Origin of the sequence: Streptomyces sp. SID5643 (assembly GCF_009872555.1) — a bacterium.
Lineage (GTDB): Bacteria > Actinomycetota > Actinomycetes > Streptomycetales > Streptomycetaceae > Streptomyces > Streptomyces iakyrus.
The window spans coordinates 1-56,924 of sequence record NZ_WWIC01000074.1; the positions used below are offsets into that span (position 1 = coordinate 1).

At 70.7% G+C, this 56,924-nt stretch carries 51 protein-coding genes and 1 pseudogene (1 of these 52 running past the window's edge); 22 read left to right on the plus strand and 30 right to left on the minus strand.

What is annotated here, in order from left to right; translation table 11 throughout:
* The 12 genes from GTY56_RS08865 to uvrC all read right to left on the minus strand — a co-directional run.
* A partial coding sequence (locus tag GTY56_RS08865) for a phosphoglucose isomerase-related protein (protein WP_524540088.1) occupies positions 1-842 on the minus strand: 842 nt, incomplete at its 3' end.
* Positions 843-916: 74 nt separating this feature from the next.
* Positions 917-2,185, minus strand: a complete 1,269-nt coding sequence (locus tag GTY56_RS08870) for an MFS transporter (RefSeq protein WP_161364194.1) — start codon at positions 2,183-2,185, stop codon at positions 917-919.
* A gap of 122 nt (positions 2,186-2,307) precedes the next feature.
* Entirely contained in the window at positions 2,308-2,643 is a 336-nt protein-coding gene (locus GTY56_RS08875) for an RNA polymerase-binding protein RbpA (protein ID WP_010352468.1), read from the minus strand.
* 208 nt (positions 2,644-2,851) lie between these two features.
* Positions 2,852-3,088, minus strand: coding sequence for a preprotein translocase subunit SecG (gene secG, locus GTY56_RS08880; RefSeq protein ID WP_094052663.1), 237 nt, complete (start codon positions 3,086-3,088; stop codon positions 2,852-2,854).
* 94 nt (positions 3,089-3,182) lie between these two features.
* On the minus strand, positions 3,183-3,959 hold the full coding sequence (gene tpiA, locus GTY56_RS08885) for a triose-phosphate isomerase (protein WP_033310745.1): 777 nt from the start codon (positions 3,957-3,959) through the stop codon (positions 3,183-3,185).
* A 6-nt stretch (positions 3,960-3,965) separates the two neighbouring features.
* Complete coding sequence (locus GTY56_RS08890; protein WP_161364196.1) at positions 3,966-5,177, minus strand: phosphoglycerate kinase; 1,212 nt, start codon at positions 5,175-5,177, stop codon at positions 3,966-3,968.
* 143 nt (positions 5,178-5,320) lie between these two features.
* Entirely contained in the window at positions 5,321-6,328 is a 1,008-nt protein-coding gene (gene gap / locus GTY56_RS08895; RefSeq protein ID WP_161364198.1) for a type I glyceraldehyde-3-phosphate dehydrogenase, read from the minus strand.
* Positions 6,329-6,555: 227 nt separating this feature from the next.
* On the minus strand, positions 6,556-9,507 hold the full coding sequence (locus GTY56_RS08900; protein WP_161364200.1) for a M14 family metallopeptidase: 2,952 nt from the start codon (positions 9,505-9,507) through the stop codon (positions 6,556-6,558).
* 151 nt (positions 9,508-9,658) lie between these two features.
* On the minus strand, positions 9,659-10,648 hold the full coding sequence (gene whiA, locus GTY56_RS08905) for a DNA-binding protein WhiA (protein WP_031143855.1): 990 nt from the start codon (positions 10,646-10,648) through the stop codon (positions 9,659-9,661).
* Entirely contained in the window at positions 10,639-11,715 is a 1,077-nt protein-coding gene (locus GTY56_RS08910) for a gluconeogenesis factor YvcK family protein (RefSeq protein WP_161364202.1), read from the minus strand. The genes whiA and GTY56_RS08910 overlap by 10 nt, the downstream gene beginning before the upstream one ends.
* Positions 11,712-12,671 carry an RNase adapter RapZ gene (rapZ, locus tag GTY56_RS08915; RefSeq protein WP_161364204.1) on the minus strand — a complete coding sequence of 320 codons (960 nt, stop codon included), beginning with the start codon at positions 12,669-12,671 and terminating at the stop codon, positions 11,712-11,714. The genes GTY56_RS08910 and rapZ overlap by 4 nt, the downstream gene beginning before the upstream one ends.
* A complete protein-coding gene (gene uvrC / locus GTY56_RS08920) occupies positions 12,668-14,743 on the minus strand; it encodes an excinuclease ABC subunit UvrC (protein ID WP_161364206.1) in 2,076 nt (691 codons plus the stop codon). The genes rapZ and uvrC overlap by 4 nt, the downstream gene beginning before the upstream one ends.
* Before the next feature lie 263 nt (positions 14,744-15,006).
* On the opposite strand from uvrC, the gene GTY56_RS39840 reads away from it, so the two are divergent.
* The 4 genes from GTY56_RS39840 (at position 15,007) to GTY56_RS08935 (ending at position 18,439) form a co-directional block, all read left to right on the plus strand.
* Positions 15,007-15,159 (plus strand): hypothetical protein, encoded by a 153-nt coding sequence (locus GTY56_RS39840; protein ID WP_202509940.1) that lies wholly within the window; start codon positions 15,007-15,009, stop codon positions 15,157-15,159.
* Between the two features lie 260 nt (positions 15,160-15,419).
* Positions 15,420-16,367, plus strand: a complete 948-nt coding sequence (locus tag GTY56_RS08925; RefSeq protein ID WP_161364208.1) for a hypothetical protein — start codon at positions 15,420-15,422, stop codon at positions 16,365-16,367.
* 123 nt (positions 16,368-16,490) lie between these two features.
* Complete coding sequence (locus tag GTY56_RS08930; protein WP_161364209.1) at positions 16,491-17,534, plus strand: LacI family DNA-binding transcriptional regulator; 1,044 nt, start codon at positions 16,491-16,493, stop codon at positions 17,532-17,534.
* The gene (locus GTY56_RS08935; RefSeq protein ID WP_161364211.1) at positions 17,531-18,439 is read left to right on the plus strand and encodes a PfkB family carbohydrate kinase; all 909 of its coding nucleotides are present in this window, start codon (positions 17,531-17,533) and stop codon (positions 18,437-18,439) included. Before GTY56_RS08930 ends, GTY56_RS08935 begins: the two co-directional genes overlap by 4 nt.
* A gap of 43 nt (positions 18,440-18,482) precedes the next feature.
* Here the strand turns inward: GTY56_RS08935 and GTY56_RS08940 are convergent, their stop codons facing one another.
* Positions 18,483-19,352 (minus strand): MmyB family transcriptional regulator, encoded by an 870-nt coding sequence (locus GTY56_RS08940; protein ID WP_161364213.1) that lies wholly within the window; start codon positions 19,350-19,352, stop codon positions 18,483-18,485.
* 102 nt (positions 19,353-19,454) lie between these two features.
* Here GTY56_RS08940 and GTY56_RS08945 point away from each other — a divergent pair, with 102 nt between their 5' ends.
* Positions 19,455-20,006 carry a YceI family protein gene (locus GTY56_RS08945; RefSeq protein ID WP_161364214.1) on the plus strand — a complete coding sequence of 184 codons (552 nt, stop codon included), beginning with the start codon at positions 19,455-19,457 and terminating at the stop codon, positions 20,004-20,006.
* A 68-nt stretch (positions 20,007-20,074) separates the two neighbouring features.
* On the opposite strand, the gene uvrA is transcribed toward GTY56_RS08945, so the two are convergent.
* Complete coding sequence (gene uvrA, locus GTY56_RS08950; RefSeq protein ID WP_161364216.1) at positions 20,075-23,113, minus strand: excinuclease ABC subunit UvrA; 3,039 nt, start codon at positions 23,111-23,113, stop codon at positions 20,075-20,077.
* Between the two features lie 222 nt (positions 23,114-23,335).
* On the opposite strand from uvrA, the gene GTY56_RS08955 reads away from it, so the two are divergent.
* Both GTY56_RS08955 and GTY56_RS08960 read left to right on the plus strand, forming a co-directional pair.
* Positions 23,336-24,028 (plus strand): maleylpyruvate isomerase family mycothiol-dependent enzyme, encoded by a 693-nt coding sequence (locus GTY56_RS08955; RefSeq protein ID WP_161364218.1) that lies wholly within the window; start codon positions 23,336-23,338, stop codon positions 24,026-24,028.
* A 10-nt stretch (positions 24,029-24,038) separates the two neighbouring features.
* Complete coding sequence (locus tag GTY56_RS08960; RefSeq protein WP_161364220.1) at positions 24,039-24,692, plus strand: MBL fold metallo-hydrolase; 654 nt, start codon at positions 24,039-24,041, stop codon at positions 24,690-24,692.
* 1,024 nt (positions 24,693-25,716) lie between these two features.
* On the opposite strand, the gene GTY56_RS08965 is transcribed toward GTY56_RS08960, so the two are convergent.
* Together GTY56_RS08965 and GTY56_RS08970 are read right to left on the minus strand one after the other, a co-directional pair.
* Positions 25,717-29,025 (minus strand): NACHT domain-containing protein, encoded by a 3,309-nt coding sequence (locus GTY56_RS08965; protein ID WP_161364223.1) that lies wholly within the window; start codon positions 29,023-29,025, stop codon positions 25,717-25,719.
* Positions 29,025-29,375: a trypco2 family protein gene (locus GTY56_RS08970; protein WP_161364224.1), complete on the minus strand. Its 351-nt coding sequence runs from the start codon at positions 29,373-29,375 to the stop codon at positions 29,025-29,027. The genes GTY56_RS08965 and GTY56_RS08970 overlap by 1 nt, the downstream gene beginning before the upstream one ends.
* A gap of 414 nt (positions 29,376-29,789) precedes the next feature.
* On the opposite strand from GTY56_RS08970, the gene GTY56_RS08975 reads away from it, so the two are divergent.
* Both GTY56_RS08975 and GTY56_RS08980 read left to right on the plus strand, forming a co-directional pair.
* A complete protein-coding gene (locus tag GTY56_RS08975; protein WP_161364226.1) occupies positions 29,790-29,969 on the plus strand; it encodes a hypothetical protein in 180 nt (59 codons plus the stop codon).
* Between the two features lie 242 nt (positions 29,970-30,211).
* Complete coding sequence (locus tag GTY56_RS08980) at positions 30,212-30,355, plus strand: hypothetical protein (protein ID WP_161364228.1); 144 nt, start codon at positions 30,212-30,214, stop codon at positions 30,353-30,355.
* 504 nt (positions 30,356-30,859) lie between these two features.
* Here GTY56_RS08980 and GTY56_RS08985 read toward each other — a convergent pair.
* Positions 30,860-32,074 (minus strand): recombinase family protein, encoded by a 1,215-nt coding sequence (locus tag GTY56_RS08985; protein WP_161364230.1) that lies wholly within the window; start codon positions 32,072-32,074, stop codon positions 30,860-30,862.
* A gap of 57 nt (positions 32,075-32,131) precedes the next feature.
* The gene (locus GTY56_RS08990; protein WP_161364232.1) at positions 32,132-32,371 is read right to left on the minus strand and encodes a recombinase family protein; all 240 of its coding nucleotides are present in this window, start codon (positions 32,369-32,371) and stop codon (positions 32,132-32,134) included.
* A gap of 18 nt (positions 32,372-32,389) precedes the next feature.
* On the opposite strand from GTY56_RS08990, the pseudogene GTY56_RS08995 reads away from it, so the two are divergent.
* The 4 genes and pseudogenes from GTY56_RS08995 to GTY56_RS09010 form a co-directional block, all read left to right on the plus strand.
* A pseudogene (locus GTY56_RS08995) lies at positions 32,390-32,572 on the plus strand (MBL fold metallo-hydrolase); the annotation flags it as partial.
* Between the two features lie 282 nt (positions 32,573-32,854).
* Complete coding sequence (locus tag GTY56_RS09000; RefSeq protein WP_161364236.1) at positions 32,855-33,727, plus strand: ABC transporter substrate-binding protein; 873 nt, start codon at positions 32,855-32,857, stop codon at positions 33,725-33,727.
* Positions 33,724-34,620 carry an ABC transporter permease subunit gene (locus GTY56_RS09005; RefSeq protein WP_161364238.1) on the plus strand — a complete coding sequence of 299 codons (897 nt, stop codon included), beginning with the start codon at positions 33,724-33,726 and terminating at the stop codon, positions 34,618-34,620. The genes GTY56_RS09000 and GTY56_RS09005 overlap by 4 nt, the downstream gene beginning before the upstream one ends.
* On the plus strand, positions 34,617-35,369 hold the full coding sequence (locus GTY56_RS09010) for an amino acid ABC transporter ATP-binding protein (RefSeq protein WP_161364240.1): 753 nt from the start codon (positions 34,617-34,619) through the stop codon (positions 35,367-35,369). The genes GTY56_RS09005 and GTY56_RS09010 overlap by 4 nt, the downstream gene beginning before the upstream one ends.
* Positions 35,370-35,495: 126 nt before the next feature.
* Here GTY56_RS09010 and aroQ read toward each other — a convergent pair whose 3' ends face one another.
* Positions 35,496-35,969 (minus strand): type II 3-dehydroquinate dehydratase, encoded by a 474-nt coding sequence (aroQ, locus tag GTY56_RS09015; protein WP_161364242.1) that lies wholly within the window; start codon positions 35,967-35,969, stop codon positions 35,496-35,498.
* 190 nt (positions 35,970-36,159) lie between these two features.
* Between aroQ and GTY56_RS09020 the strand changes: the two genes are divergently transcribed.
* Both GTY56_RS09020 and GTY56_RS09025 read left to right on the plus strand, forming a co-directional pair.
* Positions 36,160-37,215, plus strand: coding sequence for a S66 family peptidase (locus GTY56_RS09020; RefSeq protein WP_161364244.1), 1,056 nt, complete (start codon positions 36,160-36,162; stop codon positions 37,213-37,215).
* Between the two features lie 94 nt (positions 37,216-37,309).
* Entirely contained in the window at positions 37,310-38,584 is a 1,275-nt protein-coding gene (locus tag GTY56_RS09025) for an MFS transporter (protein ID WP_161364318.1), read from the plus strand.
* A gap of 118 nt (positions 38,585-38,702) precedes the next feature.
* Here GTY56_RS09025 and GTY56_RS09030 read toward each other — a convergent pair whose 3' ends face one another.
* From GTY56_RS09030 to GTY56_RS09060, 7 genes are all read right to left on the minus strand, one after another.
* The gene (locus GTY56_RS09030) at positions 38,703-39,803 is read right to left on the minus strand and encodes a calcium:cation antiporter (RefSeq protein ID WP_161364246.1); all 1,101 of its coding nucleotides are present in this window, start codon (positions 39,801-39,803) and stop codon (positions 38,703-38,705) included.
* Positions 39,804-39,875: 72 nt separating this feature from the next.
* A complete protein-coding gene (locus GTY56_RS09035; protein WP_161364248.1) occupies positions 39,876-40,178 on the minus strand; it encodes a hypothetical protein in 303 nt (100 codons plus the stop codon).
* A 138-nt stretch (positions 40,179-40,316) separates the two neighbouring features.
* Entirely contained in the window at positions 40,317-41,318 is a 1,002-nt protein-coding gene (locus GTY56_RS09040) for a TerC/Alx family metal homeostasis membrane protein (RefSeq protein ID WP_161364250.1), read from the minus strand.
* Positions 41,319-41,540: 222 nt separating this feature from the next.
* Positions 41,541-43,559 carry a TerD family protein gene (locus GTY56_RS09045; RefSeq protein WP_161364252.1) on the minus strand — a complete coding sequence of 673 codons (2,019 nt, stop codon included), beginning with the start codon at positions 43,557-43,559 and terminating at the stop codon, positions 41,541-41,543.
* A 77-nt stretch (positions 43,560-43,636) separates the two neighbouring features.
* A complete protein-coding gene (locus GTY56_RS09050) occupies positions 43,637-44,215 on the minus strand; it encodes a TerD family protein (protein WP_161364254.1) in 579 nt (192 codons plus the stop codon).
* A gap of 139 nt (positions 44,216-44,354) precedes the next feature.
* The gene (gene uvrB / locus GTY56_RS09055; RefSeq protein ID WP_161364256.1) at positions 44,355-46,505 is read right to left on the minus strand and encodes an excinuclease ABC subunit UvrB; all 2,151 of its coding nucleotides are present in this window, start codon (positions 46,503-46,505) and stop codon (positions 44,355-44,357) included.
* A 40-nt stretch (positions 46,506-46,545) separates the two neighbouring features.
* Positions 46,546-47,412 carry an MHYT domain-containing protein gene (locus GTY56_RS09060; protein ID WP_161364257.1) on the minus strand — a complete coding sequence of 289 codons (867 nt, stop codon included), beginning with the start codon at positions 47,410-47,412 and terminating at the stop codon, positions 46,546-46,548.
* A gap of 288 nt (positions 47,413-47,700) precedes the next feature.
* Here GTY56_RS09060 and GTY56_RS09065 point away from each other — a divergent pair, with 288 nt between their 5' ends.
* Together GTY56_RS09065 and GTY56_RS09070 are read left to right on the plus strand one after the other, a co-directional pair.
* On the plus strand, positions 47,701-48,573 hold the full coding sequence (locus GTY56_RS09065) for a glycerophosphodiester phosphodiesterase (RefSeq protein ID WP_161364259.1): 873 nt from the start codon (positions 47,701-47,703) through the stop codon (positions 48,571-48,573).
* A 53-nt stretch (positions 48,574-48,626) separates the two neighbouring features.
* Positions 48,627-49,181 carry a methylated-DNA--[protein]-cysteine S-methyltransferase gene (locus GTY56_RS09070; protein ID WP_161364262.1) on the plus strand — a complete coding sequence of 185 codons (555 nt, stop codon included), beginning with the start codon at positions 48,627-48,629 and terminating at the stop codon, positions 49,179-49,181.
* Positions 49,182-49,322: 141 nt separating this feature from the next.
* On the opposite strand, the gene GTY56_RS09075 is transcribed toward GTY56_RS09070, so the two are convergent.
* The gene (locus GTY56_RS09075) at positions 49,323-49,751 is read right to left on the minus strand and encodes a VOC family protein (RefSeq protein WP_161364264.1); all 429 of its coding nucleotides are present in this window, start codon (positions 49,749-49,751) and stop codon (positions 49,323-49,325) included.
* Between the two features lie 109 nt (positions 49,752-49,860).
* Between GTY56_RS09075 and GTY56_RS09080 the strand changes: the two genes are divergently transcribed.
* Both GTY56_RS09080 and GTY56_RS09085 read left to right on the plus strand, forming a co-directional pair.
* Positions 49,861-50,769, plus strand: coding sequence for a pseudouridine-5'-phosphate glycosidase (locus tag GTY56_RS09080; protein ID WP_161364268.1), 909 nt, complete (start codon positions 49,861-49,863; stop codon positions 50,767-50,769).
* 182 nt (positions 50,770-50,951) lie between these two features.
* Positions 50,952-51,836, plus strand: coding sequence for a carbohydrate kinase family protein (locus GTY56_RS09085; protein WP_524540089.1), 885 nt, complete (start codon positions 50,952-50,954; stop codon positions 51,834-51,836).
* Positions 51,837-51,929: 93 nt separating this feature from the next.
* Here the strand turns inward: GTY56_RS09085 and GTY56_RS09090 are convergent, their stop codons facing one another.
* Complete coding sequence (locus tag GTY56_RS09090; RefSeq protein ID WP_161364272.1) at positions 51,930-52,721, minus strand: methyltransferase; 792 nt, start codon at positions 52,719-52,721, stop codon at positions 51,930-51,932.
* 355 nt (positions 52,722-53,076) lie between these two features.
* On the opposite strand from GTY56_RS09090, the gene GTY56_RS09095 reads away from it, so the two are divergent.
* Positions 53,077-54,204, plus strand: a complete 1,128-nt coding sequence (locus GTY56_RS09095) for a magnesium and cobalt transport protein CorA (protein WP_161364274.1) — start codon at positions 53,077-53,079, stop codon at positions 54,202-54,204.
* Between the two features lie 55 nt (positions 54,205-54,259).
* On the opposite strand, the gene GTY56_RS09100 is transcribed toward GTY56_RS09095, so the two are convergent.
* Together GTY56_RS09100 and GTY56_RS09105 are read right to left on the minus strand one after the other, a co-directional pair.
* The gene (locus tag GTY56_RS09100; RefSeq protein ID WP_161364275.1) at positions 54,260-54,688 is read right to left on the minus strand and encodes a CBS domain-containing protein; all 429 of its coding nucleotides are present in this window, start codon (positions 54,686-54,688) and stop codon (positions 54,260-54,262) included.
* Positions 54,689-54,855: 167 nt separating this feature from the next.
* Positions 54,856-55,497, minus strand: coding sequence for a nucleoside/nucleotide kinase family protein (locus GTY56_RS09105; protein WP_202509925.1), 642 nt, complete (start codon positions 55,495-55,497; stop codon positions 54,856-54,858).
* Positions 55,498-55,647: 150 nt separating this feature from the next.
* On the opposite strand from GTY56_RS09105, the gene GTY56_RS09110 reads away from it, so the two are divergent.
* Both GTY56_RS09110 and GTY56_RS09115 read left to right on the plus strand, forming a co-directional pair.
* Positions 55,648-56,346, plus strand: coding sequence for a DUF2293 domain-containing protein (locus GTY56_RS09110; protein ID WP_161364279.1), 699 nt, complete (start codon positions 55,648-55,650; stop codon positions 56,344-56,346).
* A 176-nt stretch (positions 56,347-56,522) separates the two neighbouring features.
* Positions 56,523-56,924: the 5' portion of an anthrone oxygenase family protein gene (locus GTY56_RS09115; RefSeq protein WP_161364282.1), read on the plus strand. The gene runs 78 nt beyond the window's last position; 402 of the gene's 480 nt are visible here — the first part of the coding sequence; the start codon lies at positions 56,523-56,525; its stop codon lies beyond the right edge, outside the window.

The window sequence follows — 56,924 nt, forward strand, 5'->3', positions numbered from 1 at the left end:
CCGATCGCGGAGTCGTAGGAGTAGCGGCCGCCGACCCAGTCCCAGAACTCGAACATGTTGGCCGTGTCGATGCCGAACTCGGCGACCTTCTCGGCGTTCGTCGACAGTGCCACGAAGTGCCGGGCGACGGCGGCCTCGTCACCGAGCGCGTCCAGCAGCCAGCCGCGTGCGGAGGTGGCGTTGGTGACCGTCTCGATGGTGGTGAAGGTCTTGGAGGCGATGACGAAAAGGGTCTCCGCCGGGTCCAGATCCCTGATGGCCTCGTGCAGGTCGGCGCCGTCCACGTTCGACACGAAACGCACCGTCAGTGAGCGGTCGGTGAAGGCCCGCAGCACCTCGTAGGCCATCGCCGGGCCGAGGTCGGAGCCGCCGATGCCGACGTTGACGACGTTGCGGATCCGCTTGCCGGTGTGGCCGGTCCACTCGCCGGAGCGCACCCGGCCCGCGAAGTCCGCCATCTTGTCGAGCACGGCGTGCACGTCGGGCACGACGTTCTCACCGTCGACCTCGATCACGGCGTCCCGCGGGGCGCGCAGCGCGGTGTGCAGCACGGCCCGGTCCTCGGTGGTGTTGATCTTCTCACCGCGGAACATGGCGTCCCGGAGCCCGAAGACATCGGTGGCGGCGGCCAGTTCGCGCAGCAGCCGCAGGGTGTCGTCGGTGACGAGGTGCTTGGAGTAGTCGACGTACAGGTCTCCCACCCGGAGGGTGTACGCGCTGCCGCGGCCGGGATCGGCGGCGAACAGCTCGCGCAGCCGGATGTCCCCCAGCTCTTCGCGGTGCTTGGCCAGTGCCGTCCACTCGGGCGTGTGGTTGAGCCTGGTACGGCCGTCTGCGTTCATCTCGGACTTCAGCCTTCTTCCTTGCCTGCCTGTGCTGCCGCGTACCTGCCCCGCTGCCGGTCCAACCTAATTGATCAGCGGTTGCCGTGGCCTGTCGTCGCGCCGTCGTCCGGCGCAACAACAGGTACGTCCGACCGGCGCGCGGGTATCAGCGCGGTGACGGACAGGACGAAGAAGGCGGCCGCGAGCAGCGCCGGGGTGTTCTCCCCCCAGGCGCCGGCGACGGCTCCGCCCAGCAGCGCGCCCAGGGGTGTGCCCGCGACCGCGAGCGTGCGGAAGGCGGAACTCACCCGGCCCAGCAGCTCGGCGGGGCTGCGCTGCTGCATCAGCGTCGTGGTGTTGACGTTCCACACCATCCCCATGAACCCGAAGACGGCCAGGGCGGCCACCAGCGCGACCATGCTGCGTACCGAGCCCATGACGAGGAGGGCGGCGGTCTGCGCCGTCCCGGCGAGGAGCACCAGGCGCATCCGTCCGAAGCGGGCGACGAGCCGGCCGCCGGCCGCTCCCCCGGCCAGGCTGCCGACCGTGTAGGCGGCCGTCGCCACCGCGTATCCGGCGTTGCCCGCGTCGAGCCAGCCGGTCACCAGGATGACGAGGGTGGCGACGAGGGCGCCCATGCCGATGTTGCACAGGGCGGTGGCGGTGCACAGAGCGCGCAGGGCCTTGTCGCGGGTCAGGACGCGCAGACCCTCGGCGATCTCCCGGCGCAGTGTGCTGCCCGACGGCCTCGGTTCACGGTCGGGCGCCGCGGCCGGGAGGGTGGCGATCAGCGCGGCGGCCACCAGGAAGGTCACCGCGTCCGCCGCGAACGGCACCGCCGCCCCGGCCGCCAGCAGCAGCGGCACCACGGGCCCGCCGAGCAGGCCGCCGGCGATGCGCTGGCCGGTCATCAGCCGGGTGTTGGCGCTACCCAGCCCGTCCCGGTCGACCAAGGCGGGCAGCAGCGCGGTCGCGGCGTTGTCGAAGAGGGTCTGGAGGGTGGTCAGTGCGAAGGCCAGCACGATCAGCAGGGCGATCGAGGCATGGCCGAGCGCGACGACGATCGCGAAGGCGGCGACCAGCAACCCGCGTAACGCATCGACCGACCACATGGCCCGCCGCCGGTCCAGGCGGTCGGCGACGGCCCCGCCGAGCAGGCCGAAGAGGATCCAGGGCAGATAGCCGCAGGCCGTTACGGAGGCGATGAGCAGCGGGTCGTCGGTCAGGGTGACGGCCAGCAGGGGCAGTGCGGCCGTCCGCAGCGCGTCGCCGAAGCTGGACAGCACGGCGGCACTCCACAGCCGTCCGAAGCCCCCGCGCCACGCGGGTGGAGCGCTGCTGCCCACCTCGACCGTTGCCACCGCTCCCCCTCATGGTTCGTCCGATGCACAAACCGTAGAGGGCACCACTGACAATCGGCCGGCGGTGAGGCGGGGGAGGCACTCCGGTCGGGCACCCGCTGGTGCCCGACCGGTCCCGACTGCTAGATCTCGCCCCGCAGTTTGGCGAGCGCCTCGGCGAGGATGGCCTCGCCGTCAGCGTCGCTGCGCCGCTCACGCACATACGCCAGGTGCGTCTTGTAGGGCTCGGTGCGTGGCGGGGCCGGGGGGTTGTCCCGGTCCTGGCCTGCCGGAAAGCCGCAGCGGGGACAGTCCCAGGTATCGGGCACCTGCGCGTCGCTGGCGAAGCTCGGCTGGGTTTCGTGTCCGTTGGAGCACCAGAAGGAGATGCGCAGCCGCGGCGCGGACTCGCCGCGCTCGGCCTCGCCCATCGGCCCCGCCCCGACCCGGCTTCCCCGGATCGCGTTGCCACTTGCCACGGTCGTAACTCCCTGCGTGATGGTGCCGCGAAGCGAGTCGGCGTTCCGCTTCGCTGCGAGCGCCTCAGTCTACGTAAGGCCCAACGCGCGTCCAGTGATTGGAGTTACAACCCTCACACCTAGACGCAAGCCCCATGATAGGCCGCGCTCTGCTGCGCGTACCGGACATGGGGCCTTACGTACAAGTTCCGTGCGGACTGCGGCTCGGTCAGTTGTTCACCTTCATGAGGATGCCGAGCACGACGATGCACGCGAACCACAGCAGACCGATCACGACGGTGATCCGGTCGAGGTTGCGCTCGGCGACCGAGGAGCCGCCGACGGAGGACTGCATGCCGCCGCCGAACATGTCGGAGAGGCCGCCGCCCTTCCCCTTGTGCATCAGCACCAGCAGCATCAGCAGCAGGCTGAAGACGATCAGGGCGATCGAGAACCCCAAAACCACGGCTGGACCAACTTCCTCGGATTCGGATGACGACGCGGGGCCCAGCACAGCGCTGGACCCCGCAAGGGTACGACGGATCGCCGCTACCGCATACTCACTGGTCGCGGAAGCGCACGATCTTGACGAACTCGTCGGCGTCCAGTGAGGCGCCGCCGACCAGGGCACCGTCGATGTCGGCCTGGGCCATGATCTCCGCGACGTTGCCCGCCTTGACGGAGCCGCCGTACTGGATGCGGACCTTGTCCGCCAGGTCCTGCGAGTACAGCTCGGCGATCTTGCCGCGGATCGCCGCGCAGACCTCCTGGGCGTCCTCGGCACCGCAGACCTTGCCGGTGCCGATGGCCCAGACGGGCTCGTAGGCGATCACGACGGTCTCGGCCTGCTCGGCGGGGAGGTCCTTCAGACCGCCCTCGACCTGGGCGAGGGTGTGGGAGACGTGGTTGCCCGCCTCGCGGACCTCCAGCTCCTCACCGACGCACAGGATCGGGGTCAGGCCGTGCTTGTAGGCGGCCTTGACCTTGGCGTTCACCAGCTCGTCGGTCTCGGCGTGGTACTGGCGGCGCTCGCTGTGGCCGATGGCGACGTACGTGCACTTCAGCTTGGCCAGCATGGGGCCGGAGATCTCGCCGGTGAAGGCACCGCTGTCGTGCGCCGAGATGTCCTGGGCGCCGTACTTGATCTTGAGCTTGTCGCCGTCGACCAGGGTCTGCACGGAGCGCAGGTCGGTGAAGGGCGGCAGGACGGCGACCTCGACGGCCTCGTAGTCCTTGTCGGCCAGGGCGAAGGCGAGCTTCTGGACGTGCGCGATGGCCTCGAGGTGGTTGAGGTTCATCTTCCAGTTGCCCGCCATCAGCGGCGTGCGCGTGCTCATAAGGGGTCAGTCCTCCAGTGCGGCGAGGCCGGGGAGCGTCTTGCCCTCGAGGTATTCGAGGGAGGCGCCGCCACCGGTCGAAATGTGGCCGAATGCGTTCTCGTCGAAGCCCAGGATGCGGACGGCGGCGGCGGAGTCGCCACCACCGACCACCGTGAAGGCCCGGGAGTCGAGGAGAGCCTGGGCGACCGCCTTGGTGCCCTCGGCGAAATCGGGGTGCTCGAAGACGCCCATGGGGCCGTTCCAGAAGACGGTGGCGGCGTCGGCGATCTTCGAGGCGTACAGCTTGCGGGACTCGGGGCCGATGTCCAGGCCCATCTGGCCGGCCGGCATGGCGTCCGCGGCGACCGTGCTGGGCTGGGCCGGGGCCTTCGTCTTGAGGTCCGGGAACTCCGGCGCGACCACGACGTCGACGGGCAGGACCAGCTCGACGCCGTTCTTCTCGGCGCGCTCGATGTACTCCCGGACGGCCGGGAGCTGGTCCTCCTGGACCAGGGAAGAGCCGATCTCGTGGCCCTTGGCCTTGAGGAAGGTGAAGACCATGCCGCCGCCGATGAGCAGGCGGTCGGCCTTGCCGAGCAGCTGGTCGATGACGGCGAGCTTGTCGGACACCTTGGCGCCGCCCAGGACGACGGCGTAGGGCCGCTTCACGTCGTCGGTGAGCTTCTTCAGGACGCCGACCTCGGTCGCGATGAGGTGGCCGGCGTAGTGCGGCAGGCGGGCCGGGAGGTCGAAGACCGAGGCGTGCTTCCGGTGCACCGCGCCGAAGCCGTCGCCGACGTAGAGGTCCGCGAGGGCGGCGAGCTGGTCGGCGAAGGCGCCGCGCTCGGCGTCGTCCTTGCTCGTCTCACCGGCGTTGAAGCGCAGGTTCTCGATGACGGAGACCTGACCGTCGGCGAGGCCGGCGACAGTGGTCCGGGCGGACTCGCCGACCGTGTCGGTCGCGAAGGCCACGTCCGAGCCGAGGAGCTCACCGAGGCGCGCGGCGGCCGGGGCAAGGGAGAAGGCCGGGTCCGGGGCACCCTTGGGGCGGCCCAGGTGGGAGGCGACGACGACCCGGGCACCCGCGTCGGCGAGGGCCTTGACCGTGGGCAGCACGGCGCGGATGCGGCCGTCGTCGGTGATGCGCGTGCCGTCCAGCGGCACGTTCAGGTCGGCGCGGACGAAGACCCGCTTGCCCGCCACTCCCTCGGAGAGGAGTTCGTCGATCGTCTTCATGAAGGGGACTCCTGAAAGAGCTCGTGATCGCTCGGAAGCGCTCGTGATCGAACAGCTCTGATCTGTACGTGAGTCAGGGCTCGGACGGCGCGTCCTCGCGCCGCCCGAGCCCTGCTCTCACACCGTGGTGCCTGTCTATTCGATCAGAGCTGGTTACCGACGAAGACCGTGAGGTCGACGAGGCGGTTGGAGTAGCCCCACTCGTTGTCGTACCAGCCGATGACCTTCACGTTCTTGCCTTCCTGGACCATGGTCAGGGAGGAGTCGAAGGTGCAGGACGCCGGGGCGTTCACGATGTCGGAGGAGACGATCGGGTCCTCGGTGTACTCGAGGATGCCCTTGAGCTCGCCCTCCGCGGCCTTCTGGAAGGCGGCGTTGACCTCTTCCTTGGTGACCTCGCGCCCGAGCTCCAGCACCAGGTCGGTGACCGAGCCGGTCGGGACCGGGACGCGCATGGCCATGCCGTCCAGCTTGCCCTTGAGCTGCGGCAGGACCAGCGCGGTGGCCTTGGCGGCACCCGTGGTGGTCGGAATGATGTTCTCGGCGGCGGCACGCGCGCGACGCAGGTCCTTGTGCGGGAAGTCCAGGATGCGCTGGTCGTTGGTGTACGCGTGCACCGTCGTCATCAGGCCCTTGACGATGCCGAAGTTCTCGTCGAGGACCTTCGCCATCGGCGCCACACAGTTGGTGGTGCAGGAGGCGTTGGAGATGACGTGGTGGTTCGCCGGGTCGTACGTGTCCTGGTTGACGCCCATCACGATGGTGACGTCCTCGTCCTTGGCCGGAGCCGAGATGAGGACCTTCTTCGCGCCACCGGCGAGGTGCTTCTCGGCGTCGGCCTTCTTGGTGAAGATGCCCGTCGACTCGATGACGACGTCGACGCCCAGCTCGCCCCACGGGATGTCGGCGGGGTTGCGCTCGGCCAGGACCTTGATGGTCTTGCCGTCGACCGTGATCGTGTCGGCGGTGTGGGTGACCTCCTGCTTGAGGCGGCCCAGGATCGTGTCGTACTTCAGCAGGTGGGCGGTGGTCGCGGTGTCACCCAGGTCGTTGACAGCCACGATCTCGATGTCTGCACCCTGCTCCAGCAGCGCGCGGAAGTAGTTACGACCGATGCGGCCGAAGCCGTTGATGCCTACGCGGATCGTCACGAACCGATCTCCTCGTTGGTACGCCGGCCATGAAGTGCCGGCGAGCTCTGTTTGGGATGTCCCCGACCGCCTACGACCCTACCTCCCTGAAGCGGCGGTGGTGACATCCAGATGCCCCATACACGGCAGGGCGGTCCGTACCCGCCAGTAGGGGTACGGACCGCCCACGGCCGAGAGCAGAATCATTCGATTTCGCTGTCGCACGAGTTCCCCGTTGACCAGGGATGTCACCCGTCCAGGGAAGCGAGCGCCTTCCTCATCAGTGCCGTCCGGTCGGCCGCCGCGGTGACGTGCTCCAGACCGAAGCCCAGCAGCACGGTGTCGTCCGTGGTGACCGCGCCGTACGTCTGGAACAGGGCGCCGGTGCGAGCCCAGTCCTTGAGGACGGCCGGGCTGCCCGCGGGCGGTCCGGTGACCTTCCAGGGGCCGAGCGAGGTCTCGAAGCCCTCGGTCTCCTTCGCCGTACCGCCGACGACGAGCGAGGCGTCGTCGGCGAGGACGCCGTGTCCGCCGCTTCCCGGGTCGGTGACGTAGCTGATCGAGACCTCGACCGTCTTGCCGGCGTAGGCGCTCAGGTCGAAGTTCACCTGCTGCCAGCCGTTGGAGGAGCCGGTGAGGCTGTTCCAGGTGCCGGTGGTGCCGGTCGCGGTGCAGCCGTCGTCCGCCACGGTGAGGTAGTGCTTCAGCCAGGGGTGCTCGTTGACGTAGTACCCGGCCTGGCAATCCTCCGGGACGGCCGTCCTGGTGGCGCCGCCCGCCTCGGGGAGGGTCGTCCAGTCGTCGGCGCCCGGGGTGCGGGCCTCGACGATGGCGTGGTCGTAGCCGGACTCGGTGTCCCAGAGGAGCTGGGTGCGCAGGGTCGGCTGCTGGGCTCCGGTGGTGCCGGTGAGATCAACGGTGCGGGTGAGGCGCTTGTAGCCGTCGTCGGTGTGGACGGCGGCGGCCATCGACGAGCCCGCGTACGGGCCGTACGGGTTGACCGTGCCGGCGAACTGCCCGGCGCCCTTGCTCGCGAACTGCGGGAACGCGCCGGTCCCCAGTTCGTCGGAGGTGACGCTGTAGGTGCCGGCCTTGTCCAGCGGGTTGCCGGGGGCCGCGCCCAGCGGGCTGGTGACACCGCCCAGCTCGCCGGAGCCGTTGAAGCCGGTGGCCCCCGGGGTGGCGGTGCGGGTGTAGGCGCCCAGGTAGTACTGGCTGAAGTCGTTCGACAGCGCGCCGCCGAGATCGACGTTGCCGCCGGCCTGCTCACCGGCCTCGATCAGCCGGCCGCCCTCGTTGAGGAAGGCCCGCAGCTGGAGCTGGGTGGCGACACCCGGGACGCCCGCGCCGGTGTAGTGGACGACGGTGTCGAAGTGGCTCAGTACGCCCAGCGCGTCCGGCGCTCCCTGCTCGGCGACGTCCCAGACGACCGCCTTGCGGCCGCTCGCCCTGAGCGCGTCCACGTACGTCTGCGCATGCGTGGCGGCAGCGCCCTCCTCGGCGACGACGAGCGTGTTCGCCCGGGGCCGCTCGGCGACGGTGTAGGTGAAGCGCTCGCTGGAGAGCTTCTTGCCGTTCTTCGCCTCGCCGGTGAACCACACCTCGACCCGGTCGCCCGGCTCGCCGTCCTTGACCTTCGCCCGGTACTCGTCGAAGTAGAGGTTGTCCTCACCGCCGTAGGTCTCGCCGCCCTTCCAGGGCTTGAGCGCCATGTCCTCGGTGCGGCCGCCGTTGACGCGGTACTTGAGCTCCTTGTCGCGCACGGCCTTCCGTACGACGACGGAGACCTCCTGGTCGGCGCCGCGGGAGTACGACGTGCCGAACGCGGCCGGGGTGAAGTCGGCGGCGTTCAGGCCGACGGACGAGGACGGCCGGTCGGGACGGGCGGCGGACTCGGCGACGGAGAGTGCGAACGGGACGTTCTTGGCGTACTCCTGCTGGATCAGCTTCTCGTCGTCCGGGAAGGTGAAGACCGACTGGCAGTCGGACGCCTTCCACTGGTCGTTCGGGTCGAGGTCCGAGGCGGTCTGGCAGGTCGACATCTCGGGGGTGAACATCGCCAGGCCGTTGACGTTCGCCGCGTGGCCGTCCGCCTCACCGTTGGTGGTGTACAGCTCGGAGGAGAGCTGCGGGTGGTAGCCGGGGATCGCGGAGTTCTCGGGCGTACCGGCGAGCGCCTCGTACACGACGTCGTCCGGGGTGTGCGTGGCCACCTGCCAGCCGACTCCGTAGAGGATGAGTTCGGCGGCGGAGTGGTAGTTGATGCCGTAGGTGAAGCCGATCCGCTTCTGGAAGGCGTCCAGGGCCTGGGTCTCCGGCTCGGAGTTCGGACCCGCGCCGCGGTAGGTCTGGCTGGTGGGGTTGGGGGACGAACCCTCGTTGTCGTAGCCCCACTTGTAGGCGAAGTTGCGGTTGAGGTCGACGCCGTCGCCGGTGGTGATGGTCCCGTCGCCGTTGACGTCCCGCAGGTTCTTGCGCCACTGGCGGTTGGCGGGGTCGGCGAAGGTGTAGTCGTAGCCGTCGGGGTTGGCCGACAGCAGGAACCACAGTTCGGTGGAGTCGACGATCTTCTTGACGCGCCGGTCCTTCTTGTAGTTGTCCAGGTAGTGGTGCATCAGGCGCCGGGTCATCTCCGGCGTGATCCACTCGCGCGCGTGCTGGTTGGACATGTAGAGGACCGAGGGCCTGGAGCCGTCCTTCGTCCTCTTCGCGCCCTTGGTGAGCTTCAGCGCGAGGATGTCCTGGCCCTTGACGGTCTTGCCGATGGAGACGACCTTGGTGAGGTCCGGGTTCTCCTGCGCGGTCCGCAGGAGTTCCTCCCGCAGGCCGCCCTTGCCGCTGTACGGGCGGAACACGCCCTCGGCTGCGTCCTCGACGCGGGCCTCGGCCCGGGCGGAGACCTTGTGCTCGGTGAGGTCGACGCCCTGCTTCTCCAGCTTCCTGGCCTGTCGGTCCGTCAGATAGGCCTCGACGGTCGCGGTGCCCTTCTCGGGCACCCGCTCGCTCAGCTCGTGGCCGTCCTGGCCGGCGGCCAGCAGCAGGGGTACCTGCTTCCGGGTGACCTCGGCGCGGAACACCTTGACCTCGTCCGGGTCGGACGCGGCCTGACGTCCCGGTTGTGCCTGGGCGATGGGTGCGAAGCTCGCTCCGCCGATCAGGAGCGCGCCGACAGCGAGGATCGATCTCGCTCTTCGTCTCATGAACCCCCCTAGCGTGGGTCCGCCACAGCAGCGAACAGATGCCAGGCTCATGACAGACCATGATCGAGTCAAGGGCGCCTCAGCGACACGCCAAAGCCGGTACCGGTCACCCAAGTGGGCGCCGGTACCGGCTCTCTGACGTGGTGTCGGATCAGCCCACCAGGTTGTCGGCCAGCTCGTCGCTCAGGTTGGCCTCCGTGCCCGGGATGCCGAGGTCGGAGGCGCGCTTGTCGGCCATGGCCAGCAGGCGGCGGATCCGGCCGGCGACCGCGTCCTTGGTCAGCGGCGGGTCGGCGAGCGCGCCCAGCTCCTCCAGGGAGGCCTGCTTGTGCTCCATGCGCAGCCGGCCCGCAGCGGCCAGGTGCTCGGGGACGTCGTCGGCGAGGATCTCCAGGGCGCGCTGCACCCGGGCGCCCGCGGCGACGGCCGCGCGGGCCGAGCGGCGCAGGTTGGCGTCGTCGAAGTTGGCGAGCCGGTTCGCCGTGGCACGCACCTCGCGGCGCATCCGGCGCTCCTCCCAGGCCAGCACCGACTCGTGCGCGCCGAGGCGCGTCAGCAGGGCGCCGATCGCGTCACCGTCCCGGACGACGACCCGGTCCACCCCGCGCACCTCGCGGGCCTTCGCTGCGATCGACAGCCGGCGGGCGGCGCCGACCAGGGCGAGTGCCGCCTCGGGACCCGGGCACGTCACCTCCAGGGAGGAGGAGCGGCCGGGCTCGGTGAGCGAGCCGTGCGCCAGGAACGCGCCACGCCAGGCGGCCTCGGCGTCGCAGGTGGCCCCCGAGACCACCTGCGGCGGCAGGCCGCGGATCGGGCGGCCCCGCCCGTCGACCAGCCCGGTCTGGCGCGCGAGCTGGTCGCCGCCCGCCACCACCCGCACCACGTAGCGCGAGCCGCGGCGCAGCCCGCCCGGAGCCATCACGATCAGTTCGGAGCTGTGGCCGAAGATCTCCAGGATGTCCCGCTTGAGGCGGCGGGCCGCCATCGCCGTGTCCAGCTCCGCCTCGATCACGATCCGACCGCTCACCAGGTGAAGGCCGCCGGCGAACCGCAGGATGGCGGAGACCTCCGCCTTTCTGCAGCAGGTCCGGGTGACGGGGAGCCGGGAGATCTCGTCCTTCACCGCTGCCGTCATCGCCATGGGCCGATCCTTCCATGCATCCGAAAAATACGGTCGTACGCGGCGGCCAACAGCTCCGGGTCGTGCCTCGGGGTCCCGTCGGGTCTGGCCACCGGCGCCAGCTCGACCGCGGCCCCGAACCGCTTGGCGGCATCGGTCAGCAAGTCGCGGTCGGGCACGGCGGCCTCGTCGGCCAGCACCACGTCCAGGGCGAGTTTAGGGGCGTGTCGTCCCAAAACCTCCAAATGACGCTGCGGGGAGAAGCCCTCGGTTTCTCCGGGCTGCGGCGCGAGGTTCAGGGAGAGTACCCGGCGGGCCTTCGTCTGGCTGAGCGCGTCCAGCAGCTCGGGCACGAGCAGGTGCGGGATGACCGAGGAGAACCAGGAGCCGGGGCCGAGCACCACCCAGTCCGCGTCCAGGACGGCCTCGACCGCCTCGGGCACCGCCGGCGGGTCGTTCGGCACGAGGTGAACGGACTGCACCTCGCCCGGGGTGAGGGCGACGGTCGCCTGGCCGCGGACCGTGTCGACCTCCTCCGGGCGTGCAGGGTCGTGACCCTTGACCAGGGCCTGGAGCTCCAGCGGCACGGCGGACATCGGCAGCACGCGCCCCTGGGCGCCCAGCAGTCGTCCGACCAGGTCGAGGGCCTGCACGTGATCGCCGAGCTGCTCCCACAGGGCGACGATCAGCAGGTTGCCGACCGCGTGCTCGTGCAGGTCGCCCTGGGACTGGAAGCGGTGCTGGATGACCCGGGCCCAGGTCTGGCCCCAGTCGTCGTCACCGCACAGAGCGGCCAGCGCCTTGCGCAGGTCACCCGGCGGCAGCACGCCGAGCTCGTCGCGCAGGCGCCCGCTGGAGCCGCCGTCGTCGGCCACGGTGACGACAGCGGTGAGGTCGCCGGTGATCCGGCGCAGCGCGGCGAGCGAGGCGGACAGGCCCATGCCGCCGCCGAGGGCGACGACCTTGGGCTGGGTGCCCCGGCGGCGCGGCTTGCCGCCCCGGGCCTCGACGGGCCGGCCGCCCTTTCCGCCGTTGCCCTCGGGCACCACCCGGCGCAGCCGGCTCAGCCGCGGTGTACGTGGTGTCATTCGCGTCCCATGTCCCGGTGTACGACCACCGTCTCCACGCCCTCGGCGGCGAGCCGGGCGGCGAGCTTCTCCGACATGGCGACCGAGCGGTGCTTGCCGCCCGTGCAGCCCACGGCGATGGTCACGTAGCGCTTGCCCTCGCGGCGGTACCCGGTGGCGACGAGCTGGAGGAGCTCCGTGTAGCGGTCGAGGAACTCCTTGGCGCCGGGCTGGTTGAAGACGTACCCGGAGACCTCGTCGTTGAGGCCGGTGTACGGGCGCAGCTCCGGGACCCAGTGCGGGTTCGGCAGGAAGCGGCAGTCGACGACGAGGTCGGCGTCGACGGGGAGGCCGTACTTGTAGCCGAACGACATGACCGTGGCCCGCAGCTCCGGCTCCTCCTCGCCGGCGAACTGGGCGTCCATCTTGGCGCGCAGCTCGTGCACGTTGAGGCTGGAGGTGTCGATCACCAGGTCGGCGTCGCCGCGCAGCTCGCGCAGCAGCTCGCGTTCGGCGGCGATGCCGTCGACGATGCGGCCGTCGCCCTGCAGGGGGTGCGGGCGGCGCACCGACTCGAAGCGGCGGACCAGGGCCTCGTCGGAGGACTCCAGGAAGACGATCCGCCGTGTGACGTTCTTCGCCTCCAGGTCGGCGAGGGACTCGCGGAGGTTGTCGAAGAAGCGGCGGCCGCGGACGTCGACGACGACGGCGATCCGCGCCACGTTGCCCTGGGAGCGCGCGCCGAGTTCCACCATGGTGGGGATCAGCGCGGGCGGCAGGTTGTCGACGACGAACCAGCCGAGGTCCTCCAGGCACTTCGCCGCCGTGGAGCGCCCGGCTCCGGACATGCCGGAGATGATCACCAGCTCGGGGATGGCGGCGTCCGGGACCGGGGTCTTGTCGTTGGGCGTGCCCGTACTCACCTGTGCTCCGTCTCCGGCGTGCTCTGTGCGGCTGTCGTGCTCGTTCACATTCATGTCTCCTGCCCCCGTCGCTCGTCCGGGGCTCCCGTCGTCACGGGTTCCCCACTGGAACCCATGGTGCCGGGTTCCTCCTCCATGATCTCTCCAGTCGCCGTGTTGACGGCGGGTGCGGCCGGGGCCGAGCGGGCGAGGGCCACCGCGATCGTCTCGGCCGTCTTGCGGCCTATGCCGGGGACCTCGCAGATCTGGTCGATGGTGGCGGACCGCAGTTTCTTCAACGAACCGAAGTGCTTCAGAAGTGCCTGCTTGCGGGTGTCCCCGAGGCCGGGGACGTCGTCCAGGGGGCTGGAGCGGAAGCGCTTGGACCGTTTGGTGCGCTGGTAGCTGATCGCGAACCGGTGGGCCTCGTCACGAACGCGCTGGAGCAGGTACAGGCCTTCGCTGGTGCGGGGCAGGACGACCGGGTCGTCGTCGCCGGGCAGCCAGACCTCCTCCAGGCGCTTGGCGAGGCCGCACACGGCGATGTCGTCGATGCCGAGCTCGTCCATGGCGCGCCGGGCGGCCGCCACCTGCGGGGCGCCCCCGTCGACGACCACGAGCTGGGGCGGGTAGGCGAACTTCTTGGGGCGGCCGTCGTCCTCGGTGAGGCCGGTCCCGACGATCTCGCCGTTCCTGTCGATCTCAGGCGTCTCGGCGTTCTCCCCGTCGGTCCACTCGCCCGTCTTCTCCTTCTCGGCGAGATAGCGCCGGAAGCGGCGGGTGATCACCTCGTGCATCGAGCGGACGTCGTCCTGCCCGGCGAAGCCCTTGATCTGGAAGCGGCGGTACTCGCTCTTGCGGGCGAGCCCGTCCTCGAAGACGACCATGGAGGCCACGACGTCGTCGCCCTGGAGGTGGGAGATGTCGTAGCACTCGATCCGGAGCGGGGCGCTGTCCAGGTCGAGCGCGTCGGCGATCTCCTCCAGGGCGCGCGAGCGCGTGGTCAGGTCGGAGGCGCGCTTGGTCTTGTGCAGCACGAGCGCCTGCTGGGCGTTGCGCTGCACGGTCTCCATGAGGGCCTTCTTGTCGCCGCGCTGCGGGATGCGCAGGGAGACGCCGGAGCCGCGCCGCCCGGCCAGCCACTCCTGGACGGGCTCCACGGGGTCCGGCAGGGCCGGGACCAGGACCTCCTTGGGGACGGCGTCGCCCGTCTCCTCCCCGTACAGCTGCTGCAGGGCGTGCTCCACGAGGGCGCCGGTGGTGATCTCCTCCACCTTGTCGGTGACCCAGCCGCGCTGGCCGCGGACGCGCCCGCCGCGCACGTGGAAGATCTGGACGGCCGCCTCCAGCTCGTCCTCGGCGACCGCGATCAGGTCGGCGTCGGTCGCGTCGGCCAGCACGACCGCGTTCTTCTCCATGGCCTTCTTCAGGGCGCCGATGTCGTCGCGCAGCCGGGCCGCCCGCTCGTACTCCATGTCGTCGGCCGCTTCCGCCATCTGCTTCTCCAGGCGGCGGATGTAGGTGTTCGTCCGGCCGGTCATGAAGTCGCAGAACTCGTCGGCCAGTTCGCGGTGGTCCTCGGCGGAGACCCGGTCGACGCAGGGTGCCGAGCACTTGCCGATGTAGCCGAGGAGACAGGGGCGGCCGGTGCGGGCTGCGTTCTTGAAGACACCGGCCGAGCACGTGCGCACGGGGAAGACGCGCAGCAGCAGGTCGACCGTGTCACGGATCGCCCACGCGTGCGCGTACGGCCCGAAGTAGCGCACGCCCTTCTTCTTGTGACCGCGCATCACCTGCACGCGCGGGTACTCCTCGTTCATCGTCACCGCGAGGTACGGGTAGCTCTTGTCGTCGCGGTACTTGACGTTGAACCGGGGGTCGTACTCCTTGATCCACGAGTACTCCAGCTGGAGCGCCTCGACCTCCGTGGACACGACCGTCCACTCCACGGACGCCGCGGTGGTGACCATGGAGCGGGTGCGCGGGTGCAGGCCCGACAGGTCCTGGAAGTAGTTCGCCAGGCGCTGGCGCAGGCTCTTCGCCTTTCCGACGTAGATCACCCGGCGGTGCTCGTCACGGAACCTGTAGACCCCCGGCGAGTCGGGGATCTCACCCGGTTTGGGGCGGTAGCTGGAGGGGTCGGCCATGTCTCACACCCTACTGGCGAGCGCCGACAGTCCGGCGCGGCCACGGGGCCCGATCACGGTCCCGGCGCGAGGGCAGTTTCCAACGGCATGTCCCGCTCAGGGGTTACGGCCCCCCGGGAGCGGGAATGGGGCTCACCCACGGGACACGGCGACGTCCGGCGGACGGAGCCCGTCCCGGTGCAGGCACAGGTTGTCGGTGCGGACCGTCACTCCCGATGCGGAGCGGGCGGGCCACGGGTCGGAGGGCTGCGCACATGAAGCGGATGCGGATCGAGAAAACCCGGCGGGCGGCCCGTGCCCGCCGGTACACGGACGAGCCGTTGGCGCTGCGCGACGCCCTGGACCCGCGCGACCCCGACATCACGCGCGCGAAGCGCCTCGCCCTGCGGGAACAGGGCGGAAGCGACCGCTCCTAGAAGCACACCTCCACTGTGAACGCCCGGGGCGCACGCCCCGGGCGTTCACATGTCCGGACGGCGCCGGCGGGCGCGGGTACGTCACTGTCCGGCATCAGGTGTTGTCGGGACCAGGTCAACACGCTTCAATGCGGGGGAACTCGGGGCCCTGAACGACGGCGTACGCATGTGAAGACCTGCCCCGCGCCGGCGGGACGGCACCCGGGCGGCCCGTGCGGACGGTCTGACCAGCCGTCGCCGACTCACAGAGAGGCCCCTGCATGCCGTACGCCCCACAGCACGCGGACGTCGCCACCGCGGAACTGGACTCGGCCCTGCGCGGCGGCCCCTTCCACGTCGCCCTGCGGGCCGCGATCGCCGCCCGCGGGCTGCCGTTGCAGCGCGTGCAGCACCATCTGTCGCGCCACGGGGTGAAGGTCGGCGTCACGAGCCTGAGTTACTGGCAGCAGGGTGCCAGGCGTCCGCAGCGCCCCGAGTCGCTGCGGGCCGTACGCGCGCTGGAGGAGATTCTGGAGCTTCCCGAGGAGTCCCTGATCCGGCTGCTCGCCGACTCCGGGGAGGGCCCTGCCGGGCTGCGGCCCGCCGCCCGCTCCTACCGCTCCCTCGTCGAGGCCTCGGGGGTCCTGGACCAGTTGCTGGCCGGGCTGGACTGCCCGCCGGACGGGGGTCTGCACACCCTCGGCCACCACGAACGGCTCCGGATCGGGGCGCGGCGCGAGCTGGCGGAGCGCGAGGCGCACCACATCGTGCGCGCCCACCGGGACGGCATCGACCGCTTCGTGGCCGTCCACCACGGCGACCGGGGTGCCGACCCCGAGCGCATGCGGGTGCACGCGCTGGAGAACTGCCGTACCGGACGCGTCCGTTGGCACCGCGACACGGGAGTGCTCGCGGCCGAGCTGCTCTTCGACACCCGGCTGCGGGCCGGGGACACCTTCCTGTTCCGCTACGGCGTCGAGGACGGCACGGCGGAGGCGTCACACGAGTACGTGCGCGGCTTCGACTCCCCCGGTGGCCAGTACGCCCTCCAGGTGTGCTTCGACGCGGCCGCCCTGCCGGTGCGCTGCCACCGCTTCGCCCAGCACTCGGCGGCGGCGCCCCGCAGCGGGTGTCAGGACCTGGCGCTGAGCGTCCGGCACCGGTCGGTCCATCTGGTCGAGCCGCGGGTGCGGGCGGGGTTCCTGGGCATCGGCTGGGCCTGGGAGTAGCGGAACGAGCCCGGAGCGACCTCTTGTCGTGACCGCCCGGTAGGACGTAAGCGATTGCGCAAACGTTTACGTCCCGCCCTTTATGCGATACCTTCCCCGCCGGAAGCGGAGGAGGGAGCGCCCATGGCGACCATGGCCGACGTGGCGCGGAGCGCCGGTGTCTCCGTGGCGACGGTCTCGCACGTGATCAACGGCACCCGGCCGGTGCTGCCGCACACCCGCCAGGCGGTCCTGGACGCCGTGGAGGAGCTCGGCTACACCACGAACACACTGGCCCGTTCCCTGGTGACGGCCCGCACCCGGTCCATCGGGCTGGCGGTCTCGGCGATCAGCAACCCGTACTTCACGGAGATCCTGCAAGGCGTCGAGGCCGCCGCGCTGGAGGCCGGCTACAGCCTGCTGATCGCCGATCCGCACGACGACCCGGAGCACGAGCGCAAGGTCGTCCAGCTGCTGCACGAGCGCCGCGTGGACGGCGTGATCGTGGCACCCTCGGCCGATCCGCGCGGACTGCTCGCCTATCTGGGGCGGCACGACGTACCGGCCGTGTTCCTGGACCGGCTGGTGGACGGGCCCCAGGTGGACGGCGGTCCGCGCTTCGACCAGGTGTGCGCCGACAACGCCGAACCGATGTCCCGGCTGGTCACCCATCTCGCCGGGCTCGGTCACCGCCGGATCGGGCTGGTGGCGGGGCGGCCGGGGCTCAGCACCACGGGCGAGAGGATCTCCGGCTACCGCAGCGGTCTCGCGTTCGCGGGGCTGGCGTACGACGGGCGGCTGCTGGTGCACGGCGATTCGGAATCGGCCGGTGCCGGGCAGGCCACCGAGGCCCTGCTGTCCCTGGGCGTGCCGCCCACCGCGCTGGTCACCGGGAACAACGCCATGACCATCGGGGTGCTGCGCGCCCTGCGTGCGCACGGCCTGTCCGTGCCGGACGACATCGCCCTGTGCTGCTTCGACGACTTCGCCTGGGCGGATCTGTTCTCGCCCCGGCTCACCGCGATCGCCCAGCCCGGCAGGGGCATCGGCGCCCGGGCCGTGCACGTGCTCCTGGAGCGTCTCGCCGAGCCGGACCGGCCCGCCCGGACCGTGCGCCTGCCCTGTGCCTTCGTCCACCGCACGTCGTGCGGCTGCCCCAGCCCGTCCGAGGAAGGAACCCCGTCGTGATCGTCGTCGCCGGTGAAGCCCTGATCGACCTGGTACCGCGGGGCACGGGTGCCCTGGCGGCCCTCCAGCCGGCGCTCGGTGGCGGCCCGTTCAACACGGCCGTGGCGCTGGGCCGCCTCGGCTCCCCCGCCGCCTTCTGCTCCCGGGTGTCGTCCGACGCCTTCGGAGAGGCACTGCTGGACCGGCTGCGCACCACCGGGGTCGGCGTGTCCTCGGTGCAGCGGGGCACCGAGCCGACGACCCTCGCCGTCGCCACGGTCGGCGCGGACGGCTCGGCCGCGTACTCCTTCTACGTCGAGGGGACGGCGGACCGGCTGTTCGAAGCACCCTCCGAGCTGCCCCCCGGCACCCGCGCGGTGTCCTTCGGTACCTGCTCGCTGGTGCTGGAGCCGGGGGCGAGCGCGTACGAGGAGCTGATGCGCCGGGCGGCCGCTCAGGGCGTGTTCACGGCGCTGGACCCGAACATCAGGGCCGGGCTGATCCCCGACGCGGACGCCTACCGGGCGCGGTTCAAGAGCTGGCTGCCGTCGGTGTCGCTGCTGAAACTGTCCGCGGAGGACGCCGAGTGGCTCGGGGGTACGCCCCGGGAGTGGCTGACGGCCGGTCCGGCGGCGGTGGTGGTCACCCGGGGCGGCGAGGGGCTGACCGCCTACACCGCCGACGGCGGCGAGTACGCGGTGCCGGGCGAACGCGTGGAGGTCGTGGACACGATCGGCGCGGGCGACACGGTCAACGCGGCCCTGCTGCACGGCCTCTGCGAGCGCGACGCCCTCAGCGCCCGGGCCCTGGCCGACCTGGGCCCCGCCGGCTGGACGGAACTGCTGGGCTTCGCGGCCCGTGCGGCGGCGGTCACCTGCTCGCGGGCCGGGGCGGAGCCGCCGTACGCGCACGAGCTGGAGGGCTGACGCCGGGCGGCCCTCCCGGCGGCTGCGGGCGGGCCGGTCGCCTTCAGCCGGTCTCCCCCATCGCCACCGCGCGCAGGGCGCCGGGGCGTCGGCCGTTGAGCCGGTCCAGGGCGGCGGCCGTGGCGTCGTCCGCCGGCAGGTGGATGACGAGCCGCTGCCCCTCGTCGGGAAGCGCGAGCGTCTCCTGAAGCAGCCGCAGGGAACCGGCCTCCGGGTGCTCGATGTGCTGGGAGCCCGTCCGTCGCGGCGCCATGGTCAGATCGGCGAACCGGTCGGCGAAGTCCGCGCCCGCCGTCACGGTCAGCTCGTCGGCCAGCTCGGCCAGGTGCGGGTCCTTCAGGGGGACGCCGTGCCGGAGCCGGGCGACGAGGTCGTCGGCCACCCGGTCCCAGTCGCGGTAGGCGCTGCGCGCCCGCTCATCGGTGAACAGGTACCGGAGCAGGTTCGGCCGCTCGTCGTCCAGCATGCCGAGGGGACCGGCCAGCCGCTCGTACCCGGCCGTGCGGGCGAGGACGTCGCCGATCCAGTTGATCACCAGTGCGGGAGCCGGCTCCAGGCGGTCCAGCACGGCCCGAACGGTGGGGCGCGCCGCGCGGCTGAGTGACGGGGCCGCCCCGCAGACCAGGGGGTCGCCGCCGTCCGCCTCCTTGGTCAGGCGGCGCAGGAGCATCCGGTCGGTGAGGGAGAGGTTCAGGGCGTCGGCCAGGGCGCCGAGCACCTGGGCGGACGGATTGCGGTCGCGGCCCTGTTCCAGCCGGGTGAGGTACTCGACGCTGACGCCGGCGAGCGTGGCCAGTTCGGCACGTCTCAGGCCCGGGGTGCGGCGCCGGGGGCCTGCGGGCAGGCCCGCCTCGGCCGGGGTGACGGCTTCGCGCCAGGTGCGCAGGAACGTGCCCAACTCGTTGTCGCTCACTCGAACGAACGTACAGCGCCCGGCGCCGCGGAGGGTGGCCCCGTCACTACCAGGCTCCGGCCGGTCTCCCTTCGTCGCCGTGCCGCCCTCAGGGTGGACGGCATGACGAATGACACCGCCACCACCGTCCTGCCGCTGGCCTCCGGTCAGTGGGCCCTCGACCCGTTCCACTCCTCCGTGAACTTCACCATCCGTCACCTGGGCATCGCCAAGGTGCGGGGGCGCTTCGAGCGGCTGGAGGCCGAACTGTTCGTCGGTGAGCGGATCCAGGACGTGCGTGTCTCCGCGACCGTCGACCTGGCCTCGGTCAACACCGGCAACGCCGACCGGGACGCGCATGTGCGGGCCTCCGACCTGCTGGACGTGGAGAAGCGCCCCACGATGACGTACCGCTCGACGAGGGTGTCGGGCGGGGGTGAGGACTGGACCATGGAGGGTGAGCTGACGATCGGCGACGTGACCCGCCCGGTGTCGCTCGCCGTGGAGTTCGGCGGGCTGGTCGACGTGCCCATGGACGGCAGCCGGCACGCCGGCTTCGAGGCGACGGGCGAGATCCGGCGCGGCGACTTCGGGCTGGACTTCGCCCCCGGCCTGCTCGGCGAAGTGGTCAAGATCCAGCTCGACATGCAGTTCGTGGAGCCGAAGAGCGCCTGAGCGCAGACCGAACGCGCCGTGCCCCACAGGACGTTGCCTGTGGGGCACGGCGCGTGGAGCCGGAGACCTCAGCCCTTGCTGGACCGGGTCGTCTTCTTCACTGCGGCCTTGGTGGTCTTGGCCGCCGTCTTCTTGGCGGCCGTGCCGGTGACCGTCTTGGTGGCGGTCGTGCGGGCCGATGCGGTCTTGGCCGCGACCGTCTTGGCCGTCGTCTTGCGGGCGGCCGTCTTGCGCGGGGCCTTCACCGAGGACGCGTCGCTGACGCGGTCGGCGCCGAGGATCTCCCGCAGGAACTTGCCGGTGTGGCTGGCCGGGACCCCGGCCACCTGCTCGGGTGTGCCCTCGGCCACCACCAGACCGCCGCCGGCGCCGCCTTCGGGACCCATGTCGACGATCCAGTCGGCGGTCTTGATCACATCGAGGTTGTGCTCGATGACGATGACCGTGTTGCCCTTGTCGACCAGTCCGGACAGGACCGTCAGCAGCTTGCTGATGTCCTCGAAGTGCAGACCGGTGGTCGGCTCGTCCAGGACGTAGACCGTGCGGCCGGTGGAGCGCTTCTGCAGTTCGCTGGCGAGCTTCACGCGCTGCGCCTCGCCGCCGGACAGGGTGGTCGCGGCCTGGCCGAGCCGGACGTAGCCGAGACCGACGTCCTTCAGGGTCTTCATGTGGCGGGAGATCGCGGGGACCGCCTCGAAGAACTCCGTGGCCTCCTCGATCGGCATGTTCAGGACGTCGGCGATGGACTTGCCCTTGTAGTGGACCTCCAGGGTCTCCCGGTTGTACCGGGCGCCGTGGCAGACCTCGCACGGGACGTAGACGTCCGGGAGGAAGTTCATCTCGATCTTGATGGTGCCGTCGCCCGAGCAGTTCTCGCAGCGGCCGCCCTTGACGTTGAAGGAGAAGCGGCCGGGCAGGTAGCCGCGGACCTTCGCCTCGGTGGTCTCCGCGAACAGCTTGCGGATGTGGTCGAAGACGCCGGTGTACGTGGCCGGGTTGGAGCGGGGGGTGCGGCCGATGGGCGACTGGTCCACGTGCACGACCTTGTCGACGAGGTCGTCGCCGTCCACGCGCGTGTGCCGGCCGGGCACGCTCCGCGCGCCGTTCAGCTCGCGGGCCAGGTGCGTGTAGAGGATGTCGTTGACCAGCGTCGACTTGCCGGAGCCGGAGACGCCGGTGACGGCGGTGAACACGCCCAGGGGGAACGAGACGTCGATGTCCTGGAGGTTGTTCTCCCGGGCGCCGTGCACCGTGAGCTGCCGGGAGGGGTCCAGCGGGCGGCGGATCCCGGGCAGCGGGATGGCCTTCTTGCCGGACAGGTACTGACCGGTCTGCGACTCGGCGTTGGCGAGGAGCTCCTTCAGGGAGCCGCTGTGCACGACCTTGCCGCCGTGCTCACCGGCGCCGGGGCCGATGTCGACGACCCAGTCGGCCATCTTGATCGTGTCCTCGTCGTGCTCGACGACGATGAGCGTGTTGCCCATGTCGCGCAGCCGGACCAGGGTCTCGATCAGCCGGTGGTTGTCGCGCTGGTGCAGGCCGATGGACGGCTCGTCGAGGACGTACAGGACGCCGACGAGGCCGGAGCCGATCTGGGTGGCCAGGCGGATGCGCTGGGCCTCGCCGCCGGACAGGGTGCCGGCCGCGCGGTTCAGCGAGAGGTAGTCCAGGCCGACGTCGACCAGGAATCGCAGCCGCTCGTTGACCTCCTTGAGCACGCGTTCGGCGATCTTCTTGTCGCGGGCGGTGAGCTTCAGCTCGCCCAGGAAGTCCGCGCAGTCGCTGATCGACATCGCGGAGACCTCGGCGATGGACTTGTCCATGACCGTGACCGCGAGGACGACCGGCTTCAGGCGCGTGCCCTGACAGGTCGGGCAGGGCACCTCGCGCATGTAGCCCTCGAAGCGCTCGCGGCTGGAGTCGCTCTCGGCCTCGCTGTGCCGGCGCTTGACGAAGGGGACGGCGCCCTCGAAGGCCGTGGTGTAGCGGCGCTCACGCCCGTAACGGTTGCGGTAGCGGACCTCGACCTGGGTCTTGTGGCCGTGGAGCAGGGCCTTCCTGGCGCGCTGCGGCAGGCCGCCGAAGGGGATGTCCGTACGGAAGCCCAGCGCGTCGGCGAGGGCGCCGATCAGTCGGCCGAAGTAGTCCTTGGTGTGGCCGTGCGACCAGGGGTGGATGGCACCCTCGTCGAGGCTCTTGTCCGGGTCCGGGACGATCAGCTCGGGGTCGACCTCCATGCGCGTGCCGATGCCGGTGCAGTCCGGGCAGGCGCCGAAGGGCGAGTTGAAGGAGAAGGAGCGGGGCTCCAGCTCCTCGAAGGACAGGTCGTCGTACGGGCAGTAGAGGTGCTCCGAGTACATGCGCTCGCGCTCGGGGTCGTCCTCGGGGAGGTCGACGAAGTCGAGCACGACCATGCCGCCGGACAGGCCGAGAGCGGTCTCGACGGAGTCGGTGAGGCGGCGCTTGGCGCCCTCCTTGACCGTGAGGCGGTCGACGACCACCTCGATGGTGTGCTTCTCCTGCTTCTTCAGCGTGGGCGGGTTCGACAGCTGGATCGTCTCGCCGTCCACGCGCGCGCGGGAGTAGCCCTTGGTCTGGAGGTCGGAGAAGAGATCGACGAACTCGCCCTTGCGCTCGCGCACCAGCGGCGACAGCACTTGGAAGCGGCTGCCCTCCGGCAACTCCAGGACCCGGTCGACGATGGCCTGCGGCGACTGGCGGGAGATCGGGCGGCTGCACTCGGGGCAGTGCGGCTTGCCGATGCGCGCGAAGAGCAGGCGCAGGTAGTCGTAGACCTCGGTGATGGTGCCGACCGTGGAGCGCGGGTTGCGCGAGGTCGACTTCTGGTCGATGGAGACGGCCGGGGAGAGACCCTCGATGAAATCGACGTCCGGCTTGTCCATCTGGCCGAGGAACTGGCGGGCGTACGAGGAGAGGGACTCCACATAGCGCCGCTGGCCCTCGGCGAAGATGGTGTCGAAGGCCAGCGAGGACTTGCCCGACCCCGACAGGCCCGTGAAGACGATGAGCGAGTCGCGCGGGAGGTCGAGCGAGACGTTCTTGAGGTTGTGCTCGCGCGCTCCACGAACGATGAGACGGTCGGCCACGCCGGTCCGCACCTTTCTTGAGAGAAGTGACAGGGGCGGGGCCCCCGTCTTTCTCAGACTAGGGGGAGCCACTGACAACGCCGGTCGGATTCACGGGTTGCCAACAAACCCCGGCTCTCCAGCATGCCCGACGCCACGTCCGACCATATAGCACGTGCTTTCGATTTACGGCACTCCTTCACCACCTTCACCCGAAGGAGTGGCGGAGCTAGGGTCAGCACCATGATTGATCACGCTCATGACCTGGCGTCTGTACGGGACGCGACGGAGCGGCTGCTGACCGCAGTCGGCAAACTGGACAACGCGTCTGTGACGCAGCCGTCACGGCTGCCCGGCTGGAGCCGTGGCCATGTCCTGGCCCACTTGGCGCGCAACGCCGATGCCCTGGTGAACGTGCTCGAAGGGCGCCCCATGTACGTCTCCGGCGAGGCCCGGGACACCGACATCGAGCGGGACGCCCCCCGCGCCCTCGACGTCCAGCTCGCCGACCTGCGCGAGAGCGCGGCCCGCTTCCAGGAGGCCGGGGACGCTCCCGCCGACTGGTCGCGCACGGTGGAGCTGCGCAACGGGGTCACGGACTCCGCGTCCCGGGTGCCGTTCCGGCGGTGGGTGGAGGTGGAGCTGCACCACGTGGACCTGGGGATCGGATACGAGCTGGAGGACCTGCCGGCGGAGTTCACCGAGCGGGAGATCGGCTTCCTCGCCGACCGGTTCGCCGGGCACCCCGACGTACCGGCCACCCGCGTCACGGACGGCACGCGCGCGTGGAGCACCGGACGGAGGCCGGACGGGCAGGGGTCGCAGGTGACGGTCACGGGTCCCCCGGCCGACCTGCTGGGCTGGCTCGCCGGCCGCCGCGACGGATCCGCGCTGGCCTCGGCCGGCGGCCCGCTTCCGGCGCTGCCGCCGCTATAGGCTGGCGGACATGACGTACAGCGGAGAGGTGACGGTCGGCGGACCGGCCGATGTGCACGAGCTCAAGGACCTGATGATCACCAAGATCGCGGTGGGTCCGATGAACAACAACGCCTATCTGCTGCGCTGCCGGGCCACGGACGAGCAGCTGCTGATCGACGCCGCCGACCAGGCGGACACGCTGCTCGGCATGATCGGTGGCGACGGCATCGCGTCCGTCGTCACCACCCACCGGCACGGCGACCACTGGCAGGCGCTCGCCGAGGTGGTGGCGGCCACCGGCGCCCGCACCTACGCGGGCCGGGAGGACGCCGAGGGCATCCCGGTACGGACCGACGTACCGGTCGACGACGGCGACACCATCCGGGTGGGACACGTGGAACTCACCGCCCGCCACCTGGTCGGGCACACACCGGGTTCGATCGCCCTCGTCTACGACGACCCGCACGGGCACCCCCATGTGTTCACCGGGGACTGCCTGTTCCCCGGCGGCCCCGGCCGGACAACACGACCCGCAGAGTTCAGCTCTCTCATGGGCGGCCTGGAGACCAAGCTATTCGACGTCCTGCCCGATGAGACATGGGTCTACCCTGGCCATGGCAACGACACCACCCTCGGCACGGAGCGACCCCACCTCGCAGAGTGGCGCGCACGAGGCTGGTGACCATTGAACGGGGTTCATCCTCTGGTTGTGGACATCGCGTTGGTCAAGTCAACTGAGACATGGACCCCTGCGACGGCGCCGCCATGGTCGCGGCGTACAGAACCGAATATGCGTGCCACGCCATGCGCCGGCGGTGGACAAAGCGAATCCGGTCCCAATCCTTCGGGGGGCCCAGCATCTCAACAGGGCGTACGAGCTGGGACGGCACCCTCACGCTCGACGGCGACGCCTACGCGGTCTACGCGGCCGAGGACCTACAACTCCGCATTAGCCGAACCACCTCCTTCACCATCGCGGAAGGCGGGGACCTCAGTTCAGGAACGCTGAGAAGCAAGGACGCCGCCCCGTTCGATTGACCGCCCTCGAGGGCGCGTGACCGCGCGAACGGTCGCCTATCGCCTTGATCTGACGGACAACCCCGAGTGGCGTCAGCCCTCCCCCGCACACAGACGGTCGGAGCGTCGGCACCAGGGTCCGGCGCTCGTCGTGCTCGATCGCCTCGACCACGACGCGCTCTGTCTTTGTGGCGGACCAGCGGCGATCTTTGTCGTAAGGCAGGAAGCGGCCGGTGCCTGCGGCGTCGAAGACGGCCGCGAACAGGTCGGGCAGGGGGTTGCCATGGTGCACGGGCCCGAGAGTCGGCACGTACGGCACCGGCATGACCGGCTCGATCCAGTCCCAGCGGAAGCGCTGTCCGGACGCTATCGGCGCTGGTCGCGGCGGCGTTCGGTAACGCTCGCCCTCGCGAGAAGGCGCCAGGTTCCCTGGCCAGCTGATTCGCGAAGTGTGTTCGGCCAACGGCCAGTCCGCACTCCCATGGTGCCGCGGCCGAGCGAAAGCGGGAACCGGACCGACCACGAGGGCCAAGGGCACGCCGTCCACCCGACCGCCGTGCCCCGCGTTCCGGCCAGATGCGCAGCACGACGTCCTCGTCGGCGGGGACCGGGCTGGTCACGAGGGCGATGCCGGGCGGTTGGGGGTCGTCATTCCTGCGCGGCCTCGACCTGCCGGTTCCAAGGACTGATCACGGCCGTTTGCTGCTGGTGACGACCCTGATGGTCAATCCGGCGTTCCTGCGCAGTGCGGAGAGGTCCGGCGTGGTCCCGTCGAGGTGCTCGATGGTGAGCTCGGTGAGCGAGGGGAAGACCCGCGCGAGATCTTCGGTGGAGCCGCATCTGCGCACCCTTCTCAGGGTCAGATGGCGTATCCCCGGCAGAGTTCTGCGTTCCACGGGCTTGCCCGTGACGAGCAGCTGTTCGTCGAACTCCGGCAGGCCGAACGGGACCGGGAGCCTCAGCGAGTCGATGGCGAAGTCGAGGCTGCTCAGAGCCGGGGCGCGCGAGGCCGCCAGGAGCACCGAGAGGGCGTCGCAGTCGTCCTGCACGACGAGTGCGCGCAGGGCGGGCCATTCCGACAGGTCGTTGATCACGGTGGTCTTTTGGCTCGCCACCGTGAGCCTCTCGACCGTCGGGTGCCCGGAGGGCAGGGGGATGTTGCTGTCGAGGAGGGGGCCCATCACCGACAGGGAGGTCAACCGGTCGAGTCGCCGCAGATGGGCCAGCTCGGACTTCTCGATCTCGAAGAGCTCCAGGTCGAGCGAGTCGAGCGGCAGTCCCTCGAGTGCGGACAGCTTTCTGACCCGCGGGCAGCCCGACAGCGATAGGGAGGACAGCCCGGACAGCTTGCGGACGAAGGAGAGATCGTGCAGCAAGGAGTTGCCCGACACTATGAGCTGCCGAATGCCGCTGTGCGGCAGAATCCTCGCGAGCTCGGCATCGCCGGCGTGCAGATCGAGGGTCACCAGGCCGGGGGGACCGCAGTGCCGCAACGCCGACGCCATGGCGGTGTTGACCACGATCACCGTCTCGTTCTCCAGCGACATGTGCGCGAGGACCTCACGCGCGTAGTCCTCCTCCGGGTAGCGCGGCCACGCGTTGATCAGCAGGTGGCGGACGGCGGGTGAGGGGTGCCGGGCGAACCGGCGCAGCAGCGGCAGGGAGGCGGCACCGCCGATGTCTCGGGCCAGTTGGACGACGGCCATGGCCTCGGTGTCGTCCAGTTCCTCCGGGCCGGGCGCCAGATCGAGGACGTAGGAGCCGAGTGAGGCGAGCTTTGCGGCCGCGGTGGCGTCGGAGGGCGGGAGCAGTGAACGGATACGGTGCGCGATCCGCTCCCGCACCTCCTCCTCCAGCACCACCGCGCTCAGCGCGCACCGGGCCGCTAGCACGTGGATGTCGCCCCGCGTCCGCGGGTCCACGGCGGTGTCGCCCCTGTCGATCAGCCCCTCGATGAGCCTACGGATCTCGCCTCGGTTGCAGTGGCCCACGGCCAGCAGGGTGATGTCCTGCCACTCCTCCTTGTCCGCGTTCCGCAGCAGCTCGCCCAGGCCGTCGCTTTCCTGGATCTCCTTCGCCGCCAGATAGTCCTGAAAGGTGCGGTGGATGAACTGCACGGCGCTCTCGCTGCGTTCCTGGAGCAACCCGCTGCGGTTGAGCAGATGCGTCAGTACGGCCTCCGGGGAGCCCTGGTTGCGTACCCGCGGCATGCCGCGCATGGCGAGTTCGATCTGATGCAGTGCCTGGGCGGGGCTGAACTCGGCGTATCCGCCGCGGGCCAGCCAGGCCGCGATCCGCTGGAGCAGTTGCTGGTGCTCCTCGACCCCGAGGACGATGCCCTCCGGTGCGCCGACCCTGCGCAGAGTGTCGCGGCTGCCCAGCAGCATGGTGAGCGAGGCATTGTAGAGCGACCAGCGCGTCTCCGGCAGAAAGCCCCTTCGGCGCCGGTGCAGCGCGCAGATGACGGCTGCCAGCAGGGGGCTGCGGGAGAGGTGGAGCAGGGTCGGATTGTGGGCCAGCTCCTGTTCCAGACCGCGTTCCAGGTCGCGGAGGTTCTGGTCCTCGGTGGCGGCCCGGTGGGTGTCGCGGAAACCCGCGCACTCGAGGCGGGCGGCGGCATGCCAGGCACGGGAGAACGCCAAGACGTCCTCGTCGCGCATGGGCAGGAGCCGCAGTTCCTCGAAGCCCTCGGCGCTGAGCCAGTCGGCGGCCACCGCGAGGGGGCGCACGGTGACGAGGCAGCGGTTGTGCGGGTACATCACCAGCAGGTCGGTCAGGCGGCGCCGGGCCTCCTCCCGGTCGGCCGGCGGAACCTCGTCCATGCCGTCAACGAGGAGAAGGGCCCGGCCCGCCTCCAGGACACGACGGGCCCACCCTTCGGGGACCCCGTCGATCTGCAGCTCCGCAACCGTGGCGAGCTCATGAGGCTTGGGGAAGGCCATGCCTCGGGCGGGCAGGCTGCGCATGGGGACGACGAAGGGCACCAGGTGGTTCAGTTCGGCGAGCTCGTGACCGAGCGCACCGCAGGCCGCGTGCGAGGCGAGCCACCAGACCAGGGTGGTCTTGCCGGCGCCGGCCTCGCCGCGCAGCACGGTCCGCGGGCGATCGGCGAGGAGTTCGTTGATCCGGCGCGGCGCGGCGACCGACCGGTTCAGGGCGGCGTTCTCGTGTGCCTCCGGCGCGGAGATCGCCTCCAGGCTCAGATACGCCGTGTCGAGGTCCCAGTTGGTCTCCGTGGTGCCCAGTTCGTCGATGCCGAAGATCTCGATCTTGCGGTAGCGGGCGCGCAGGGCGTGTCCGTAATGACGTTCGAACTGTTCGTCGCGGCTGTGATCGCCGGCTGTCACCGACTCCACGACCGGCGGGATGTGGCCCGGTTCGGCTCCCACCACATGGTGAGGGAAGCCCGGTGCCCGGAGCACCTGCTCCACCGGGACCGCCTCAACGCGTCGGTGGCCGCGTCCCTGCGGTATCTGGGTGACCACACCGATCAGCACCGCGCCGGCGAACACGGGCGCACCAGACAGCCCGGCCAGGGGTGACTCGCCGGGCGCGGGGTCGGCCACCGGCGCCCGGTCGAACTCGACGACGAGCGTGGATCTGATCCGTCCCGCCATGGGCAGCACGGTGCCCGTGAGCTGGTCGTACTCCAGATGACCGGTGGGGCCGAACCGCTGCACGGCGGGAAAGCCGACGACCTGGCAGCCCGGCAGCGGGTCGGGCGCGCCGAGGGCGCCCCAGCGGAGCCTGGGCAGCTCCCAGCGCTCGGGGTCCACCAGTTCCTCACCGGTCAGCAGCAGGGCCACGTCGCTGTCGTCGTCCCGCCACACGGTGCGCGCGGGCAGGGGCTGTTCGCTCTGCGGATGTACGGCGCGGATCCACTCCCGGTCCCACAGCACATGCGCACTGGTCAGAACGAGCCGGGGAGTCAGCATGACGCCGGTGCCCTGCGAGCCGGCCAGGATCGCGACGGTCCGGTCAACTGCCGAACGCAGCATCACGGCGCGGGACGGGTGCCACGGCCGAAGGTGTCGGCGCTGCCCTCTGTCTCGTTGCGGATCTTCAGCGGTGCGCCGCTGCCGGCGTCCCGCGCCCGCAGGGTGAAGGAAACCTTGTGGGTACGGGTGTTGCCGTACGCTGCGTCCGCGGCCGCGTCGACGACCCAGGCCCGGACCTTCGACCCGGCCTTGGCCTCCTTGCGAATCTCGACGGTGAACTCCATCTGAATGTCCCCCACTTCGAAAACGACGTCCTGCCCCGTGGAGCGCCGTGCCGCTGTCAGCAGCTCGTCGCGGATGCTCTGCACGGCGTCCGCGAGCTCGATGTGGGGGTCGTTCGAAGTGCCCATGGAGTTTCCCTCCCGTAACGCGTCATGGGGCCGGCCCCCGAAGGTACCGGCCCCATGGGGGACGCGCCCGCCGTGTTGACAGAGTTCTTACCGGCACCCCCAGTTCGTCCCCCAGGCGCACCCATACATCGCGCTTGGCCACAGCGTCATCACTCCTGCCCGAGCTGATCGGCTGTGACCCCGTAGTAGTTATGCGACCCGGTTAGGTCGCCGTGCTTTCAGCTCAGTCGGTAGCCGACGAGCGCGAGACCAGCAGCCTCCGCACGGTGCTGGTAGGCACGCAGCCCCGGGGCACCGAGAGGGTACAGGTTGGCGGGCGTTGCGGTGCCAGTGGCTGGTGAGCGCTGGAGTCGGGGTCGAGGTCGGCCGCGAGTTCGGCGTCGCCGGAGGCCGGGGAGAGATGGGGCCGTCGAGGTGGGCGAAGACAACGGCGGTCCAGTCGGCCGCGCGGTGGATGCCCAGCAGCTCCGGGGCCGGGGCACCGGGCGGCAGTGCGCCGAGGACGGTGGCCTGAAGGAGGTTGGCGTCGGTCAACGGGTCGTCGTCTGCGGTGGCTTTCGAAAAGATGAACAAGGTGAACACATCGTCGGCTGAAGCTGCGGCGGGGCGGGTGTTCTGGCGGTCTGGATCCTCGGCGGTGGCCGGCCTGGACCCGACCATGTCCGCGGGCACCCCTGCGGGCCGCATGCGGGCACCTGCCTCGGTCAGAAGCCGTTTGGCGGTTGACCGACTGATCCCGTGCCGGTCGAAGACAGCCTCGACGGATGCGCCGTCCTCGTACTCCGCGCGAAGCTCGGCGGCGCAGGACCCGGCTGTTTTCCTACGAGGACGGGCCTGTGACTGTCACCGGCGAGGCGCGCCTGTCCGGCCAAACCGTCCATCTCACGCGCCTCGAAGTCCGGTCCACCGACCCGGCCGGAGCGCTGAGCGCTGTCCAGGTCAAGGGGCTTCCGGTCGGGCGCATCATGAGTTCCCTGTAGACGCTGCTCGCTCTCGACGAAGGCCGGCTCCCTGCCAGGTCCGCAACTCGACGCAAGGAACCCGGGAGCCCGTGCCGCGGGGGGGCGCCCCGCCATCACCGACGATCTGTTGCGGCAGCTCGCAGAGGCGTACCTGAAGGAGACCGCCGATGAGGCACCGTCTGGCCCCCTGGCGCGAGTGGCGGCTCGGTTCGACCGGCCGACGGAGACGATCTGCACCTGGCTCGCCCGAGCCCGCAAGGAAGGATGGCTCGCCCCTGCGGTGAAAGGCCGCGCCGGAGGCGAACCCGGGCCCAAGCTGCTCGTTTACCGCATGGCTCGCGATGCCGGCATGGGCGGCACCTGAAGTCGGGCTACACATTCCCGACGATGAGACCGATGCGCAGCGAGAAGCTCGCGAGCACCGCATGCACGACTTCAGTGAGGCCAGCGGCAGGCTCTGGGACGAAATCCGCGGGCCCGGCAAGGCGTAACCCTGCCGGGCCGGTTTCGGTTCCCGCGTGCTCAGCTGTCCGTCCGCGCCCACTGAAGCGCAATGGTGGACTCATACCCCGGGCCGCGCCGCGCCACCGGGTACACCTTCAACCTCAGTCCCAAGCCGTCCAGGACCCGCCGCTTCTGCGGCACCGCGAGAGCCTCCCACGCCTCCCCGGCGCGCGGCCCTACGAGGCCATCGAACGCATCCAGGTCGAACGTCGGCCGCAACCGGCGCGCCTCGCCCGAAGCCTCCGTGATCTGCTTCGCCAGCTTCGCCGTGATACGCCGCAGCTGCTCACGGGTGATGACCCCGTCCGCGTAGTCGTCCGCCGCCGCCTCCTGCCGCGCCTTCAACCCTTCAGCCCGGTCGAGAGCCGCCAGGGCCGCCGAATCGTCGCCCCGAAAGACATCGGCCGCCTCCGGCCGCGACAGCACCCCCACTACGACGCGCCCCACGTACCGGTCGAGGGCTTCCTCGTTCCGGCCGACGCAGCCGCTCGCATCGCAGATGTACGTCGGCTGCTTCCGACCCCGCTTCGCGTTCCCTCTCGGCGCGACCCGGAACACCGCCCCGCACGGCCCGCACGTCGCCACCTCACCCCACGTCAGCAGGTGCTTCCGTGCACCGGGTAGCTCCCGCACGTCGGCCCGCTCCGCGAACAGGTTCCGTAGCTGCGCGTACTGCTCGTCCGTGATGAGCGCCGGCCGGGCCGCCTTGTACTCGACGCCCTGGTGGACGCGAAGCCCCACGTTCGCCGGCCGCAGCGCCAGCTTCTTCACGCTGGTCTTGTTCCACAGCGACCCGTCCGCGTTCTGCCCAACAGCCCGCCGCTTGAGCCGCATCCCCGCACGGGGCGCAGGCGCCCCACGGTCGTTCAGGTCGGCCGTGATCCCGATGAGGCTGGCTCCGGACAGCAGGCGCTGGACGATGTCACGGACTACGCCAGCTTGTACGGGGTCCTCGACGTCATGGAAGCCGCAGACCTGGCCGCGGGCGTCGTACTCGTACTGACGCCGCCACCCGTACGCCACTGCCCCGTTCGCCCGGCCCTCCTGGGCGCGCTCCAGGGCAGCGCGCGCCACGCGCTCAGACTTGACCTCGGACTCGGCAGTGTCGGACTCGCCAAGGTTGGCGAGCTGCGACCGGTCCGACGCCTTCGCCATGTTGAACAGGCCGCCCGACTCGAACGCGACCCAGTACCCCGCGTGCCGCAAGTCCTCGATCGCTTGCGCGCGCTCCACACGGCGCCGCCACACGCGTGACGGGTGGTAGCCCGCGACGATTACCCGGACACCGAGTTACCGGGCGGCCCCAACGGCGTCGGCCATCAGCCGGTCGTACTCGGGGCGTTCATCGCCCGAGTGGGCGGAGACGTCGTTCTCGATGTACTCGCCGCCTGCCTCCCAGCCGTTCTCCTCGGAGAACGTGCGCAGGTCGCTCATCTGCCGGCTGACGCCCCGTCGGCGGTGGCGGGGGTCCTCGGAGATCCGCGCGTACAAGAAGACGAGGGTACGGCGCGGGAGCGTCTTTGTGTTCACGAGAGGGAACCCCAGGGATTCTCCGGCGATGTGGGCAACATCAAAGACCCGAAGGCGTTCGCCCGTCTCCTCCACGACGTCGAGACCAAGATCTTCGACGCCCTTCCGGACGAGACCTGGGTCTACCCGGGGCACGGCAACGACACGAGTCTGGGCGCGGAGCGCCCGCACCTGCCGGAGTGGCACGCGCGCGGGTGGTGAGGCATGTGCCCCGTGTGAATCGTTCGCACCTGCCGGTGTCGCGCACGCGCTCCCCTCGAAGCTGATTGCGCAGTCAACTGATGGCAGCCCCGCGCAGGACGACGGCCCCTGGGCGGATGGGCCGCCGGCCTGTCGATCCCCGCCCTCGGCCGGCGGCCCCGGCGCATGCCAACACGGCCGCACCCCGGGTGTGTTCACGAGACTGCAACACCCGTTCCCACTATCCGGACATGTGGCGTCGTGACCTCGACAGACGGGCCTGTCGGCTGTCAATCTCCCGCCATGCATCCTGCCCCGCGCACTCTGCGCCGCGCTGCCGTCGCCGTCGTCCTCCTCACTGCCGCCGTGAGCTGCGCTCCGCAGCCCGAGGAGTCAGGCAAGCCGTCGTCGTCCGCCGGAAGCACGTGCGAGAAGGGCGCGTTGGCCACCCGGACCTCGGGTCGGCTGACGATAGCCACCGACGAGCCCGCCTACGAGCCGTGGTTCAAGTACGGCAAGCCCGCCAACGGCAAGGGTTTCGAGTCGGCGGTCGCCTACGCCGTCGCCGACCGGCTCGGTTACGCCAAGGACGAGGTCGTCTGGCAGACCGTCCCCTTCAACAAGGCATTCGCACCCGGTGAGAAGACCTTCGACTTCGACATCAACCAGGTGTCCATCAGCGAAGAGCGCAAGAAGGCCGTGGACTTCTCCTCCGGCTACTACGACGTGCGCCAGGCCGTCCTCGCGCTGAAGGGCTCCAAGGCCGCGAAGGCGAAGAGCATCGCGGAGCTGAAGAACGTGAAGCTGGGCGCGCAGGTCGGCACCACCAGCCTCGCCTCCATCGACGACGTGGTGCGGCCCACGCAGCAGGCAGCCGTCTACGGCAAGAACGACCAGGCCAAGTCCGCGCTCAAGAACGGCCAGGTCGACGCGATCGTCGTCGATCTGCCGACCGCGTTCTACATCACCGGGGCCGAGATCACCGACGCGACGATCGTCGGCCAGTTCGAGCAACAGGGCGGCACGCCGGAGCAGTTCGGCCTCGTGCTGGACAGGGGAAGCGCGCTCACCTCCTGCGTCTCGCGGGCCGTGGACAGCCTGCGCGAGGACGGCACGCTCGCGAAGATCGAGCAGCAGTGGCTGTCGGAGGCCGTCGACGCGCCGGTGCTCAAGTGACGCTCGACAAGGAGGAACTGGGCTCCGGCGAGCGCGACGCGGCGGACGACTACGTCCCGTCGCAGCGGCGCCGGGACCGGGAGCGGTACCAGCGCGCCCGCGCCCGGCGCGCGACGGCGATCGGCGCGCTCTCCACCCTCGTCACCGCGGTCGTTCTCTACCTGGTCGTCATCAGCGCCCCGGGCTGGCCGCGCACCAAGGAGACCTTCTTCGACCCTGGGTACGCGCGCGAGGCGCTCCCGAAGGTCCTGGAAGGGCTGTGGCTGAACGTCCGGCTGCTGCTGATCTGCGGTGCCGCCGTGCTCGTCCTCGGCATGCTGATCGCCGTCGCCCGCACGCTGCGCGGTCCGGTGTTCTTCCCCCTGCGGTTCCTGGCCGCCGCCTACACGGACTTCTTCCGGGGGCTGCCGCTCATCATCAATCTGATGATCGTGGTCCTCGGCGTCCCGGCGCTGCGGTTGCAGGGCGTGACCGTCGACCCGGTGCTGCTCGGCGGCACCGCGCTCACTCTGACGTACTCGGCGTACGTGGCCGAGGTGTTCCGCGCCGGCATCGAGTCCGTACACCCCTCGCAGCGCGCCGCTGCCCGCTCGCTGGGGCTGAGCAACCGGCAGGCGCTGCGGTACGTGGTGCTCCCGCAGGCGGTGCGCCGCCAGGTGCCGCCGCTGCTGAACGACCTGGTGTCGCTGCAGAAGGACACCGGACTCGTCTCGATCGGCGGTGCGGTGGACGCCGTACGGGCCGCCGACATCATCGTGGGCCGCAGTCTCAACTACACGCCCTACATCGTCGCGGGGCTCGTCTTCGTCGCGCTGACCATCCCCATGACCCGCTTCACGGACTGGGTGACCGCGCGGATGGACCGCCGACAGGCCCAGGGAGGAGCCATATGAGCCAGACCCCCGTGCTGCGCATGGAGTCCGTCCGCAAGACCTTCGGCGGCTCGGTCGTCCTGCGGGACGTCGATCTGGAGGTCGCCCCGCACACCGTCACCGCGCTGATCGGCGCCTCCGGCTCCGGCAAGTCCACCCTGCTGCGGTGCGCCAACCTGCTGGAGGAGATCGACGACGGGGCGATCTGGCTGGACGACGAGGAAGTCACCGACCCGCGGGCCGACCGGGACGCCGTGCGGCGCCGGATCGGCGTGGTGTTCCAGGCGTACAACCTGTTCCCGCACATGTCGGTGCTGGACAACATCACGCTCGCCCCGCGCCGTGTGCACGGTGTGTCCCGGGCCGAGGCCGAGGCACGCGCGCGGGAGCTGCTGGAGCGGCTGGGGCTCGGCGGGAAGGCGGAAGCGTATCCGGACCGGCTGAGCGGCGGCCAGCAGCAGCGGGTGGCGATCGTGCGCGCCCTGGCCGTACGCCCCCGGCTGCTGCTGCTCGACGAGATCACCGCCGCCCTCGATCCCGAGCTGGTGGGCGAGGTACTCACCGTCGTCCGTGGTCTGAAGGACGAGGGCATGACCATGGTGCTGGCCACCCACGAGATGGGCTTCGCCCGGGAGGTCGCCGACCAGGTGTGCTTCCTGGAGGGCGGCGTGGTGCTGGAGCGCGGCACCGCCGAGCAGGTCTTCGGGGATCCGCGGCAGGAGCGCACGCGGCGCTTCCTGCGGCGGATCGTGGAGGCGGGGAGGCTGTAGGAAGCCGCCGGGCTCAGGGGGCCGCGCGGCCTGCAAGGGGGCTGCTCGGCCTGTGAGCCTGTAAAGAGAGGCCGCGCGGCCTGTAAGGGGCGCCTGCCATGGTCGGCGGGCCTTGCCCTCACCCACTCACGCGTCCGCCGTGCCCGCCCCCGCCAGCGCCGCGACGCGCTCCACACCGAACACGTACCCCTGCACGCCGCAGCCCGCGATGACCCCGTCGGCGCGCAGCGAGACGTACGAGTGGTGCCGGAACGTCTCGCGCTGGTGGATGTTGGAGATGTGGACCTCCAGCACCGGCAGACCGTCACAGGTGTTGAGGGCGTCCAGGATGGCGACGGAGGTGTGCGAGTAGGCACCGGGGTTGATCACGATGCCGCAGTGGTTCAGCCGCGCCTCGTGGATCCAGTCGACCAGCTCGCCCTCGTGGTTGGACTGGCGGAAGTCGACGGTTCCGCCGTGCGCTGCCGCCGCCTTGGCGCACAGGGCCTCTACGTCGGCGAGGGTGTCGGAACCGTAGATCTCCGGCTGGCGGTGGCCGAGGAGGTTCAGGTTGGGCCCGTTGAGGATCATGATCGGGGCGTGGGCCAGGGTGCGGGGCACGGTTCCTCCGGTCCGTTCAGGGTCGGGCGGCCAGGGCGGACCGCCGCTCACAGCCGGTCTATCACGGTGCGCGGGCGGATATCGTCCCGGTGCGTGCACGGGTCACGCCGTGCGCCGGCCGATACGTCCCGGTGGGCGGGCCGGATTTATCACGGTGCGCCGGCAGCCCGCCGGGCCTTAGCCTCCCGGTATGACGAGCCCTATCAGCCCGGCCTATCCTCCTAAGCCGTCCGCCGGCGACCGCATCGCCGTGATCTCGCCCTCCTCCGGTCTGCCGGGGCTCTTCCCGCTCCCCTACGAGCTGGGCCTGGAGCGCCTGCGCAAGGAGTACGGGCTGGAGCCGGTCGAGTATCCGGCGACCCGCACGATGGGCTCCACGCCGAAGGAGCGGGCCGACGACATCCACGCCGCCTTCGCCGACCCGGGCATCAAGGCGGTCATCGCGTCGATCGGCGGCGACGACCAGATCACCGTGCTGCCCTACCTCGACCGGGAGTTGATCCGCGCCAACCCGAAGCCGTTCTTCGGGATGAGCGACAACACCAACCTGCTCGCGTTCCTGCGCACCTGCGGCATCGTCGGCTTCCACGGCGGGAGCGTGATGTGCGAACTGGGCCGCCCCGGAGCCATGCACCCGCTGACCGCCGAGTCGTTGCGGGCGGCCCTGTTCACCTCCGGTCCGTACGAGTTGCGGCCCGCCGAGCGGTGGCGTGACATCGACCGGGACTGGGCGGACCCGGCGACGTTCGACGCCGAGCCGGAGACCCGCCCCGGGTCCGGCTGGACCTGGGTGAATTCCGAGCGGGTGGTCGAGGGCCGCAGTTGGGGCGGCTGCGTGGAGATCCTCGCCTGGCTGCTGATGGCCGACCGCGAGATCGCGCGCGACCTGTCCGAGTACGACGGCGGCGTGCTGCTCCTGGAGACCTCGGAGGACATGCCGAGCTCCAGCGAGGTCTTCACCACGCTGCGGAGCATGGGCGAACGCGGCCTGCTGGGGCGCTTCCCGGCTCTGCTGGTGGGCCGGCCGAAGACATGGTCCTTCGAGCGGCCCAACACCCCGCAGGAGGCCGCTCGTTACGCGGCCGACCAGCGGGAGGCCGTCCTGCGTGCCATGCGGACGTACGCCCCCGACACGATGGTCGTCTTCGACGTGGACTTCGGGCACACCGATCCGCAACTGGTGATCCCGTACGGGGGGACCGTGCGCGTGGACGGACCCGCCCGGCGCATCACGGTCACGTACTGAGGGCCCCCAAGCCCCCCGCGCGCCCCCGTAACCGGCTGTCACGGTGGGTAGTTGACGCGGCATGCACGACGTACGCACCGTGAGAACCCCCTCCATGCCGCGCCTGGCGGCCGCCTCGCTCGCCGGCACCGCCATCGAGTTCTACGACTTCTTCGTCTACGGCACTGCGGCGGCCCTGATCCTGGGGCCGCTGTTCTTCCCTACCTTCTCGCCGGTGGCCGGGACACTGGCCGCCTTCGCCACCTTCGGGGTGGGCTTCGTGGCCCGGCCGCTCGGCTCGGTGCTCTTCGGGCACATCGGGGACCGGCGCGGGCGGCGGCCGGTCCTCGTCGCCTCCCTGCTGCTGACCGGGGCCTCCACGGTCGCGGTCGGGTGCGTGCCGACGTACGACTCGATCGGCGTGATCGCCCCGCTGCTGCTCCTGGTGCTGCGCTTCCTCCAGGGGCTCGGACTCGGCGGCGAGTGGGGCGGCGCGGTGCTGCTGGCCGTGGAGCACGCGCCGGCCGAACGGCGCGCCCTGTGGTCGAGCTTCCCGCAGGTCGGGCCCGCACTGGGGTTCCTGCTCGCCAACGGCGTGGTGCTGGGCTTGTCCTCGACGCTGACCGAGGCTCAGTTCGCCGCGTGGGGGTGGCGGGTGCCGTTCTGGGCGGCGGGGGTGCTGGCCGTCGTGGGGCTGTGGCTGCGGTCGTCGCTCACGGAGAGCCCCTCCTTTCTCCAGATCGACGACCACGCGCGCGTGCCGCTCGCCGAGGTCGTCCGCAACCACTGGCGGACCCTCCTGCTGACCGGCGGAGGACTCGCGATCGGCTACGCGATCTTCTACGCGGTGACGACCTGGTCCCTCGCCTACGGGACGGAGCAGCTCGGCGTGAGCCGCAGCGTCATGCTGACCTGCATCATGGGCGCGGTACTCGTGAAGGGTGCGCTGACCCCTTTGATGGCGCTGCTCGGGGACCGCTGCGGCCGACGGCCGCTGTGTCTGGCCGGGTGCGCGGCCGCCGCTCTGTGGATGTTCCCCATGGTCGCGCTGCTCGCCACGGGGGCGCCGCTGCCGATGTTCCTCGGCTTCCTGGGGGCGATGCTCGCGTTCATCACCATGTTCGCCGTGATCGCCGCGTATCTGCCGGAGCTGTACGAGCCACGGGTGCGCTGCACCGGTGCCGCCGTCGGCTACAACCTCGGCGGGGTCGTGGGAGGAGCGCTCACACCGATCGTGGCGACGGCCCTGGCCGAGCAGGGCGGGCGGGTGCCGTGGGGCGTGGCCGCGTATCTGACGGCGATCGCGCTGCTGAGCCTCGGGTGCTTCGCGTTGCTGCCGGAGACGCGCCCGGTGCGCGTGGGTGCGGCTGCGGAGGCTCCAGCGGGGTGAGCCGAGGTGGGGTGGCGCTGATGCCCTGGCCTCTGGGTGCCGGCGTCGCCCGGCTGCACATGGTCGCCCATCTGGGCGGGTGCGCGCCTTCGGGTTGATCGCCGGGGCAGGTGCGTGCCTAAGGGTTGATCGCCAGTTCCAGGTACGCCGCGAACAGCACCAGGTGGACCCCGCCCTGGAGCGGTGTGGCCCGGCCCGGCACCACGGTCAGCGAGGCGACCACCACGGTCAGGGCGAGCAGCACCATGTGGGTGGCGCCCAGGCCGAGGACCAGGGGGCCGGAGAGCCATACCGAGGCGAGGGCGACGGCGGGGATGGTCAGTCCGATGCTGGCCATGGCCGAGCCGAGGGCGAGGTTGAGACTGGTCTGCACCCGGTCGCGGCGGGCGGAGCGCAACGCGGCGATGGTCTCCGGGAGCAGCACCAGCAGCGCGATCACCACGCCGACCACGGCCTGCGGCAGTCCGGCCGCGTCCACCCCGGACTCGATGGTCGGCGAGACCCCCTTGGCCAGACCGACCACACCGATCAGGGCGAGACCCAGCAGTCCCAGGCTGATCAGGGCGGCACGGGCGCTCGGCGCCTCGGCGTGCTCCTCTTCGGTGATCACCTCTCCGTGGCGGGTGATCGGCAGGAAGTAGTCCCGGTGCCGCCGGGTCTGTGTGGTGACGAACAGCCCGTACAGGATGAGCGAGGAGAGCGCCGCGAAGGTCAGCTGGACGGTGGAGAACTCCGGCCCCGGCTTGCTGGTGGTGAAGGTCGGCAGGACCAGGCTGAGCGTGGCGAGAGTCGCGACGGTCGCGAGTGCGGCGCCGGTGCCTTCGGGGTTGAAGACGGCTGTGCCGTGCCGCAGCGAGGCGACCAGCAGGCACAGGCCGACGATGCCGTTGCATGTGATCATCACGGCTGCGAAGACCGTGTCCCTGGCCAGGGTCGCGCTCTTGTCCCCGCCGTCGATCATCAGGGTCACGATGAGGGCGACCTCGATGATCGTGACGGCGACGGCGAGCACGAGGGAGCCGAACGGTTCCCCGACCCGGTGGGCCACCACTTCGGCGTGATGCACTGCGGCCAGGACGGCGCCCGCGAGGACCAGCGTCACCAGCACGACGATTCCCGCCGGCAGGTCACGCCCCCAGGTGAAGACCAGCAGCACGGCCGCGAGCAGGGGAATCAGAGTCGTCCACTGCGCCGTGAGCGGCCTGCTCCGAGCGGTCATGCCGTGATCGTCGCAGACGTGAAGGGGCCCGGCGTCGCGGTCACGCGACGCCCCTGAAGCTGTGCCGCGGGATTACTCGAGGTCACGCGCGTCCACGAGGTCGCAGTTGGTGAACACCCGCTCGTTGAGGGAAAGGGCGTCCAGTCGCTCCGCCATCCGGCTGGTTTCGGGATCGTCACTGTTACGCATGGCCTCCTCGAACGATGCGAACTCGATGACCGCAAGAAAGCGGTTGGGCCTGTCCCGGTCCCTCAGGAGCATGCTGCGGGTGGGACCGCCCGTCCGGCCGGCTGAGCGCTGCCCGGCTTCCTCGATCACCTGCTGCATCTCTGCCAGGCGGTCGGTCTCGAAATCGATGATCTGCACGAACTTCACGGTGCCTCCAGCCGGCCTCCGCGTTCCCCGGGGAGGGAACGCACCCAGGACCAAGCAAGCACCAGGAGCGGTGGTCGGCAATTCGCCGAGCACCGCTCCTGAGCATGATTCTCCTTGATCCGATGCGACCGGACGGGGTCAGACGTCGATGCTGTCCTTGGTGGCGCCGTCGCTCCTGCCCTGCGCCGCCTCGGCGGCCTCCTGCTTCCTGGAAGCGCGCAGGCTGGTGATCGTGGTGACGATCAGGACGGAACAGATCACGCCGAGCGAGACCGGAATGCTGATCTCGGGGACGTGCACCCCGGACTCGTGCAGCGCGTGCAGCACCAGCTTCACGCCGATGAAGCCCAGGATGATCGACAGTCCGTAGCTGAGGTGGACCAGCTTCTTGAGCAGGCCGCCGATGAGGAAGTACAGCTGGCGCAGACCCATCAGGGCGAACGCGTTGGCGGTGAAGACGATGTACGGATCCTGCGTCAGGCCGAAGATCGCGGGGATGGAGTCGAGGGCGAAGAGCACATCGGTGGTACCGATGGCCAGCATCACGACCAGCATCGGGGTCATGACCCGCTTGCCGTTCTCCTCGATCCACAGCTTGGTGCCGTGGTACCGGTCCGCCACGCCGAAGCGGCGCTCGGCGGCCTTGAGGAGCTTGTTCTCCTCGAACTCCTCGTCCTCCTCGTCGGCACGGGCCTCCTGGATGAGCTTCCAGGCGGTGTAGATCAGGAACGCGCCGAAGATGTAGAACACCCAGGCGAAGCTGGCGAGGATCGCCGCACCGGCGGCGATGAAGATCGCCCGCAGGACCAGGGCGATGAGGACACCGATCAGCAGCACACGCTGCTGGTACTGCGACGGAACCGCGAACTTCGCCATGATCAGGACGAAGACGAAGAGGTTGTCGACGCTGAGCGACTTCTCGGTGATGAAGCCGGCGAAGAACTCACCGGCGGGCTGACCGCCGGCGAACAGGAGCAGACCGAAGCCGAAGAGCGCGGCCAGGACGATCCAGACGATCGTCCAGATCCCGGCTTCCTTGATCGAAACGTCGTGCGGCTTGCGGCCGATGAAGAAGTCGACCGCGATGAGGGCGGCGAGGCCCACGATCGTCAGGACCCATAGGGTCATGGAAACATCCACTGCGCCTCCGGCAGTCGTAACGGCAAATGTCAGCGTCGTCGCTGCCGGAGGTCTCTTCCACCCAGAGATGGGCCGACGCCCCGGGATCTGGCCTGATCCGTATTGACGGGTACGCCGCAGCAGACAGGGAGTACTCCCCTCCGTGCCGTCAACAGTACCCGTTCACCAAGAACAGGTAAAGCAATCGGCAAAAGAAGAACCAAAAGCCCTGGTCGGAGGGCTTTACATGAACTTGGTACGGGCGGTGGCCACCCGGGAGAGCACCTGCTGGAGGACCTGGCTGCCGGGCGGCACGAGCGACGGCTCGTACGTCCACGCGTGACCGACCCACGGGTCGGCGAGGTGGTCGTCGGCCACCGGGGTCAGTCGCAGCAGCGAACGCCACAGCGGGTCGAGCAAAGGCCCGTATCCCGAAGACTGCTCACGGTCGGCCACCATCATCAGATGGACGCCGAAGGCGGGGCCCTCGTCGGCGAGGTAGCGCAGCTGGTTGACGGCCCGGTCGTCGAAACCGTGCGGGAAGTCGTTGACGATCAGGAGCTGCTGGGAGGTGTCGAACCCGGGCGGGAGGGAGTCGGCGGCGCCGCCCCGGACCGCCATCTGCACCAGGTCGACCCGCTGGGTGAGCCGGCCCAGCACGTCCGCCACCCCGGCGGCGCCGAGGGCGGGCGGGGCCGCGAGCACCCCGGTCTGCACGAGGGGTGCAAGCGGCTGTGCCCCCGAGCCGGCCGGGTCGATGACGTGGACGGTGAATTCGCCCGCCGGGTAGACGGCGAGCAGCCGGGCCGCGTGCGCGACCGCCGTCTCCATGGCGAGACGGCTCATGGCGTGGGAGTCGGTGGACGAACCGTCGGACGATCCGGCCGGTCCGCTGTCGATCCACAGGCCGCGCTCCAGCGGCAGCCGGACCAGCATCGGGATGCGGATCCTGTCGGCCTCGGGGAGGTGGAGGTCGCCCAGCCGCAGGGCCATGGGGATCTCCATCGGCACCCGGTAGGCGTGCCACGCCGGGTTGTCCCAGCGGGCGTACGCCGGTGGCAGTGCCGGTTCGACGACGTCGGCCTCGGCGGCGAGCTGGGCGAGGTCCCGGTCGAGGGCCTCCCGCGCCTGGGCGACGAGCTGGGCGTGCCGGGCCCGGGCCGCCTCGCGGGCGGCGTCGCCCTGCCCGCCGATGCGGCTGCGCGGGTCGGAGAGAACCTGCTCCAGTTCCTTGTCCATGCGTGACTCGGCGAAGTCGACGGCACTGCGGTAGGCGGCGGTGGTGCGGGCCAGGTCCTCGAACATGCCCCACACCTGGTTGTAGAGCCGCTCCTCCATGGACCAGCCGGTCGCGTCGCCCGCGACGGGCTGGGCGGGCTGTCCGGGTGCGGCCGGGGGCGCGGCCGGCGGAGGCGGGGGCGGAGCGGCGTTCTGACGGCGTGGGTGGCTGTAGTCGATGGGGCCGGCGGCCGTGGGCGCGGACGGCTGGGGGACGGCGTCAGATTCCGGGGCGGAGCCGGGATACGGCGGCTGCTGGGGTGCGGGCTGGCCAGGGCCGCCGGGCGTCTGGCCGCTGTACGGCGACACCGGTGGCACGGGGCCCGGCTGAGGCGCGGTGCCGCCCTGGTCCGGGCCGAGGGCAGGCGCCGCCGTCTGCCGGGAGCGGTCGCCGTCCGCCGTGCGCGGCGGGGGCGCCTGCACCGAGCGGGCCAGCCCCTGGGACACGGCGTCGTCGATGCTGCCGGCGAGCTGGTGGGCCTGGGACAGCTGCTGGTCGGCGAGGAGTTCGGCGAGGCCTCCCGCGTAGCCCTGGCCGACGGCGCGCACCTTCCAGGCACCCTGCCGGCGGTAGAGCTCCAGGGCGACGACGGCCGACTCGGCTTCCAGACCGGTGATGGTGTAGCTGGCGACCTCGCCACCGTCGAGGCCGGTGACGGCGACGAAGGGGGCCGCCACCGCGCCGAAGCGGACCGGCCCTGTCCCGCCGACGGGCAGGGCGAGCAGCACGCTCACCCGGTGGACGGCCTCCGGCACGGCGTCCAGGTCCACCGCGAGGCGATGGTCGGCGGCGGCCTGCCGGGGGACCTCGAGACCCGGCTGGGCCGGTGCGCCCGGGTGGGCCACCCACTCCTCGCCGTGGATCCGGCCGTTCTCGTCACCGAGCGCGGCCACGGCCACGATCGGCGTACCGGCCGAGATCCGGATCTCCAGACGGGCCTGGGAGAGCGGATGGTTCTGCCCCCGCACCAGCTCGGCCGTCATCGCCTTGGTCCCCCTGTGTCGTTGTGTGGAGTCGGGTGCTGCTCCCCGAGCCCCGCGACTGCGGGGCCCGGGTGCGCTCAGAGCACCGGCAGGATCGTCGGCATCAGGTCCTGGAACGTACGGCCGTTGGCCGGGTTGCCCAGGGCCGTCATCGTCCAGCCCTGGCCCGTGCGGTGGACCTTGGCCATGATCTGGGCCGTGTACTGGCCGCCGCCGGCGAGCGTGTAGCGGGCGAGCTCCTGGCCGTTGGTCTCGTCGACCAGGCGGCAGAACGCGTTCTGCACCTCCTGGAAGGTCTGGCCGGTGAAGGAGTTGACGGTGAAGACGATCTGGTCGATGTGGACCGGGACCCGCGCGAGGTCGACGAGGATCGCCTCGTCGTCGCCGCCCTGACCGACACCTCCGACGAGGTTGTCACCGGTGTGACGCACCGAGCCGTCGTCGCTCACCAGGTGGCGGAAGAAGACGACGTCGACCGGCTGCTTGTCCGCGAACAGGACGGCGGAGGCGTCGAGGTCGATCTCCCGCGTGCGCGAGCCGAACAGGCCGCGCCGGGGAGCCGCCTGCCAGCCGAGACCCATGCGAACCGCGGTCAGACTGCCACCGTCGTTCTTCTGCAGACTGATGGCCTGACCCTTGGTCATGTTGACGGTCACGCGCTGATTCCCCTCTCGAACGTCCCCTGTTGCCGCGTAGTCGCGGTTGACCAGAACCCTACGCAGGGGCACTGACAGCGACGTACCCCGCTCCGCACTTTGTGTCGGTCTTGCAACACTGCGCGTGCGCGGCACGCTGTCAGGCCAGGCCCGCCTCCTTCATCTGACGCAGTTCCTTCTTCATCTCGGAGACCTCGTCGCGCAGCCGGGCCGCGATCTCGAACTGGAGCTCCGCGGCGGCAGCCCGCATCCGCGCGGTGAGTTCCTCGATCTGCCCGGCCAGTTCGGCCGCGGGGCGGTCGGTCGGCACCGTCTCCTCGGCCTTGCTCTTGCCCCTGCCCTTGCTGGACTTGGCCGCCCCGGCCGCCTTGCCGAGCGAGGGCACAGGCGCCTTGGTGCCTCCGCCGTCCTTCTTCGCCTTGCGGTAGCCCGAGCCGAGCAGCTGCTCGGTGTCGATGTCCTCGCGGGCGATCTGGGCGACGATGTCGTTGATCTTCTTGCGGAGCGGCTGGGGGTCGATGCCCCGCTCCGTGTTGTACGCGATCTGCTTCTCGCGGCGCCGGTTCGTCTCCTCGATGGCCTTCTCCATCGCCGGGGTGATCTTGTCGGCATACATGTGGACCTGACCGGAGACGTTGCGCGCGGCGCGGCCGATGGTCTGGATCAGGGACGTGCCGGAGCGCAGGAAACCCTCCTTGTCGGCGTCCAGGATCGCCACCAGGGACACCTCGGGCAGGTCGAGGCCCTCGCGCAGGAGGTTGATGCCGACCAGGACGTCGTACTCGCCGGCGCGCAGCTCACGCAGCAGTTCGACGCGGCGCAGGGTGTCGACGTCGCTGTGCAGGTAGCGCACCTGGATGCCCAGCTCCAGGAAGTAGTCCGTGAGGTCCTCGGCCATCTTCTTGGTGAGTGTGGTGACCAGGACGCGCTCGTCCTTCTCGGTGCGCTGCCGGATCTCGTGCACCAGGTCGTCGATCTGGCCCTCGGTGGGCTTGACGACGACCTCCGGGTCGACGAGGCCGGTGGGGCGGATGATCTGCTCGACGAAGCCGTCCGAGCGGGACATCTCGTAGTTGCCCGGGGTGGCCGACAGATAGACCGTCTGACCGATGCGCTCCTGGAACTCCTCCCACTTCAGGGGGCGGTTGTCCAGGGCGGAGGGCAGCCGGAAGCCGTGGTCGACGAGGGTGCGCTTGCGGGAGGCGTCACCTTCGTACATGGCGCCGATCTGCGGGACCGTGACATGGGACTCGTCGATGACGAGGAGGAAGTCGTCCGGGAAGTAGTCCAGCAGGGTGTTGGGCGGGGAGCCGGGTGAGCGGCCGTCGAAGTGCATCGAGTAGTTCTCGACGCCGGAGCAGCTGCCGATCTGGCGGAGCATCTCGATGTCGTACGTGGTCCGCATGCGCAGTCGCTGGGCCTCCAGCAGCTTGCCCTGCTTCTCCAGCTCCGTCAGGCGCTCGGCCAGCTCCTTCTCGATGTCGTTGACGGCCCGCTCCAGGCGCTCGGGGCCGGCGACGTAGTGGGAGGCCGGGAAGACGTAGAGGTGCTCGTCGTCGCTGATGATCTCGCCCGTGAGCGGGTGCAGGGTGGACAGCGCCTCGATCTCGTCGCCGAACATCTCGATGCGGACGGCCAGCTCCTCGTAGACCGGGAAGATCTCGATGGTGTCGCCGCGGACGCGGAAGGTGCCGCGGGTGAAGGCCATGTCGTTGCGGGTGTACTGGATGTCCACGAAGCGGCGCAGCAGCTCGTCGCGGTCGATCTCCTCGCCGACGCGCAGGGGGACCATGCGGTCCACGTACTCCTGCGGGGTGCCGAGGCCGTAGATGCAGGAGACCGAGGCGACCACGACGACGTCGCGTCGGGTGAGCAGTGAGTTGGTCGCGGAGTGGCGCAGGCGCTCGACCTCCTCGTTGATCGAGGAGTCCTTCTCGATGTAGGTGTCCGACTGCGGGACGTACGCCTCGGGCTGGTAGTAGTCGTAGTACGAGACGAAGTACTCGACGGCGTTGTTCGGGAGCAGCTCGCGGAACTCGTTCGCCAGCTGGGCGGCCAGCGTCTTGTTCGGCGCCATCACGAGGGTGGGGCGCTGGAGCTTCTCGATCATCCACGCGGTGGTGGCGGACTTGCCGGTGCCGGTCGCGCCGAGCAGCACGACGTCCTTCTCGCCCGCCTGGATGCGCCGGGCGAGGTCGGCGATGGCCGTCGGCTGGTCGCCGTTCGGCTGGTAGGGGCTGACGACCTCGAAGGGCGCCACCGTGCGTTCGATCTTTGAAACGGGCCGCATGGGATCCACCGTACGACCCCGCACTGACAACGGGCTCTGATCAGCGGTTCTGCGGGGTGCGGGACCCCTGGTGCTCCACGGTGCGGCGGGGGCGGAACCGCAGGCGGTGGGCGGAGTGGCGGACGTGGGTGTGCGCGGGGATGCCGGGCTTGTGCTCGACGGGGGCGACGGTGGGCTTCCCCATGACCATCAGCGGGTCGAACATCACCACGACGCCGGCGAGGAGCAGGAAGGCGAGCGGGCCGATCAGCATGGGCGCGAGCAGGGCCGCGGGCGACTCTCCCGTAGCGGGTTCGGCCGTGCCGTGCAGATGGACGCTGAGGGCGGCCATGCCGGTGTAGTGCATGCCGCTGACGGCGAGACCCATGACGAGGCTGGCGCCCACGCTCCACAGGAAGCCCCTGACCTGGCCGGCGGCCCACAGTGCGGCGGTGGCCGCGCCCATCGCGATGGCGACGGAGATGCCGACGGTGACCGTGTTGTACTCCAGCTTTCCGTCCAGGCTCATGCTGGCCATGCCGAGGTAGTGCATCGACGCGATGCCGAGCCCCGTGATGGTGCCGCCGGTGAACAGGGCCGTACCGCGGGCTCCCTTGTAGCCGACGATGAAGATCCCGACACCCACCATGACGATCGCGACGGCCAGGCTCGCGAAGGTCATCGCCTTGTCGTAGTGGATCGGGGTCCCGCGGACCGTGAATCCCATCATCGCGACGAAGTGCATGGTCCATATGCCGGAGCCGATGGCGGCGGAGCCGAGCGCGAGCCAGCCGGGGCGCCAGGCGTGGGAGACGAGCATCGATCTGGTGGTGCAGCGCAGACCCAGAGCTCCGCCGAGGCAGGCCATGAAGTAGGCCACGAGGGGTGTGACCAGGCCATAGCTGAATCCGTCGATCGTGCCCTGCATGCGCGGCTGCCCTTCCCGCCCGTGTACGTCCCGGAATTCCCGATGTGCGCCCCCTCCCAGGACCGCACGAGCGGTCAGGGTTGACGCAGAGAGTATGACCCCCACCGGAATGGTCGAACGACTTTCCGGCAAAGAAACACGCCCCTGCCGCAGTTGTGCGGTACCAGTGAGCGGAGTTGGGTGATCTCCGTTCAACGTGTGGTCATCCTGCACCCCTCTCGCGTTGACCCTCTGCTGTCACAGTTGTGCTGTCTGTGATGTCGCCGTCGCTCGTCGCGAGGAGTACGCATGCACGCGCGCGCTGTTGCCGCCTCCACCACCGCACTCCTGGGGACTGCCGCACTGCTGTTCCCCGCCTCCCCCGCGCGGGCCGCGGGAAACAGCACGTCGCCGCTGGTCATCGCGCACCGGGGGGCCTCCGCTTACGCGCCCGAGAACACCCTGGCCGCCGTGGACAGAGCGGCGGAACTGGGCATCCGCTGGGTGGAGAACGACGTGCAGCGGACCAGGGACGGCGAGCTGGTCGTCCTCCACGACGACAACCTGCGGCGCACCACCGACGCCGAGGAGGTCTTCCCCGGCCGGGCTCCCTGGAAGGTGAAGGACTTCACCGCCGCGGAGATCGCCCGGCTGGACGCGGGCAGCTGGTTCGGACCCGAGTACGCGGGCGCGCGCGTGCCGACGCTGGAGCAGTTCGTGCACCGCCTGGAGCGGCATCACCAGAAGCTGCTCCTGGAGATCAAGAACCCGGAGCTGTACCCCGGCATCGAGCGGCAGACGCTGAAGGTCCTCAGCAACGAGGGCTGGCTCGACCGGTCGCATCTGGCGGGCCGGCTGATCGTGCAGAGCTTCAGCGCGGACAGTGTGCGGACCGTGCACGAGCTGAAGCCCGGCGTGAAGACGGGCCTCCTGGGGACTCCGCGGGTGTCGGACCTGCTCGACGTCGCCGAATTCGCCGACCAGGTCAACCCCTCGTACAGCTCGCTCTCCCCGGCGTACGTGTCCTCGGTACAGGCGTTCGACGGACCGCACGGCCGCCGGCTGGAGGTCTTCGCCTGGACGGTCGACAACGCCAGGACGGCCCGGCGGATCGCCGGCTACGGGGTCGACGGGATCATCACCAACAGGCCGGATGTGGTGCGCGACGCCGTGGGCGGCTGATCCCGCCGGCCGGGCGCGCGGTGTTGTCAGTGGCGGGTCCTACTGTGGGGCGCATGGACAGGCAAGGGCAGGTCGAGCCGCGGGTGGTGTGGGCGGTCGTCGAGAGCGGGATCGGGCCGTTGCTGCTGGCCGCGAGCCGGGAGGGCCTGGTCAACGTCGTTTTCCACGCCACGGACACCGTGCGGGACCGGGCGGTCGAGCGGCTGGCGTCGCGGCTGGGCACCGAGCCCGTCGAGGCGCCGGGTTCCCCACTGCTGGCCGAGGCGATACGCCAGGTCGAGGCCTACTTCGCGGGTGAACGACGCGACTTCGACCTGCCGCTCGACTGGTCGCTGATCTCCGGTTTCAACCGGGAGGTCCTGCGCGAACTGGCCTCGGGCGTCCCGTACGGCACGGTCGTCGGGTACGGCGACCTGGCCGGGCGGGTCGGTCAGCCTGGCGCCGCCCAGGCCGTGGGTATGGCGATGGGCGCCAATCCGCTGCCGGTGGTGGTGCCGTGTCACCGTGTGGTCGAGAGCGGCGGCGGCATCGGCGGCTTCGGCGGCGGCCTGGAGACCAAGCGGAGGCTGCTGGCCCTGGAAGGGGTGCTGCCCGAGCCGCTCTTCTGATGCGGCGCACCACGGCCCGATCGGGCGCTGTCCGGGCCGGGCCGGGACCACCGTCATGAAGCCAGCCTGACGTGCCAAGTCCCGGTGCCGGCCCTGGTCAGTCCTGGCGCCGGCCCTGGTCAGTCCTGGCGCCGGCCCTGGTCAGTCGTAGTGCCTGGCTTCGAAGACGTTGCCGTCCGGGTCGCGGAAGTAGAAGCTGCGCGTTGCCTTGCCCCGGGCTCCGAAGGAACCGTGGGTGAGATCCGACATCGGTACGGAGTGGTGGGCCAGCCGGCTCAGGAGGGCATCGAAGTCGCCGCGAGGCAGCGACAGGCAGACATGGTTGACCGGGTGCCCCGCGCTGTCGGCGGAGCCGGGCAGCATCCTCATGCGCTCCGCGAAGCTCAGCGGCATGAGGTCGAGGATGGTCTCGTCGCTGACCCGCACGGACGGGAACGGCACCTCACCCGCAGCGAACTCCGCAAGCCTGACGGCCTCGAGGCCGACGGCCTTCTCGTAGAAGTCGACGGCGGTGAGCGGGTCGCGCACCCAGAGGACGACGTGGTCGAGACGCGGTATGTGATCCGTCATGCACTCCAGGCTCGTGACGACGCCGCCGGCCCGCAAGGGTTTGGCCCGGCGCGCCGCCCGCCAGAGATGAGGGAGGGGAACGACTGACCGACCGACAGGAGGCAGGCGCGTGGTGCTGGTGGTGTCCGAGGAAGTGCGGGAAGCGGTCGACGCGCGCCGGCCGGTCGTGGCCCTGGAGTCCACGATCATCGCCCACGGGCTGCCGCGTCCGCGCAATCTCCAGGTCGCGCTGGAGCTGGAGACGGCCGTGCGGCAGGAGGGTGCGGTGCCCGCCACGATCGCCGTGCTGGACGGGCGTCCTCATGTGGGCCTGGACAAGGAGCAGCTGGAGCGCGTCGCGAACGAGGACGGGATCCGCAAGCTCGGCCACCGCGACCTGCCACTCGCTGTGGCGACGGGGGCGAGCGGGGCGACCACGGTGTCGGCGACAGCGCTGCTGGCGGCACTGGCGGGCGTGCGGGTCTTCGCGACGGGTGGGCTCGGCGGGGTGCACCGGGAGTGGACGGCGACGCAGGACGAGTCGGCCGACCTGGGGCTGCTGGCCCGTACCCGCATCACGGTGGTGTGTGCCGGAGTGAAGTCGATCCTGGACGTGCCGGCGACCTTGCAGCGGCTGGAGACGCTGGGTGTCGCGGTGGCCGGCTACGGCACGGGCCGGTTCCCCGGCTTCTACCTCTCCGACTCGGGGCATCCGGTGGACTGGACGCTGGGGACGCCGGAGCAGGTTGCGGGTGTCATGGCGGCCCAGGACACCCTCGGCGGGCCGGAGTCGGCGCTGATCGTCGCCAACCCCGTCCCCGAGGAGGAGCAACTCGATCCGGACCTGCACGCACGCGTGCTCGCCGACGCACTGCACGCCTGTGAGGAGCAGGGCGTCACCGGCCAGGCGGTCACGCCGTTCCTGCTCGACCATCTGGTGCGGCACACCGACGGCGCCTCCCTGAGCGCCAATCTGGCGGCGGTCCGCGGCAACGTACGCCTGGCGGCGCGGATCGCGGCGGCCTGGGCCCGGGGATGAGGGCGGACGGCGGGACCGGACGGGGAGAGGGAACGGGCCCCGGGGGAACGGCCGCAGCGGGTACGGGGCCCGCGGGTACGGGCTCCGCAGGCACGGGCTCCGCAGGCACGGGCTCCGCAGGCACGGGCTCCGCAGGCACGGGCTCCGCAGGCACGGACGCGGCGGCGGGCCGGGGGCTGCTCGTGGTCGGGGACGTCATCACGGATGTCGTCGCGCGACACGCTGGGCCGCTCGCGGCCGGCACGGACACGACTGCGTCGATCCGGACGGTGGCGGGCGGTGCGGGCGCCAACGTGGCGTGCTGGGCGGCCCAGCGGGGCGCGGCGGACGTACGGCTGCTCGGGCGGGTCGGGACGGATGCGGCTGCCTGGCACGAGCGGGAGCTGGTCGCACAGGGGGTGCGGCCGCAGCTCGTCGTCGACCCGCTGGCGCCGACCGGCACGGTGATCTGCATGGTCGACGGGGGCGCTGCGGCCGAGCGGACGTTCCTCACCGACAGCGGCGCGTCGGGACGGCTCGGACCCTCCGACTGGTCGGACGCGCTGCTCGACGGCGTGGCCCGGCTGCACCTGTCGGGCTACCTCCTGTTCTCCGAGTCGAGCCGGGATCTGGTGGCTGTGGCACTGAAAGCCGCCCGCTCGCGTGGGGTGCCGGTGAGTCTCGACCCTGCTTCGGCCGGGTTCCTCGCGGAGCTGGGCGCCGAGCGGTTCCTGGCGCTCGTCGAGGGCGTCGACGTGCTGCTGCCCAGCCGGGACGAGGCGTGCCTGCTGACCGGCCTGGCGGATCCGGGCGAGGCGGCGGCCGGGCTGAGCCTGCGCGTGCCGCTGGTCGTCGTCAAGCAGGGGCACGAGGGAGCAGTCGTGGCCCGCTCGGGGAAGGTGCGCGCCCGCGTTCCGGCCGCACCGGCGACGCCACGGGACACGACCGGCGCCGGCGATGCCTTCACGGGGGCGTTCCTCGCCGCCCTGCTCGCGGGTGCAGGGCCGGAGAGAGCCGCGACGGAGGGCTGCCGGGCGGGCGCGCGAGCGGTGGAGCAGGTGGGCGGCAGACCGCCCCTGCCCGATTGACCGGCTCCTACCCGACTGACCGTCACAGCACGGCTGACCGCCCCTGATCCGACTGGCCGTCCCCGCCCGACTGGCCGTCCCTGACAGTCCTCGTTACTGCTTCCGCCCCCACGCCGAGATCATCGGTGCTGTCGTCAGATCGAGCGCACCGGACGTGACGTTCCCCAGGTGCCGGTCGATCTCCTGGTCCGTGGCGAGGCCGGCCGCGACGAGCTGGTCGCGGATCTGCCGGATCGTGACGGACTCCAGGGCCGCGCAGGCCGGCGAGGTGAGGGGGAAGTAGGCGTCTGCCTGGACCCGGGTCAGTCCGGCGTCCCGGAGCAGCCTCGGCAGGGTGCGGCCGCACGGAAGGTCGGTCCCGCGATCGGCGAGCAGGCTGCGGAAGCCTTGCCGCAGCCGGTTCGCGAGCTGCTGTTCGGGGCCGTGCTCGTCGGGACAGAGCAGCGGCTGAAGGGCGGGGTCGGCGTCCTCGACAAGGAGGCGTCCGCCGGGGCGCAGCGCCTTGACCATGGACTGCAACGCCCGTTCCCTGTCGGTCACGTGGACGAGGGCGAGGCGGGCGTGCACCAGGTCGAAGCCCTCCCCCGGCGGCTCCTGGGCGCCGAGTTCGTGTGCCCTCACCTCGACGGGTGGCCGGGCTGCGGAGGCGAGCCGTGAGGGGTCGGTGTCGGTCGCGACGACGCGTCCGGTCGGGCCGACCTTCTTCGCCAGCCAGGAGACCACGGTGGTACCGGCGCCGACCTCCCAGCACCGCCAGCCGGATCCGACGCCGAGCGCTTCGAGGTGCCGGAAGGTCGTGGGATCGAAGAGAGCGGCGAAGGCGCTGAAGTGCTCTGCCGCCTCGGTCTGCCGGTTGTCGAGGAGGTACCCGTCGGTTCGCGTCATGCCTCGATCATCCCAGTTGTCTGACTTATCCATACTCGGCGACGCTCCGGCACGGAGGCGCCTTCCGCACGAGCCCTCTTCCGCACGGAGCCCCCTTCCACACGGAGCCCCAATCCACACGGAGGCCTGCTTCCTCAGCCAGAAACCGCTTCGCACGCGTCCCTGCCGAGAACCGCCCGGCACAGTAATGCGTCGCTTCAGCAGAGCCGCGGGCCCGCGAGTGTCGTCCGTCCACAGCCGGGAACCAAGCGGAATGAGTCATATCCACAGGCTTACCCGCAGCTCACGCGGGCCTGGCAGACTGGCGCGGCAAGGCGCAGGAACGGCGCGAGAGGTTCCACGCAAGGAGATCCGGATGTCCATGGCAGGGAATCTGCGGAAGGTCACGAGCCTCGGCGGCGTCGGTGGCCTGCGCAAGATGGCTCGGCTGGCCCGGCGGCGCCCGCGCGTCGACCTGAGTCACCCGGCCCGGTCCCCGCTGGGCTCCTCGGTGGTGAACTGCGTGACGTACCGGGACGGCGTCCGCACCCCCGCACGCGGCGACCTGGTGGACACCGTGCAGCGGGTGCGCAAGGACCGGGAGGGCTTCGTCTGGCTCGGTCTGCACGAGCCCACCGACCAGGAGTTCGCGGGCATCGCCGAACTGTTCGACCTGCACCCGCTGGCCGTCGAGGACGCGATCGAGGCGCACCAGCGCCCCAAGCTGGAGCGCTACGGCGAGACGCTGTTCGCGGTGTTCAAGACGGTCTGCTACGTCGAGCACGAGGAACTGACGGCCACCAGCGAGGTGGTCAACACCGGCGAGATCATGCTGTTCGTCGGCGCTGACTTCGTGATCACGGTGCGGCACGGACGGCACGGCTCGCTCGGCCCGCTGCGTGAGGAGCTGGAGTCCGATCCCGGCCAGCTCGCCTTGGGCCCGTCCGCGGTGCTGCACGCGATCGCGGACCACGTGGTCGACGACTACCTGACCGTCACGGACTCGGTGCAGGGGGACATCGACCAGGTCGAGACGGACGTGTTCTCGGAGTCCGGCGCGCGGACCGACCCGGGGCGCATCTACCAGCTCAAGCGTGAACTGCTGGAGCTGAAGCGGGCGGTGGTGCCGCTCAGCCGGCCACTGGAGGATCTCGCCACCCGGCCGATCCGCGCGGTCGACCCGGAGATACAGGCGTACTTCCGTGACGTCTCGGACCATCTGCTGCGGGCGAAGGAGCAGATCGCCGCCTTTGACGAACTGCTCAACTCCATCCTCCAGGCACACCTCGCGCAGGTCACGGTCGCGCAGAACGAGGACATGCGGAAGATCACGGCGTGGGCCGCGATCGTCGCCGTACCGACGATGGTCTGCGGCGTCTACGGCATGAACTTCGACCACATGCCGGAGCTGCACTGGCGGTACGGCTACGGCATGGTGATCGGCGTGATATCCGTGGCGTGCCTCGCCCTTTACCGGGGGTTCCGGCGCAGCGGCTGGCTCTGAGCGCGGGGAGGGACCCGCGAAGGGCTCCGGAGCGCCGGTGGGGTGATCCGCGAGGTCAGTGCATGGCGGTCGTGGCGTAGACGCTCTGTGCCCAGGACGCGATCTGGTCCTTCGCGAGATGCCGGGCCAGGTCGGCTTCGCTGATCATGCCGACCAGGCGCTTGTCCTGGATCACGGGCAGTCTGCGGATCCGGTGCTCCCGCATCTCGCGCAGCACCTCGCCGACATCGGCGTCCGCGTCGATCCAGCGGGGCGTGCCCTTGGCCATGTCGCCCGCGGTGACCCGGGCGGGGTCGTGGCCCATGGCGACGCAGCCGACGACTATGTCGCGGTCGGTGAGGATGCCGCACAGCCGCTCGTTCTCGTCGCTGATGGGCAGGGCGCCGACGTTCAGTTCGCGCATGAGCTGGGCGGCGCGGTCGAGGGTTTCGTGGGCGGGGATCCACTGGGCGCCGCGGTGCATGATGTCTCGGGCGGTGGTCATGGAGTACCTCCCGGTGCCGGACGGCCGGCGCGGCGCGGGACGCACCGCGAGTCCCGGCGCCCCTCATTCTCGCCGGGCCGCCGGATGCCCGCACACGGAAGCCCGCGCCGGAGCCCGCATGGGTCCGCCCAGGCCCCGTCCGCCGGGCCGGGCATCGAGGCCCGGGCTCAGCCGCTCCACGCCGGGCGGTGCGGATCGTCGGCCCGCACCAGGACGTCCGCCGTCCCCACCGGGTCCGTCTCGTGCTCGTAGCGCTCGAAGGCCGGAAGGGTCCACTGCTCGGCCTCGGGGGTGCGGCGGCGCAGGGCGCCCGGGGAGAGGAGGACGTGGACGCTCAGATCGAAGGGGAACCAGTGCCGAAGGAGGAAGGGCCCGTGGAGGATCAGCACGCCCCCGGGCGGGAGTTCGACGTAGGGGCTGCGGGTGGCGCGGTCGGCGGCCGGGTCCCACAGGTCGGGCAGGACGCGGCCGTCGCCGTCGGCTTCGAGCGGCCCGAACACCTCGCGCCACAGAGCACCGGTGTCGTACCAGCCGTCGTAGTAGGCCTCGACGTCCTGGTGACCGTATTCGAGCCGTACGGAGGCGGGGCGAAGAAAGCCCTCCGTGCCCACGGCGAGCGAGGAGCGGCCGCGTACGCGCAGCGCCTCACCGACCCGGTGGGCGAGGTCTCCCGGGCGGGCGGCGGGGGCCCCGTCGATGGCGATGCGCGGCCAGGGACCGCCGTCGGCGGGCTTCAGGTCGAGCAGGCGCTCGGCGAGCAGGTCGCCGAGCCGTTCCCAGGTGATCGCTTCGAGTCGCACACGGCCCATGATGCGTCAGGCCGCCGGGAGGGAAGCGCCCCACCCGCAGACGGGGCCGGGCCGCGGCGGCCCCGGTGCCCGGGAGGGGTGGTGACCGGATCGCCAGGATCTGCCGCGGAGTGCGTAGTTCGCGCCGCCGTGAGGGGGAATGAACCCCCTATGGTGCCCCGCGCGACGCTCCCTTCTCTCACCGGACTTCTCGTCTTCCAGCCCCTCAAGCGGCGGTACTGCGCCGAGTGCCGCCGAGGACCCCTGCCGCTGCTCACCCTTGAGGACGGCGCCCCGCGCTGCCTCGACTGCGCCGACCTCGGACAGCTGGTGTTCCTGCCGAGCGGCGACACGGCGCTGACGCGCAGGTCGCGGGAGGAGAGCACGCTGTCGGCGGTGGTCGTGCGGTTCAACCGGCGCAGGAGCCGGTACGAACGGCAGGGAGTTCTGGTCGAGGAGGCGGCGCTCGCGCGGGCCGAGCAGCGGTGTCTCGCGGACGCCGAGGCGCGACGGCGGCGCCGGGTGCGGGACGCGCGGCGACGGGCGGCTCAGGACGCCCTGTTCGCACAGGCGTTCGCGGCGGAGATACTCCGGCTGTTCCCGGGGTGCCCGGCCGCACGGGCGCGGGCCATCGCCCTGCACGCGTCGGAGCGGGGCAGCGGGCGGGTGGGCCGCAGCGCGGCGGGGCGCGCGCTGACCGAGGGCGCGGTGACCTCGGCGGTGGTGGCGTCGGTACGGCATCTGGACACGCCCTACGACCGGCTGCTGATGAGCGGCGTGCCCAGACATGAGGCGCGGCGGCGGATCGCGGCGGCGGTGGCGACGGTGTTGCGGGGGTGGACCGGGGCCGGGCTCGGTTCCGCGGGGTGACGGACGGGAGGCCCCGGGGGGGCGTGCCGTCAGGGCGCCGGCACGGCCGTTCGGGGCCCGTGGACGTTCGCTTATGACGCCGCGCCGTTCGGCCATGGTCACGGTGCTCGTAGGGGAATTCACTGGTGGCGTGGAAGGGTACCGGGCGGGGCCCGACTGGACGGCGGGAGAGAGACATGATCGACGGACCGTACTTCGTGCTGACGGTGCTGGGTGTGCTTGGGACCGGCCTGGTGGCCGGCGTGTTCTGCGCGTTCTCGACTTTCGTGATGCGGGGCCTGGGCATGCTGCCGTCGGCGCAGGGGGTCGCCGCGATGAAGGCGGTCAACGTGGCGGCGGTGGCTCCGCCCTTCATGATCGTGTTCCTCGGATCGGCCGTGCTGTGCGCGGTGATCGCCGTGGTGACGTTCGTGCTGTGGCCGGACGAGGGGACGGTGGAGCTGCTGGTGGGCAGCGCGCTGTACCTGTTCGGGTCGTTCGGGCTGACCATCGTCGCGAACGTGCCGCGCAACGACGCCCTGGCCGAGTTGGAGCCGGGCACTCCGGAGGCGGCCGCGTACTGGCCGGTGTACCTGCGC

Bases quoted from the DNA above. Each gene is read 5' to 3' on its own strand.
- GTY56_RS39840 (WP_202509940.1), top strand. From the start codon at position 15,007: ATGCGGATCGAGAAAACCCGGCGGGCGGCCCGTGCCCGCCGGTACACG.
- GTY56_RS09090 (WP_161364272.1), bottom strand. From the start codon at position 52,721: ATGACGCGAACCGACGGGTACCTCCTCGACAACCGGCAGACCGAGGCG.
- GTY56_RS08910 (WP_161364202.1), bottom strand. From the start codon at position 11,715: ATGACACCACGTACACCGCGGCTGAGCCGGCTGCGCCGGGTGGTGCCC.
- GTY56_RS09060 (WP_161364257.1), bottom strand. From the start codon at position 47,412: ATGCAGGGCACGATCGACGGATTCAGCTATGGCCTGGTCACACCCCTC.
- uvrC (WP_161364206.1), bottom strand. From the start codon at position 14,743: ATGGCCGACCCCTCCAGCTACCGCCCCAAACCGGGTGAGATCCCCGAC.
- GTY56_RS08945 (WP_161364214.1), top strand. From the start codon at position 19,455: ATGACGAATGACACCGCCACCACCGTCCTGCCGCTGGCCTCCGGTCAG.
- GTY56_RS09095 (WP_161364274.1), top strand. From the start codon at position 53,077: ATGTCCATGGCAGGGAATCTGCGGAAGGTCACGAGCCTCGGCGGCGTC.
- GTY56_RS09045 (WP_161364252.1), bottom strand. From the start codon at position 43,559: ATGACGGCCGAGCTGGTGCGGGGGCAGAACCATCCGCTCTCCCAGGCC.
- GTY56_RS09030 (WP_161364246.1), bottom strand. From the start codon at position 39,803: ATGACCGCTCGGAGCAGGCCGCTCACGGCGCAGTGGACGACTCTGATT.
- GTY56_RS08930 (WP_161364209.1), top strand. From the start codon at position 16,491: ATGGCGACCATGGCCGACGTGGCGCGGAGCGCCGGTGTCTCCGTGGCG.
- GTY56_RS08965 (WP_161364223.1), bottom strand. From the start codon at position 29,025: ATGCTGCGTTCGGCAGTTGACCGGACCGTCGCGATCCTGGCCGGCTCG.
- GTY56_RS08970 (WP_161364224.1), bottom strand. From the start codon at position 29,375: ATGGGCACTTCGAACGACCCCCACATCGAGCTCGCGGACGCCGTGCAG.
- GTY56_RS09025 (WP_161364318.1), top strand. From the start codon at position 37,310: ATGCCGCGCCTGGCGGCCGCCTCGCTCGCCGGCACCGCCATCGAGTTC.
- GTY56_RS09065 (WP_161364259.1), top strand. From the start codon at position 47,701: ATGCACGCGCGCGCTGTTGCCGCCTCCACCACCGCACTCCTGGGGACT.
- GTY56_RS09070 (WP_161364262.1), top strand. From the start codon at position 48,627: ATGGACAGGCAAGGGCAGGTCGAGCCGCGGGTGGTGTGGGCGGTCGTC.
- GTY56_RS09100 (WP_161364275.1), bottom strand. From the start codon at position 54,688: ATGACCACCGCCCGAGACATCATGCACCGCGGCGCCCAGTGGATCCCC.
- GTY56_RS08925 (WP_161364208.1), top strand. From the start codon at position 15,420: ATGCCGTACGCCCCACAGCACGCGGACGTCGCCACCGCGGAACTGGAC.
- whiA (WP_031143855.1), bottom strand. From the start codon at position 10,648: ATGGCGATGACGGCAGCGGTGAAGGACGAGATCTCCCGGCTCCCCGTC.
- GTY56_RS09105 (WP_202509925.1), bottom strand. From the start codon at position 55,497: ATGGGCCGTGTGCGACTCGAAGCGATCACCTGGGAACGGCTCGGCGAC.
- GTY56_RS08960 (WP_161364220.1), top strand. From the start codon at position 24,039: ATGACGTACAGCGGAGAGGTGACGGTCGGCGGACCGGCCGATGTGCAC.
- GTY56_RS09020 (WP_161364244.1), top strand. From the start codon at position 36,160: ATGACGAGCCCTATCAGCCCGGCCTATCCTCCTAAGCCGTCCGCCGGC.
- tpiA (WP_033310745.1), bottom strand. From the start codon at position 3,959: ATGAGCACGCGCACGCCGCTGATGGCGGGCAACTGGAAGATGAACCTC.
- GTY56_RS09110 (WP_161364279.1), top strand. From the start codon at position 55,648: ATGGTGCCCCGCGCGACGCTCCCTTCTCTCACCGGACTTCTCGTCTTC.
- GTY56_RS09000 (WP_161364236.1), top strand. From the start codon at position 32,855: ATGCATCCTGCCCCGCGCACTCTGCGCCGCGCTGCCGTCGCCGTCGTC.
- GTY56_RS09010 (WP_161364240.1), top strand. From the start codon at position 34,617: ATGAGCCAGACCCCCGTGCTGCGCATGGAGTCCGTCCGCAAGACCTTC.
- rapZ (WP_161364204.1), bottom strand. From the start codon at position 12,671: ATGAATGTGAACGAGCACGACAGCCGCACAGAGCACGCCGGAGACGGA.
- GTY56_RS08955 (WP_161364218.1), top strand. From the start codon at position 23,336: ATGATTGATCACGCTCATGACCTGGCGTCTGTACGGGACGCGACGGAG.
- GTY56_RS08900 (WP_161364200.1), bottom strand. From the start codon at position 9,507: ATGAGACGAAGAGCGAGATCGATCCTCGCTGTCGGCGCGCTCCTGATC.
- GTY56_RS08890 (WP_161364196.1), bottom strand. From the start codon at position 5,177: ATGAAGACGATCGACGAACTCCTCTCCGAGGGAGTGGCGGGCAAGCGG.
- uvrB (WP_161364256.1), bottom strand. From the start codon at position 46,505: ATGCGGCCCGTTTCAAAGATCGAACGCACGGTGGCGCCCTTCGAGGTC.
- GTY56_RS09075 (WP_161364264.1), bottom strand. From the start codon at position 49,751: ATGACGGATCACATACCGCGTCTCGACCACGTCGTCCTCTGGGTGCGC.